Genomic DNA, 56,445 nt, shown 5'->3' on the forward strand with positions numbered 1-56,445 from the left:
CGATCTGGATAACCTGAAAAAGTTGATAATAGCTTTTATTTGTTATAAGATTGTAATGAGAATAAATTGAGAATGATTAAAGAATTTAATTCTTAAATTCATTATAAAGTCACGGAGGTAAATACACATGGCAGGTTCTACTTTAACAATTAAAGATCTTCATGTTGAGATTGAAGGAAAGGAAATCCTGAAAGGGGTTAACCTTGAAATTAAAGGTGGAGAAATCCACGCAGTAATGGGACCAAATGGTACAGGTAAATCAACTTTATCTTCTGCTATCATGGGTCATCCAAAGTATGAAGTGACAAAGGGAAGCATCACGTTTGATGGGGAAGATGTTCTTGAAATGGAAGTTGATGAGCGCGCTCGCGTAGGTCTATTCCTTGCAATGCAGTACCCAAGTGAAATCAATGGTGTAACGAACGCGGACTTCTTACGTTCTGCAATCAACAGCCGTCGCGAGGAAGGCGAAGAAATTTCGCTTATGAAATTCATCCGCAAAATGGATTCTGAAATGGAATACCTTGAGATGGACCCGGATATGGCTCAGCGTTACCTAAACGAAGGATTCTCAGGCGGAGAGAAAAAACGTAATGAAATCCTTCAACTAATGATGATTCAACCTAAAATCGCTATCCTTGACGAGATTGATTCAGGTCTTGATATCGATGCTCTTAAAGTTGTTTCTAAAGGAATCAACAAAATGCGTGGGGAAGATTTCGGTTGCCTAATCATCACTCACTATCAGCGTCTTCTTAACTACATCACTCCTGATCATGTTCACGTCATGATGCAAGGACGCATCGTGAAGTCAGGCGGAAAAGAATTAGCTCAACGCCTTGAAGCAGAAGGATATGACTGGATTAAAGAAGAGTTAGGAATCAAAGACGAAACTGTTGGCCAAGAAGCGTAAGTGTTAGGGGGATGAAAATGACTGTAGAAACGAAACTACCAGTAGATCAGGACTATGTCAGCTCCTACTCGAAACAACTTGGAGAGCCAGAATGGTTAACAACCCTTCGTATAGATGCCTTTGATAAAGTAAAGGATCTTAGCCTTCCAGTTGCTGATAAAACGAAAATCACTAATTGGAATTTTACTCAATTCCAAAAGCATACGGTGGAAAGTGATACGTTTTCTTCATTGAGTGAGCTGCCAGAAGAAGCGAAAGCATTAGTCGATTTAGAAGACAAAGACCAAAGTCTTTATATCCAACGAAATAACACACCTGCTTTTCTTTCTCTTTCAAATGAATTAAAAGACAATGGTGTTATTTTTACGGATATCTTTACAGCTGTGAAAGAGCATAGTGAGCTTGTTCAAAAGTATTTCATGACTGAAGGTGTAAAAACTGATGAGCATAAGCTTACGGCTCTTCATGCAGCATTAATGAATGGAGGGGCATTCCTTTACATTCCGAAAAACGTGGAATTGACTCAACCGATTCAAGCAGTATATGTTCATGACAATGCTGAAGTTGCCATGTTCAATCACGTATTAGTTGTTGCTGAAGACAATAGCTCTGTCACTTATGTTGAAAACTATATCTCTACAACAGATGTAGAAGATGGTGTATACAACATCGTAACGGAAGTACTGGCAAAAGATAATGCGAAAGTAGCATACGGTGCAGTGGATAACCTGGCAAGCGGATTGACGACATATGTGAACCGTCGCGGTGTAGCTGCTAGAGACTCTCGCATTGAGTGGGCTTTAGGATTAATGAACGATGGAGACACTGTTTCAGAAAACGTAACTAACCTTATGGGTGATGGCTCATATGGTGATACGAAAACGGTTGTTGTTGGACGTGGCAAGCAGAAACAAAACTTCACGACAAAAGTCGTTCACTTCGGTAAGAACTCTGAAGGGTACATTCTTAAGCATGGAGTGATGAAAGACGAAGCGTCTTCCATCTTCAACGGTATAGGTAAGATTGAGCATGGTGCATCTAAGTCGAATGCAGAGCAGGAGTCGCGCGTATTAATGCTTAGTGAGAAAGCACGAGGAGATGCGAACCCGATTCTTCTTATTGATGAAGATGACGTAACAGCAGGTCACGCTGCGTCAGTAGGTCGTGTGGATCCACTACAACTTTATTATCTAATGAGCCGTGGGATTCCACAGCATGAAGCAGAACGTCTGGTGATTCACGGATTCTTAGCTCCAGTGGTTAAGCAGTTACCGATTGAAGGAGTTAAGAAGCAACTTGTTGAGGTAATTGAAAGGAAAGTAAACTAATGGATGTAAAAGAGATTCGTAAACAATTTCCGATTCTCGACCAGGAAGTAAATGGCCATCCACTGGTTTATCTTGACAGTGCCGCAACCTCACAAAAGCCAGTTTCCGTTATTGAAGCGATGAACGATTATTATCGTGGATATAACTCAAATGTTCACCGTGGCGTTCACACTCTTGGAACGAGAGCGACAGATGGATATGAAGGTGCCCGTGAAAAGGTCCGTAATTTCATAAACGCTTCCAGTACTCAAGAGGTGATCTTTACCCGTGGTACGACAACAGCAATCAATACAGTTGCTGCAAGCTACGGTCGTGCGAACCTGTCAGAAGGGGACGAAATTGTGATTACCCATATGGAGCATCACAGCAACATCATCCCTTGGCAGCAGTTAGCCAAAGAAACCGGAGCGACGTTGAAATATGTTCCTCTTCAAGAAGATGGAACAATAGCAATTGAAGATGTAAGAGCAACGGTTACAACTCAAACGAAAATCGTTTCGATTATGATGGTTTCAAACGTACTCGGTACGATGAATCCAATCAAGGAAATCACAAAGATTGCTCATGAAAATGATGCAGTCATGGTCGTAGACGGGGCGCAAGCCGCTCCACATATGAAAGTTGATGTGCAGGACCTTGATTGTGATTTCTTTGCCTTTTCCGGTCATAAAATGGTTGGCCCTACAGGAATCGGAGTACTTTACGGTAAGAAAAAGCTTCTCAACAAAATGGAACCGGTAGAATTTGGTGGAGAAATGATCGACTTTGTCGGGCTTCAGGAATCCACCTGGAAAGAGCTTCCGTGGAAATTTGAAGGAGGCACACCTATCATTGCAGGTGCCATCGGTCTTGGAGCAGCGATTGATTTCCTTGAGCAAGTGGGTCTTCATAATATTGAAGCACATGAACATAAACTTGCGGCGTACGCATTGGATAAAATGAATGAAGTAGAAGGCATGAAAATCTTCGGACCCCGTGATCCGGGAAGTCGTGCGGGCCTTGTTACATTCAATATTGATGATGTTCATCCGCATGATGTGGCTACCGTGCTTGACGCTGAAGGGATTGCCGTTCGCGCAGGTCACCATTGTGCACAACCGCTTATGAAGTGGTTAAACGTTTCTGCAACAGCACGTGCCAGCTTCTACCTTTACAATACAGAAGAAGATATTGATAAACTTGTTGCTGGCCTAGTGAAGACAAAGGAGTTTTTCAGCGATGTCTTTTAATAATTTAGATCAGTTATATCGACAAGTCATCATGGATCATTATAAGAATCCACGTAACAAAGGTTCTTTAGAGGATGGTAGCTTTACCATCGATATGAATAACCCTACGTGTGGAGATCGCATACACCTGACGTTGAAGGTTGAAGATGGTGTCGTTTCTGACGCGAAGTTTGACGGAGAAGGTTGTTCGATCTCCATGGCTTCTGCGTCTATGATGACACAGGCTGTTAAGGGAAAGGATATTGAAAAAGCCCTTAAGCTTTCCAAAATCTTCTCTGATATGATGCAAGGCAATGATTATGACGACGATGTAGATTTGGGAGATATAGAAGCATTACAAGGAGTCGCTAAATTCCCGGCACGTATTAAATGTGCGACATTGGCGTGGAAAGCGATGGAAAAAGGAGTTCAAGAAGGAGAGCAGGAATAAGCTCTTCTCCAACTCTATTTATGAATGGAGGAATCAACATGGCTAAGAAGATGCCAGAGATCGGAGACTACAAATACGGTTTTAGTGATAAAGACGTATCTATTTTCCGTTCTAAACGTGGTTTAACGAGAGAAATCGTAGAAGAAATTTCTCGTATGAAAGATGAGCCTAAGTGGATGCTTGATTTCCGTTTGAAGTCACTTGAGCATTTCTATAATATGCCTATGCCTCAATGGGGCGGAGATATGCAGGAACTGAACTTTGATGAAATCACATACTATGTGAAGCCATCAGAAAAGTCAGAGCGCAGCTGGGATGAAGTGCCTGAAGAAATCAAACAAACGTTTGATAAATTAGGTATTCCAGAAGCAGAGCAAAAATATCTTGCAGGGGTTTCTGCACAGTATGAATCAGAAGTTGTATACCACAACATGCAATCAGATCTTGAAGATATGGGAATCGTTTTCAAAGATACAGATTCTGCTCTTAAAGAAAATGAAGAACTGTTCCGTGAGCACTTTGGGAAGGTTATTCCTCCTACGGATAACAAGTTCTCTGCCCTGAACTCGGCTGTTTGGTCCGGTGGATCTTTCATCTACGTTCCAAAAGGAATTAAAGTGGATACACCACTTCAAGCATACTTCCGTATTAACTCGGAAAACATGGGTCAATTCGAACGTACACTAATCATCGTCGATGAAGGCGCAAGCGTTCATTATGTTGAAGGTTGTACGGCACCGGTTTACACAACGAATTCACTTCACTCAGCTGTTGTTGAAATCATCATCAAGAAAGATGCGTACTGCCGTTATACGACGATTCAAAACTGGGCTAACAACGTGTTCAACCTGGTTACGAAGCGTGCGGTTTGTGAAGCGAATGCAACAATGGAATGGGTAGATGGAAACATCGGTTCGAAACTAACGATGAAATACCCAGCTGTTATTCTTAAAGGTGAAGGCGCTCGTGGTATGACACTATCCATTGCACTTGCGGGTAAAGGTCAGCATCAGGATGCCGGAGCGAAAATGATTCACCTGGCACCGAATACTTCTTCTACGATCGTTTCTAAATCCATCTCCAAACATGGTGGTAAAGTAACGTACCGTGGAATTGTACACTTTGGCCGTAAAGCGGAAGGTGCGCGCTCAAATATTGAGTGTGACACACTAATCATGGATAACCAGTCTACTTCTGATACAATTCCTTATAATGAAATTCTTAACGATAACATCTCGTTAGAACACGAAGCGAAGGTATCGAAAGTATCTGAAGAACAATTATTCTATCTTATGAGCCGTGGTATTTCAGAGGTAGAAGCAACAGAAATGATCGTAATGGGCTTCATCGAACCATTTACGAAAGAACTTCCAATGGAATACGCAGTTGAAATGAACCGTCTGATCAAGTTCGAAATGGAAGGTTCAATCGGTTAATCATATAACTCAAACTCCCTTGATGGATTCATCAGGGGAGTTTTTTTCTATTCGGAATAAATGACTATGATTCTTTCCTCAATCAATTCAAACATAAGAATTTCCATTTCTCATATGATAAAATGGACATGTTCTAATAAAGCAGGTGAATGCGGATGATATACATAGGCGTTACGGGCTGGGGAGATCATGACACTCTCTATAAGAATGTGTCCCCCAGAGATAAATTAAAAGAGTACGGAGCACATTTTCCAATCGTAGAGGTGGACACGACATTCTATGCCGTCCAGCCTATTCGAAATGCTGAAAAATGGGTGAAAGAAACACCAGAGGGCTTTAAATTCATTGTAAAAGCTTATCAAGGGATGACCGGACATCAGAGAGGGGAAATCCCTTTCGAAACAAAGGAAGAGATGTTCAAAGCCTTTAAGGAATCTCTAGCTCCATATGTAGACGGAGGGAAATTAGCGATGGTACTTCTTCAATTTCCCCCATGGTACGAGTGTAAAAAGGAGAATGTCGACTATATCCGGTACTGCAGGGAGCAGTTGAAAGGACTTCCACTAGCGCTTGAGTTCCGACATCAAAGCTGGTTCAGACCACAATTTCGGGACAAAACGTTAGCCTTTATGGAAAAGGAAGAATGGATCCATAGCATTTGTGATGAACCCCAAGCAGGCGATGGATCTGTGCCCCGGGTGTTGGAAGCCACTGAAAGGCAAGCGACACTTATTCGTTTTCACGGAAGGAATCTGTATGGATGGAACAAACCAAATGGTGAAGACTGGAGAGAGGTCCGCTATTTGTATCGTTATAATCGTGCCGAACTTGAGGAATGGATTCCACATATTCATCAATTGCACGAACGTTCTAAGGATCTTTATATTTTATTTAATAATAATTCTGGTGGAGACGCCGCTGATAATGCGAAAGAGTTGATCGAATTATTGGGGATTGAATATGAAGGACTCGCACCGAAGCAACTAGATTTATTTTAGCTGACAGGAGATGAAAGATCGATGGAATGGATTGTTCTTCTATCAATTGGACTTTTTGCAGGCGCAATAGGAGCCCTTGTTGGTTTAGGAGGGGGCGTCATCATTGTCCCGGCCCTGATCTATTTTGGGTCATATACAGGCTTTATAGAAGGAATGACCCCTCAGACAGCAGTAGGTACTTCATTAGTCATAATGATTTTCACAGGGTTATCATCGACACTCGCCTATTTAAAGCATAAAACGGTCGATTATAAAAGCGGCTTGATATTCTTTGCAGGCAGCGGACCTGGTTCCATACTCGGAGCATGGGTGAACAAAGGTTTAAATATGGAAAGCTTTAATCTTTATTTTGGTATCTTTATGATACTGATCGCCATCATTCTAATGATCCGAAACAAAATAAAACCAATCGAAAAATTCAAGAACGCTTCCTTTCAAAGGGAATTCACCGATCCAAGTGGAGATACCTTTCGTTATGGGTATCCTCCTCTATTAGGAGTATCCATTGCATTTATTGTAGGATTTACCTCTGGCTTATTCGGCATTGGGGGAGGATCATTGATGGTACCTGCCATGATCTTGATCTTTTTATTCCCACCGCATGTAGCCGTTGCGACATCCATGTTTATGATTTTTCTCTCTGCTTTGGTCAGTTCGGGCACACATGTCATGTTCGGGAATGTGAAGTGGTTGTATGCTCTTGCCCTCATTCCAGGAGCCTGGATCGGGGCAAAGTTCGGAGCTTATTTAAATACAAAGCTTGAATCGAAAGTATTGGTAAGTGTACTCCGCATGATATTAATATTATTGGGAATTCGATTGATATACCAGGGGATAACGGGATAATATACCTCCAATAGGAGTGAACGAGTAATGAGAGAAACTATTCATATTTATCATACAAATGATCTTCACAGTCATTTAGAGCATTGGTCAAGAATTAGGAATTTTTTGAAAATGAGGAAGCAGTGGCATGAAGGCGAAGGTGAGTCTGTTTATCTATTTGATATCGGGGATCACGTAGACCGCTGGCACCCTTTAAGTGAAGCGACGTTAGGAAAAGGAAATATTAAATTATTAAATGAAGTTGGATTTGACGCTGTCACGATTGGCAACAACGAAGGAATCACATTGGACTATGATGATCTGAATAGTCTTTATGACGACGCTGAATTTCACGTCATTGTAGGGAATCTACTAGATCGCTCATTGAAGCTTCCTAGTTGGGTGAAAACGCACCATATCTATCAAACGAATAGCGGGATAAAAATCGGGGTATTGGGATTAACGGCTTATTTCAAGCCATTTTATGAAGCACTCGGGTGGAATATCACATCTCCAATGGAAGAACTTGAGAAATTAGTTCAAGATCTTCACCCCCACGTCGATATGATTATTCTTCTTTCGCATTTAGGTATAAGAGATGACGAGCTGATTGCAAGCCAATTCCCGGAGATCGACGTTATTCTTGGCGCACATACCCATCATGTATTGCACCAGGGGAAAGAAATGAATGGCACCATGCTCGGAGCTGCAGGGAAATATGGCCACTTTGTCGGACATATGGTGATTGAGCTTGACGTTGCCACGAGAAAAATCATGGACAAAAAAGCACATCTGTATGTGCAAGAGGAATTGCCATACGTGGAAAAAGAGGACGAGGAGTGTGCACAATGGTTTCAAGAGGGCGAGGAATTATTAAATCAGGAAGTGACCCGGTTAAAGACACACTTACCTGTTGACTGGTTTCAACCCTCCCCGCTTCCGAAAATGTTATGTGATGCCCTTGCAGCGTGGTGCGGGTCAGATTGTGCCTTTCTAAATTCAGGACTGCTCTTGGATGGGCTAGAAGAAGGAGTAGTGACAAAGCAAGACTTGCACCGGATTCTTCCTCACCCTATCAATCCATGCCTCATCACTATGAAGGGGGCGGAGTTAAAGGAAATCATTAAACAAACATGGAATGAAGAGTGGCCACATCTTCAAGTGAAAGGATTAGGTTTCAGAGGGAAAGTGATGGGGACGTTTGTGTACACGAATATTCAATGGGAGGGCCATGAAGTCTTAATTGACCACAAGCCCATTGTACCTGAAAAGGTGTACAAGCTTGCCTTACCGGATATGTTCACTTTCGGTCACTTCTTTCCCGATCTTAAACGATTGGAAAAAAAGTACTTTATGCCTGAGTTTTTACGAGATATTCTTCAGTGGAAATTAAAGCAGTAGAGGAATCACCGTTTTCCGATCCCCTTCATACATATGAATGAAGGGAGCGATGACACATGATGCATTTATCTCCAATTACCATTCAGGGACATACTTTTACAGCCATATCTGTTGAACTGCCGAAAACAAATTTGCTCGTTGTGACGAGTGAAAATGGATATATAATGTGTGGAGCACTTGATGTAGCGTTGCTTAATGAAAAGTTAAAGGACAGGGGAATTATTGCAGGAAGAGCTGTTGGCGTGAAAACGATTGATCAGCTTCTCGATTCCCCCTTGGAGTCCATTACCTATGAAGCAGCCAATCGAGGCATCCATACGGGTATGATCGGCCGGGATGCTCTAGTGAAAATGATATAAATAAGTTGGAAAGGACCAGTTGCTTAATTGAATGGAGGCTGGTTCTTTGTTTTGTAATAGTGGGAACAACTCAATTTCCATTCATATTCTCCTTGTAACATTGCATTATTCTTTAATGAATAAATAACGAAATGCATCTTGCAAGATCGTTTTATTCCTTTATAATGGAGATACTAGGAAATTTTGTCGAAAAATGAAAGAATTACATAGGAGAATTCTATGAGGCTTATATCAACGAGGGCGTTAAAACCCGGCATGGTTCTAGCTACAACGGTATATAATATGAAAGGTCAAGCTTTAATACACGATAACGTGCCGATAACCGAACGCATGATTTATAGATTGCAGGAGCTTAGTATTCAGTATGTCTATATTGAAGACTCGCTTTCTAGTGGAATCCATGTGAAGGGAACCATTTCAAATAAAGTGAGACAACATGCTGTTTTGCATATCGAGAAGGCCTTTAATCAATTAAGCGCATCGAAGTCCCAGCCCAATCTGCTCGTGATCGAGGATAGTGCCAAGCAATTGAAGCAGGTAATCGAGGTGGTCTTGTCTGAAGTAAAGGCAAACCAAGATCTCCTTACGATTTTGACAGATGTATTTGCATACGATTCCTATATATTTCATCATTCATTTAATGTAACACTCTATACACTTTCCGTTGGTCTCGAACTGAAACTGTCTCCGAAACAATTGGAACAGCTGGGGGTAGGGGCGATTCTGCATGATATCGGTAAGATGCTGGTATCGGAGGATGTCCTTTTGAAACCAGGTAAGCTTACAGAAGAAGAGTTCAATGAAATTAAGAAGCACTCGGAACACGGCTTTGAAATTCTGAGGAAGCTTCATTCAGTACCCTTGGTTATTGCCCATTGTGCCTATCAACATCACGAGAGGTTGAATGGATCCGGATATCCTCGGGGAATCAAAGGTGAAGATATTCATCCATTTGCAAAGATTATTGCAGTGGCTGATGTGTTCGACGCTATGACATCCAACCGTGTATATCGGAAAGCTATGCTTCCCCATCAAGCACTTGAGGTATTGTATGCTGGCTCTGGCACGCTTTTCGATGCACATGTAATTGAAGCTTTCAGGTCTTCGGTTGCGATCTATCCGACCGGGATGATAGTCGATTTGAACGATGGCCGAAAAGGAATTGTCACCGATCAAAATAAAGGGGTAACAGATCGACCGGTTATCCGGATTATCGAAGAAAATGGTGAGGAGTTAAAATGTCCTTATCCCCTGGATCTAAGCAAACAATTAGACAAGATGATAACGGGATTCGACCCTGATTATGAACCTCAATCGCTTAAAATTAAATAAATATTTGCGTTAAACCCCTCTTACTGTGCATACAAATAGCTTGTAAGGGGGGATTTTTTTGTCAAAGTTTAAAACGCACAAACCCCGAAGAGGAGGGCCGCTGCCTTTTCGATATGTTATGATCATTACGTTTCTCTTTTTTATGATTTCGACTGGATTTGGATTGTGGATCATTAACAAAGGGTTGAAGCCTACGCTTCTTGCTTATGCAGAAACGCAAACAAGCAGAATCGGAACCTTGGTTATCAATAAAGCGATTAACAAGAAAATTGCTGACGTTCTTGATATTGCAGATATAACGGAAGAAGTGAAAAACTCAGATGGTGACATCGTTTCCTTTAAATACAATACCCAGACGATCAATCGGGTTCAGGCAGAGATTACGAATTTAGTACAGCAAAACCTCCAAGAAGCAGAGGAAGGCAATATAGAAAATCTTGAATTCATCACTGAAGTTGAAATCGATAAGTCGAAATCAAAAGCATCAAAAGGTATCACCTATTCGGTTCCACTAGGGCAAGCAACCAACAACGTGCTGCTCGGTAACTTAGGACCGAAGATACCTATCCAGTTCCACTCCATCGGTGATGTCCGTTCAGATGTGAAAACGACCGTAGAACAGTTTGGTATTAATAATGCTGTTGTAAAAGTATTTGTGGAGCTTGAAGTAAATGTGCAAATCATCATTCCTTTTGCAACGAAAACAGAAACCATTAAACAGGATATTCTGGTTGCCATGGGAACAGTTCATCTGGATGTGCCTCAATTTTATAATAACGGAGGGGGAGATTCCCAACCTTCCATTGAATTTCCCACAAATTAGTTCGGGAAAAAAGTTGTCAAAAGAATAATAGTTTGTTATATTAATAAAGAAAATTTTATAAAACACCACATCATCAGTCCGATGGGGTAGAGGCGCAGGGTTCAAGAGTAATCTGTTTGAGGATGACAACGTAGAGAACAGACGAAAGGGAACTTTTGCCGAAGTAAATAAACATGTCAACTGTGTATTTGCTGGGGTTATCTTGAAAAAGGATAACACTGTCATTATAGGGCAATCTCTATAATGGGGAGCTACAGATCGTGATGGAGCACATACATTACTTATAAAGGTAATGATAGTTACTCTATCGTTGCCTTTTTTTATTATCCTCTATCATGCTACGTTTGTTCCCCCCTATCAATTAGGAGGAGGACACAATGGAAAACACGATTTACTCACTATTACCACCCCTTTTAGCCATACTTATGGTTATACTCACAAGACGGGTTCTACTTTCATTAGGAGTAGGAATTGTCGCTTCTGCCTTTTTACTGGCGGATTTCTCAATTACGAAAACATTCAACTTTATGTGGGACGCCTTTAAAGGCATCTTTGTCGCAGATGGAGCACTTAATACTTGGAATGTCTATATCATATTCTTCTTACTTATTCTTGGTGTCATTACTGCATTTGTTAACATTTCAGGCGGTAGCCGGGCATTCGGGGAATGGGCGATGAAGCGTGTAAAGACAAGACAAGGCGCACAGCTTCTTGCTGCTGTTCTAGGTATCATAATTTTTATTGATGACTATTTTAACGCCCTTGCGGTTGGACAGGTTTCAAGACCGATTACAGACCGTCATAGAATCTCACGTGCAAAGCTTGCCTATATCATTGACTCGACTTCTGCACCTATCTGTGTCGTTTCACCGATTTCAAGCTGGGGAGCATATATTATCGGGATCATTGGTTCGATTCTGGCTACACACAGTATCACGGAATACACAGCGTTTTCAGCCTTCATCCAAATGATTCCAATGAATCTTTATGTATGGGCGGCTGTCTTACTCGTCATCATGGTTGCCTATAAAGGATTGGACTTTGGGAAAATGAAGGAACACGAAGTCAGAGCAATTGAAACAGGAGCGCTTTATGACCCTGATAAAGAGATCCCTGGAGAATTGAAAAATGATCTTCCTGTCAGTTCAAAAGGTACTGTTGGAGATCTTGTCTGGCCGATTGTTGCACTTGTGATCGGCACAGTTTCTATGATGCTGTGGACGGGGTATCAAGAAGTGGGCTCATTCGACATATTGCCGATTTTTGAAAATACGGATGTGACTAAATCATTATTGTACGGTGGTTTATTCGGTCTTCTAGTTGCTCTGATCTTCTTCCTTCGTCAAGTCAGCTTGAATGGAATTGGAGCGGGAGCCATTGGTACAGCTGTCGTAGAAGGAATCAAGTCAATGCTTCCAGCGGTATATATACTCATCTTTGCCTGGACGATTGTGACACTAATCGACCAATTGCAAACAGGTACGTATCTTGCTGGACTGGTTGAACAGTCTAGCCTTCCGATGCAGGCATTGCCGGTCATTTTATTCCTGGTAGCGGGAATCATGGCTTTCTCTACAGGTACATCTTGGGGATCATTCGGAATCCTGCTTCCGATTGCTGGGGAAATCGCCGCAGCAACAGATGTAAGTATCTTACTTCCTGCAATGGCTGCCGTTTTAGCCGGGTCCGTTCTGGGTGACCATTGTTCACCGATTTCGGATACAACCATTCTTTCTTCTACAGGAGCAGGAAGCAATCATATTGATCACGTGATCACGCAGTTACCATATGCCATCATAGGTGCTGTGGTGGCTTCCATTGGATACCTTGTATTAGGATTCACTGGAAGTACACTGCTTGGATTAGCAGTTGTGATTATTCTGATCGTTGCATTCGCCTTGCTATTTGGTGAAAAAGCAAAGCCGGCTCCAACTGAATAAGAGCACACGAAACCCAGGAGATATTTTTGCTCCTGGGTTTTTTTATGGAGCTCAAAGTGAAGAATCATTAAAAAATCTTCTGAACCTTTGTCCCCCTGAGTCTTCATGATTCGACAAAATTCTTATGGTGATATAGTACCGGTATTCCTTTTTTGAATTTCTGTATGTAACGTTAAAATAAAGCTTTGACAATTGTCCAAGAACTAGCTATACTGACTTTAGATTAAAATAATCTGAAAATATAAAAATTTCAAATACCTTAAAAGGTAGTTGGAAAGAACTAGGGGGGAACAAAATGGAGAAACGTGCACAATTTGGTACACGAGCAGGATTTATTCTAGCTGCTGTCGGCTCGGCAATCGGACTCGGAAACATTTGGCGTTTTCCAGCAGTAGCGTATGAAAATGGTGGTGGAGCATTCTTTATTCCTTATTTATTCGCTCTTCTAACAGCAGGTATTCCATTATTAGTACTTGAATTCACAATTGGTCATAAGTTCCGTGGTTCAGCACCGTTATCTTATTTCCGTCTTAATAAGAAAACCGAATGGCTTGGCTGGTGGCAAGTATTAATTGCCTTTGTCATTTCAACCTACTATGCCGTCATTATCGCCTGGGCGATGTCGTATAGTGTGTTTTCATTCAATTTAGGGTGGGGAACAGATACAGAAACATTTTTGTTCAGCGACTATTTGAACCTTTCTGTTGACCCGGGTCAAACAGGCAGCGTGGTTCCTGGTGTCTTCATTCCGCTAGTCATCGTATGGGCCGTTACGCTTGGAATCCTCTTCAAAGGAGTTAAGAAAGGGATCGAAGTAGCGAATAAAATCTTTATTCCAGCACTTGTCATTTTATTTTTAATTATTGTTGTTCGCGCTTTAACTTTACCTGGTGCGATGGAGGGGCTAGACGCATTCTTCAAACCAGACTTCAGTAAAATTGCTGATCCCGGCGTATGGGTGGCAGCATATGGACAGATATTCTTTAGTTTATCCATTGCCTTTGCCATCATGATTACGTACTCAAGTTATCTGCCTAAAAAATCGGATATTACGAATAATGCATTTATCACAGGTTTCAGTAATTCCGGCTTTGAATTATTAGCAGGTATCGGTGTATTTGCGGCGTTAGGGTTCATGGCACAATCTCAAGGTGTTGCAGTGCAGGATGTTGTGAGTGGTGGCGTTGGATTAGCCTTTGTTGTATTCCCTCAAATCATTAACGAATTTCCAGCATTCAACGAAGTATTTGGATTCTTATTCTTTGCTTCCCTTGTCCTTGCCGGTTTGTCATCGTTAATTTCGATATCTGAAACGTATGTAGCAGCTGTTTCAGAGAAGTTCGGGATCTCCCGTAACAAAGCCGTTATATTCGGTGGCGGACTTTCAGCTGTCATCTCTATCCTTTTTGCAACTCAGGGAGGACTATTGTTCCTGGATGTAGCGGATTACTTCATCAACCAATTTGGAGTAGCGTTTGTAGGATTAGTGGAAGTATTAGTGGTTGCATGGTTCCTGCGCAAACTTGGAACATTCCAATCCCATGCCAATGGTATCTCAGATATTCAGCTTGGAGCTTGGTGGAAAGTATGTTTGGGAGTCATCACACCAATCGTCCTAGGTTGGATGATGTTCGGTTTATTCAAAATGAACTTACTTAAAGAATTTGACAACGAAACTGGAAACTACGGAGGCTATTCTGATACTTTCGTGCTTTACAGTGGATGGTTTGTGGCAGCCTTTGCGATCCTGATAGGGGTAGCATTCGGATTTAAACGCTGGCATGCAAAAACAGATGCTGAAAGCTATAAGGAGGTAAGCTAACATGAGTGGTAGCGCGATTGCAATGATGGTTGTAGGTATGGTCATCATCTGGGGTGGATTAGCAGCTAGTATCATGAACGCTGTTTCCAAGTCAAAGAAACAAGTATAAAAGGAAGAAGCAGACGATGGGTCTCCATTGTCTGCTTTTTTAGTGCTTCTTGTTTTCGATTCGTTCCTGACGCTCCCACATCCTTAAATGAGGATAGGGATCAAAGGACCATTCCGTCAAACCATTATCCTTATACATACCGTAATGTAAGTGAGGGGGGAATTTCCCCGAAGTTCCAGGAGGTCCATATCCAGAGCTTCCAACACCGCCGATCATCATGCCAGGTTCAACGACTTGTCCTACTTGAAGATCTTTAGCGAAACCACTCAAGTGGGCGAAGTAATGATACGTATTATTGATGTCACGTATCCCGATCCGCCAGCCTCCATAACGGTTCCAACCCTTCATCTCAATGATTCCATAAGATGTAGCCCTTACAGGGACCCCGTAATCCGCAAATAGGTCCGTCCCTTCATGAATGCGTCTTCCGCCCCATCCACGGGCATCACCCCAAGTGTTTCGGTAGCTGTAATTGAATCGCAATGGGAGTGGGAAGGCTTTCTTATTTAAATGAATCGTTCCGTACTGTTTATATATTTTAGCATTTCCCATTATGATGCTGACAGTTTTATCACGCTTGTAATAGTCCCAGAGGGCAAGCTTAAAGTTGTCCCGATCAATGCCATATCCCAAGATGTAGTCTGTTAAGGCAGCAAGAATGTCTTCATCACTCTTCAGGCTCGCTTTTCCATCAAGGTTCCCATCTCGACCGATTCCGCCGAATAGAGCAATCGTTTCAGGATTGTCATCTTCAGTGTTAGGATTTAGAGGACCGACCCATTTTTCAGACTCCATATAAATTGATATAAGAGAAGATGGCTTATCCCTGTCCTTACGGGCAAAGCTGAGACTACGCTCGTATTGATCGATTGCGGCTAAGTAGTACCAGGGGATTTGGGTCAGGGCCTCACTTTTTTGGAATAGTTCCATACGTTTTGTGTGAATCTCTTCATCTGTCAGCGTTTCTGCTGCGCTGGAGAGAGAGGGACTTGCAAACATGAAAAATGCAACAAGGGTAAAGACCAATCGTTTGTACAAAATAATCACTCCATTTTTAGGGACCTATTAGTAGTTTGTATCGTTCTCAAGGATTCATAATCATCAATAAATGGTAATAGGGTAACACATGCTTGTTTTCACTTTTTTAGTATGATAAAGTGACAAAAGAAGTATATTGATGATGGCTTTATTTACATAAGATGAACGATCAAGATAGCGTTTCACTCTTTGCCTAAGTCAGAATATTTAGGATTGGAGATGAGGGGTATGAGCAAGAAAGATGAACACATTCGTAAACCGGATTGGCTTAAAATTAAGCTAAATACGAACGATAACTATATGGGCTTAAAAAAGATGATGCGTGAAAACAACCTTCACACAGTATGTGAAGAGGCTCGTTGTCCTAATATTCATGAGTGCTGGGGAACTAGACGTACAGCTACATTCATGATTCTCGGAGATATTTGTACACGTGCATGTCGTTTTTGTGCTGTGAAAACAGGCCTTCCGACTGAATTAGATTTGAAAGAACCGGAACGCGTGGCCGATTCTGTACAAATGATGAATCTAAAGCATGTCGTGATTACGGCTGTTGCTCGTGATGACTTAAAAGACGGTGGTTCTCAGGTCTTTGCTGAAACGGTTCGTGCCATTCGTCGTAAAAGTCCATTCACATCGATCGAAGTATTACCTTCAGATATGGGTGGGATTTTCGATAACATTAAGACACTAATGGATGCGAAGCCAGACATTATGAACTACAATGTCGAAACTGTTCGCCGCTTGACTCCAAGGGTTCGTGCCCGTGCCACTTACGATCGTACTCTGGAATTCCTACGTCGTGCAAAAGAATTAAATCCTGATATCCCGACAAAATCTAGTATCATGGTTGGACTTGGAGAAACGAAGGAAGAAATTCTTGAAACGATGGATGACTTGCGTGCACACCATGTCGATATCGTGACATTAGGTCAATACCTGCAACCTTCCAAGAAACACTTGAAAGTTCAAAAATATTATCACCCTGATGAATTTGCTGAATTGCGTGAAGCAGCGATGGAAAAAGGCTTCAGTCACTGTGAAGCGGGTCCTCTTGTTCGTTCTTCTTATCATGCAGACGAGCAAGTGAACGCAGCTGCAAAAGCAAAGCAGGCAAAAGGTGAGCAAGAAGTTCAAAAAGCCTAATTTCACATAATAGTAAAGGACTGACTTGAAGGAGAAGCTCTCTAACAGTCAGTCCTTTTTGTAGCAGAAGAAAAAGGCGGAGCTGGCCTTACTAAGCCGTCTCCGCTTTTCTTGTTGTCGAGCTCCGGCGGCTAGTCCCTCGAGGTCACAACTGAAAAATCCCATAAGGCAAAAGGCGCCTTTTGGGATTTCCCAGTTGTGCTTGTCGGGCCTGACCAAGCCGTCTCCGCTTTTCTGTTAGTCCATCATTTTATCCGTATCAGTATAGTCGTTGCGTTTTTGACGGTCCATATTGATTTTGTGGGTGTCGTCGTCACGCATCTCGTATTGATCTGATGTCATTTCACCATTTGCATTTTCACCTGAGTCTACATTTTTCCCTTGGGGAGAGTCTTGTAGCATAAGGTTAATCGTGTCATCAATGGCTGTGTTGACGTTATCACTATCACTATCCATTTGGGCAAGGTTTTCGACATTACGCATCAAGCTTTTGTCATCTGTTACATAAACATGGTACCATCGTGGGATGACAGACATGGCTGTTTTCTTTACTTGATCGGCTACTTCAAAGCGACCGTCTTTATCCTTTTTATCTGTAATATAGGAGACAAGCACTTCTTCGTCTGTGACGAGAGTGGAGCAGTCTTTAACATCGGGAAGGGAGACACTCATTTTACTGATACTGTCCGCGACCTGTTCACGATTGATACTGTACATATCCTTCGTTGAAATATTTTGGCCACCGGTAGGGCTCTTTTGCTGTCGGACATAACCGAAGCTTTCCCCGCGATGAGCACCTTTTTTGGTCCAGTTATTTTCGTTATACAGGTCTTCCCGGTCACTTACATTGATGGTGTTTCCGTTATCATGAAACATTTCTTCATTGGCCGTGTCTATTCCATTACAGGCTGTTCCGATTAGTGTGATACTTAATACAGTTGTACCCAGGATTATTTTATTCAACATAAACACCCCCTATTTGTTAGGGTGACCATCTCTTATTGTAATTTTTCATAGTAATTAATGGACAATCCGTTATAATTTAAGATAAGGAAATGAAAGTGGGTGGACGCGATGATTTGTGTACAGAATACGTGCTACGAAATCGTTGAAGAATTTAGAGACGGATTCAACGAGGAAGCATTCAAGGAAAGATATAGCGATATTTTAAGCAAATACGATTATATCCTCGGTGATTGGGGATACGGCCAGCTCAGATTAAAGGGATTCTTCGATGATCACAATCAAAAGTCTTCTTTTGACACAAAGGTAAGTACACACAAAGATTACTTATATGAATACTGTAATTTTGGCTGCGCTTATTTTCTTGTGAAAAAAGTTAGTAAATAATAAGTAAAGAAAGGAACAAGCGAGGGACTCGTTTGTTCCTTTCTTTACGCTTAAAAGCTATTTCACCAAGGGGAGCCGAACAAAAGGGAATAGAATCGACTCACTTTCAGTGTTAGTTGCGTAACTATCGGTGTATATTGCGTAACTAACAAGTTTCGTTGCGCAACTCCCCCTTCGTATAAAACTCCAAGCATATCAAATCAGAGTGAAGCAAATTTCACTTCACCCTGATTTATCATTTTACTCATTTTCTGTATAAGGGGGTTCCTCATTCACTTCAGGATCTGCATGAACTGGATGAGATCCAGGTTCTTGGCGTGGAATATCCTGATGAAGGGATTTGTTTTCATAGTTGAAGGCACTATAGTAACGTTGGCCCTCTTCCCAAGGTGTGCTTTTGTTTTCAACAGGGGAATGTTTTCCTCTCGGAGCCCCATATGGACCTTCCGGAAGCGTTTCCGGTACGAGGAAATTACGGTATGTTTCCACATTGGAGAAGTCGCTGTATACTTCATCTTTACGGTCTTTACTCATTTTATCTCCCACCTTTCATACCTTTAGTATGTGAGAGGGAGGTGGAGTTCATTCTTTAAGCAGTATAACCGACTAAAGAATGATTTCCCCTAAGAAATCCCTTAATTCATCCGCTTCTTCCTCTGTTAATTTAAATACACTTTCTACATACCCCGGCTCATCAAGGTCATCCCTGCCGATGATTGAAAATCGGCTGCCTTGAAGATCCAATACTAAAGATTTTCCGTAATAGCGTTCGGTTTGGGTAATAGCAAGGTCGTACCGTTGATTTTCACCCATAAAGCTGACAAAGCGGGTTTTTGTATTTTCCATGTCATCGTATAAATAAAATCGTTCACTCATGACGATGTCCTCCTCTTTTTCTGCTTATTTCATCATATCAAACTGAGGGGACAAATGCAGGGTGGAGCTATATGTTAATGGAGAAATTATGTTAAAATAAAGTTTGAAGATTTCGTTTTAGAAAGAGGTGAGCACCGTGTATTTTGTAGATAGAGAAAAGATTGAAGAAATATTAGTGTATATGAATGAGCAATTGATGATCATCAATGATCATGATCAATGGGGCTCCACATTAGAGAAATTAGCCTTAGAGCGCGTTGCCCATACACTCGTTGAATCCATTCTTGATGTAGGAAACAGTATGATCGATGGATTTATTATGAGGGACCCTGGAAGCTACGAGGATATCATTGATATTCTGTTGGATGAAAAGGTGATCAGTGAGAAGATGAGTGAAGATCTTAAACGACTTGTCGAACAGCGTAAACCACTTGTTCAGGACTATATATCGGTTGATCATAATCAATTACACATGATCTTAAAAGATGTTTTTCAATCATTAACTCAATATCCACAACAGGTACGCAACTATCTTGAGAATGAACTCGGTCCTGTATCTGCATTTAAAAATTAAGAGTATTTGACAGCGCTTTCTATATAGAAGGCGTTTTATTTATTTGCAGAAAGCCCCAACGAATGAAGGGACATACTATACACAATTATGGAGGTAAACTAATGAAAGAATATAAAGGCTATTTAATTGATTTAGACGGTACGATGTATAAGGGGAAAGAGAAAATAGAGGAAGCAGGGGACTTCGTTAAACGATTGCAGAAAAAGGGATTGCCTTATCTATTTGTGACGAATAATTCCTCAAGAAGCCCGGAACAGGTTGCTGGAAAATTACGTTCCTTCGATATTCCAGCAACGAAGGAACAGGTGTTTACGACATCAATGGCCACTGCGACATATATGGCTAAGAAAAAACCGAATGGCTCCGCTTATGTCATCGGTGAAGAAGGAATCCGTTCAGCGCTTGAAGAGAACGGCATCACGCTCCAGAATGAGAATCCTGATTTCGTGGTAGTTGGAATTGATCGGGATATTAACTATGAGAAACTTTCCCTTGCTTGTCTAGGTGTAAGAAATGGAGCAACCTTTATATCGACGAATGGAGATATTGCGATTCCGACTGAAAGAGGTTTACTGCCTGGGAATGGCTCACTGACATCCGTTGTCACGGTTTCCACACAAACTGAACCGATCTTTATCGGAAAGCCAGAATCAATCATTATGGAACAGGCTCTCGAAGTATTAGGAATCCCGAAAGAAGATACGCTTATGGTGGGTGATAATTATGATACAGATATATTAGCTGGAATAAACGCAGAGCTTGATACGCTTCTGGTTCATACAGGAGTCACCACGAAAGATGGGTTGCGTTCAAAAAACATTCAGCCAACCTATACAATAGAAAACTTAGGGGAATGGGATATTTAATGAAAAAAGTGGAGGCAGATGAACCGCCTCCACACCGAAACAACCCTTGCACGAACCATTATGGTAAAAATATAATAAATTAGTAATATATTCAGAATAGACAACCAACGTTTGGAAAAGTAGAATAGAATTAGTGTTAAAGAAGTAATTAGAATACTTTTTATACTTTAAGGCCTCTTTTTATGGTCTTATTTCAATGAATACCTACGCCTCTCGGGGTATTGTTGTTAAGTATCATAGAAGGAACAACAGTGTAACTCCTTATGTATGATGAAGTATTTCCTCTAACTAACTTTCATTTTTCCGTTACACATGCTTGAGTACATAAAAGGAATAGGCAGAATGAACGTGAGAAAAGAATAGGTTAAGAAAGATTTTTGAATTTCTTTTTAAAATCTTCCGAAATTAAGTGTAAAGGTATTGAACTAGGGTAAACACCAAAGGTAGTAGGGGACTATTAGCGTTGATACTGTCTTCAATTTCTAACTATTCTTTACGAATGCAAACAACTTTAAGAATGAAAGTCACTGTTTCTTGGTTTGATTTTCGAAACAATCCACGTCATTTCTAAAGAATTTTTAAAAGGGTAGTGAGGTAATGAGTATTACAGTTACAGGACTTGTCGGAAAGAAAATAAGGCACCATAGAAGAGCAAGGGAAATCACCATCCAAGAACTGAGTCGCAAATGTGGATTAACGGTTAATTACATTTCATTGATTGAAAAAGGAGAGGCGAACCCTTCTCTAAACAAGCTAAACGCGATCGTATGTGCTCTGGATGTTCAGTGGGATGAGATCATGCCAAGTTGTGAAGAACACAAAGACATCTACAATCAAACGGTACGTTAATGAACTAATTTTTTCTTTATTATTTCTAGTTCGATCAGAATGATAAGATCATTACTGATTTTTACCTATTTTGCTTTCTAGGCATCAATAAGGGCTCCGTCGCTTAGGATCTTTTTAAGTGAAAGCCTTTATTTGATGTGTTTTCGTTTAAGTAATCCTTAGTACATTAATGGGGCTGGGACAAAAGGGTTTTAGCCAAGAAAAATCTGAACAATTATTCGATATTTTTTCATGAAAATCGAAAACGTTCGGATTTTTTATTGTTATTTTAAAAGCATACTCAGTGTATTTAACTGGTTCTAGCTGTTGATTGGAGTGCAAGACGAAGACTCCTGCGGGAAAAGCGGAATAGGTGAGACCCCGCAGGAGCGTCAGCGACGAGGAGGCTCGCCTTCCGCCCCGAGGAAAGCGAAGTCTTGCACGGAAATCAACAGCGGTGTCACAAGAAACCCTAACATGGTCTTATATCCTGATTGTTCGTTTTTCGATTATATTGATTTGGTTATGTCCCAGCCTCAGTAAAAACTATTCATCGATGTGTAATACTAAAGGTAGTTAAAAGGATTTCATTATGTGTGAATACAAACGTCTAAAGAGTGAGTATCAGCATACTTCTTCTATCACTAAAAAATCAGACGACTTGGATCGTCTGATTTGGGATTTATTCATTCTCATTCTGCGCTTCGGCCCGGTGTGCAAGGCGGCTGGAAGCAGCTGCAGCGATGGCACCGACAATATCATCTAAGAAGGTATGACACATTCCTGATGATTTATCGTTCAACCTCTCAAGAATTCCCGGTTTTTGCTTATCGATAAATCCATAGTTCGTAAACCCGATCGATCCATATACGTTCACAATCGAAAAAGCAAGGATTTCATCTACACCATACAACCCCTCATCTACTTCGATAATTGCTTGCAAAGGTTCTTCCAACATCTTTTTCTCAGCTAATATATCAAGTTGAATACCTGTTAGTATCGCATTCTGTACTTCACGCTTCGTTAACACACGTTCAACGTTATAGACACATTCCTTTAATTCAAGATCAGGATGATACTTTTGTTGAAGGTACATGACCAGTTGAGCGATATCCTCAATTTCCACTCCTCTTTCATGTAACCATTTACGTGCGGTTTTCTCTAATAAATCCATTGATTCTTTATCCTTCATCCTATTCACCTTTTTCCTTGAAAGATTATAAAACCCCTATTTCGATTAGACGAAGCCTTGTTTTACTCATATGATTCCCAATTGAAAAATAGACATAATAATAGCTTCTGTTCTCATTCTTGCCCATCTCTTGATTTAGATATTCATCAATGCAAAGGAATCATTTTTTTGCACATATTTTAAGTGTGTCATGTTAATGCACGATAAAAAGATGGTCACTTTAGATAGGAGAGATTTGCATGTCTCAAGAAATATTAATCAATCATTTTGGGCTGCATCCTGAGCGGGCATTTTACGATGGTATGATGGATCGATATATGGTCGGGGGATTAGTATATAGTATTGTAACCGTTTCGAATATGGAACAGGAAACCTTAGTGGAACTTTATAAACTAGCCGAGCATCTAAAAGGTCAGGGTGACCGTCATGTATCAACCTTCGTTCAAAGCAACGAAGGGAGATTCCTGGTTGTAGAAAAAGATAAAGATTATGTGGTATTAAGAAATGAAAGCATCCCATCACCCCCAGACAATAAGCTTGGCAGAAAGCTAAGTAAATTTCATTTCAGGGGACGGACCTTTGAAGAGAAAGTAGAGAAGATCAACCGGATGGGACAGTGGAAGGATCTTTGGGAAAAGCGCCTTGCCCAGCTGGAGAAGGCCTATTACCAGGTCATACAGGATCAGCCTGTTGATGAGTTTGAACGTCGCTTTGTAGAGAGTTACCCTTACTATAGTGCTTTGACGGAAAATGCTATTCAATATCTGGTGGATACTGAGCTCGATGAAGATCCGGTGGCTGTGGATGCTGGGACCATATGCCATGAGAGATTTCTCCAATCTACATGGGGAAGAGAGGTGTCTATCCACTTCCCTTTTCAATGGGTATTCGATCATTACAGCCGGGATATTGCCGAGTGGGTGAGGGAGCGTTATTTCATGAGGAGCCAAACGTTTCATCCAGACCTCCAGGAATTTATGAAAGAATATGAATCGATTTCTCCCCTTTCCCCTTTTTCATGGAGATTGCTGTATTCAAGACTATTATTTCCCCTTCATTATTTCGAATGCGTCGAAGAATATTATATTTCTCAATCTGAACAAAAGAAGAAAGTAGTAGAAGAGAAGCTCGAACGTTATTTGAAGAATTCCCATCAATATGAAGCATTTCTGGCTGATTTTTATCATATGTCGGAAGTACCCGTGAAAAAATGGGGAATCCCGCTTGTAGCATGGCTATAGCGTAGACTTCCCAGAGTGAGACCTTCACTTTTATGCTAAACTGGAGAAAAGAGTGAAGGTAGGGACTACATATGAAGCCATTTATCTATATTACGAGAAAGCTGCCGGAAGCAGTGATTGCTTCATTACGAAATGATTTCGAGGTCGAGATGTGGGAGCGTGAGGATGCGACGGTACCAAGAGACATTCTTCTGCAGAAAGCTGAGAAAGCCTCTGCTTTACTCACAATGCTTTCGGATAAAGTAGATCGGACATTATTACAGAGATCTCCCTCTTTGAAAGTCATCGCAAACCTTGCAGTAGGATATGACAATATCGATTTGGAAGCGGCAAATGAATTCGGTGTAACCATATGCAATACGCCGGATGTTCTGACGGAAACAACGGCTGATTTAACCTTTGGGCTTTTGATGGCTACAGCCAGAAGGATCGTTGAAGCAGATCGCTATATTAAAGAAGGAAAGTGGAAAAGCTGGTCACCTTTACTCCTGGCTGGTTCAGATATTCATCACAAAACAATCGGGATTGTTGGGATGGGAAGTATCGGTGAAGCGGTAGCCAGAAGAGCAAAGGGGTTCAATATGAATGTCCTATACCATAATCGTTCCAGAAAGCACGATCGAGAACTGGAATTGGGTGTTCAATATGCAGGGTTTGAGGAACTTCTCACCCAAGCAGATTTCGTGGTCATTCTTGCTCCCTTGAATGATGATACAAAGGAAATGTTTCATGAAGAACACTTCAACATGATGAAAGAATCGTCCATCCTCATCAATGCAGCCCGTGGTCCGATTGTAAATGAAGGAGCCTTAATGAAAGCATTAGAGAGGGGTGACATAGCAGGAGCAGGCTTAGATGTGTTCGAAACTGAGCCGATCGATCCGGATCATCCGCTCCTTCAATTCGATCAAGTGGTGGCCACCCCACATATCGGGAGCTCGTCGAAAGATACCCGCCATAGCATGATGACCTTATGTGCAGAGAATATCGAGGCAGTATTGAAGGGAGACATTCCGAGGAATAGGGTGAAGTAAAACAAAAAAAGCCTAAATCCAGAAGGATTTAGGCTTTAAGTGAGTGATTCATTAGAATACTTGCTCTACTTCAACGATTCCTGGAACTTCTTCCACTAAAGCGCGTTCGATTCCTGCTTTTAATGTGATAGTTGAACTTGGGCAGCTTCCACAAGCACCAAGAAGACGTAATTTTACAATCCCATCTTCAACGTCCACAAGTTCACAGTCTCCACCATCGCGAAGTAGGAACGGACGTAATTTATCTAATACTTCCTGAACGGGTGCAATCATTTCGTTTTCAGCCATAATTATCTACTCCTTTCCTTACTCTCTATTATAATGACATATTCGCAAAAAATCTATCAACCTGCAAACGATTGGGCATTTCTTTTTACAGAAAAGTTTCCCATTCCGTTTCCAGCAAGAAAATTAAACAATATTGTTCCAACTTTTCTGCTTTTTTTGTAAAATAAACACAAGAGGGAAAGTAAAGGGGAGAAGGATATGGAACCGAAACGAGCAGAGCTATACGTATATGGGGCGGAAATACTCTGTCCAAGCTGCGTAAACTTACCATCATCGAAAGAAACCTTCGAATGGCTTGAGGCTGCAGTGAGCCGAAAATACCCAAACCAGCCATTCGGGATTAAATATGTAGACATTCATAATCCACCTGAAGATGAGTCCGTGAAGCATTTTGCTTCAAGAGTAATTGAAGAGGACATGTTTTATCCAATTGTCCTGTTGGATGGAAATATAATCGGGGAAGGGAATCCCCGTTTGAAGACGATTTACTCAGAGCTTGAAAAATACGGTTATAAAGCGGGTTAATCAGAAGGCAAAAAGTCCAATCTTCTATGGAGAAGATTGGACCTTTTTTGCTTTAGTGTAAATGGATATAGTGTATTCATCTTGGGAGTGGGCATAAAAAACCCCCATTTCACAAAAATGGGGGGACTCATCATCCATTATGGTATTTATACATCCACAGCACACCGGATTTCAACAATCGAGCGACACGACCTGTGATGGATCGTTCATTTACAAGGCCAAAGCCATGTTTCTTGCCGAGTGAACCGAGAATCCCCTTTAATTTGATCTTCGGTAATTCTTCAGGGAGTTCTTCGTTTTTCCAGCGTTTAAGTAAGATGGTCACGATTTGTTCTGCTTGCCCTTCAGCCAGTTGAGCACTTGGAGCTTGAGGTAGGCTTGCGCAGTCACCGACTACATATACATTCTCATCCTGAGGGAGATTATGATACTTAGTTAGAGTGACGCGGCCACTTGCATCCTTTTCAACATCCATATCACGAACGACTTTGCTTGGCTGAATTCCTGCCGTCCAAACAATGGCATCACAGAAAATCTGCTCTTCGTGATTATGAAGGGTGTTCGGTTCCACTTTTGTGATATTCGAATCATTCACAATGTCTACGCCATTCTCGTCAAACCAGCCGTGAACATAAGAGCTCAAACGTTCTGGGAAGGCATTAAGAATACGGGGGCCACGGTCAAATAATTTAATTTTCAAATCAGAACGGCTTTCGCGAAGTTCACTGGCAAGTTCGATGCCGCTTAAACCTGCACCGACAATCCCGACGATGGAACCTGCTGGGAGGTTACATAGCGTTTGGTATGTTTTTCGTGATCTTTCAATCGTTTGAATCGAGAAAGTATGTTCATCGGCTCCTGGTACATTATGATATTTATCCTCACAACCAAGTCCAATGACAAGATCATCGTAAGGGACAGGCTCTTGATCTTTCATTTGAACAAGTTTGTTATCCATATCCACTCCGGAAATATCTCCATATACGTAGGATAAACGGGCATGTTCCGGGAATGATACGCGTACATGTTGATCAGAAATCGTACCGGCAGCTAAAGCATAGTATTCCGTCTTAAGACAGTGATAAGGATTTCGGTCAATCAGGGTTATCGATACATCTTCAGGTAATTGGTTGGGTAATAAGCGAAGAAGAACGCGCATGTTCCCATATCCTCCGCCAAGCAGCACTAATTGTTTCATGAAAATTTCCCCTTTTTGCACTCTACATTATTGTTGAAATAGTGTGATTGTATGATTTATATCCCGATTTGATATGGGATTCAGATTCAAAGGACAGTCACGCCGAGGCGGGTCCTGAAAAAGTAAGCATTTTCAATGTGAAGCATATTTCGAGTGAAATCGACATTAATAAACCTATTAACATTAAAAGTATATCGAAATAAAGGTGTTTTCACAACAGAAATAAGCGAAATTGTTCACAATCTGTTATACCATTACATGGAACTCAAATGATTGACGATATCGGCAAAAAAAGGTAGCATAACAGAGAGTAGTGAGGTGATAGAATTGAAACCTATTATAGAATTTTGTATTAGCAATCTTGCTAGCGGTGCGCAAAAAGCGCTTGAGATATTAGAGAGAGATCCCAACCTTGATGTCATTGAGTACGGATGCTTGGGTTACTGCGGAAAATGCGCCCAATCTTTTTATGCTCTCGTCAATGGTGAGGTAGTAGAAGGGGACACACCGGAAGAATTGGTGGATCATATCTATCAATTCCTTGAGGATAATCCAATGTTCTAAAGAAAAGCTGGTCCTGTGACCGGCTTATTTTTTTTTGCTTTTTCGGGATATATTGGAAAGAGATGAGAGGGTGAATTGTTAGGAAGCAGGACTTAGTGAGGAAGTCAGATGGGAACAAGCTTCAGGCATATTGTCCTTAGATATATGAAGAAAACTAGTGGACAGTCCGCTAGTTTTCTCATTTTACATAGACTGTATTTCTTTATAAACGTCCCTGATTTCATACCAACGCTCCCTGGCCATTTCAATGATTTTCGGTTCAGTAGACAGGTGCTGCTTACCGATGACTTTGGAAAGATAAGCAACCGATTCCTCGATTTTATCCTGCCTTCTCAGTAATTCAGCAATGATATAAAGAAGCTTTGTTTCGGACATGGTTGAACTCGACACGCCATCCGTCAAATAGGCATCAATGTATTCATGTGTAGCAAGGTTGATGAAACGTTTTTCCTGTTGCTTTTCCTCTGTCTTTCGATAAAGCCAGGCAGTTCGCAAATAGAGACCTGCAATGGTCACTTTTTTCTCTTTTTTAATTAGGGCACAGTAGGCAGCTAATTTATAGGTGTTAATCCCATCATCATATGACCTGATATTCCCATAATCCTGGGGCTGCCAGTGCAGACTGATTTTCTTTTCCAGTTCTGCTTTGAGGACTGGAGGTATGTATGTTGTGAAATCATCCGTATAGGAAAATCCACATTTAGGACACACAGAAACATTATAGAGTAAAGGATTCACATCGTCAGTTTCATATAAGGGACAAAAGTCGCTGTCATATCCCGTTACCTTCACAAAACGGGATCGGATCCTAGTCGTACTATACGAGTGTTTGCACGAAAGACACTGCGTTTTCTTATCATAAAAGGGCGTCACTACCGTCATGAATACCACCTCGTAATCGGGACTATTTACCTTATTATACCTTGTGATAAGGATATGAGACTAGTGTTTTTTAAAATTCGTAAGTAAAAAGTCATGATGAGAGACTTTGATTAAAAAATTAATGGGAATTTTCTTACAATCATTCACCAAAGGTCCTTTGGTTGAGTAGTAAAATAGAAAGGAGTATACTAGGTAGTAAGAAATGAAATGGTTGGGGGTGTAGTGAATGAGTGAAGTTGTCATTCTAACAGAAGCCGCTGCCCTTCAGATTAAAGACATGATGAAGGAACATGACGAAACAGATGCCATGTTACGAGTAGCGGTAAAAGGGGGAGGCTGTAGTGGTCTTTCTTACGGTATGGGATTTGAACACGATCTTCAGGATGGAGATGCAACAACAGAACAACACGGAATTAAGCTAGTTGTAGCGAAACAAGACGCGGTTATCTTGAACGGAACGAAAATAGATTACAAGCAGTCCATGATGGGCGGCGGATTTACCATCGATAATCCGAACGCCATCGCATCATGCGGGTGTGGATCATCATTCGTGACGGCGACGAATAAGGGTACGCCGGAAGATTGCTAAAAATAAAGTAAGGGACGGACCTCACAATTGTGAGGTCCGTCCCTTTTTAAAAATTACTTGATGTTTTTTAGCGCTTCTTCAACAGGTGTGTCACCACTTAAAATTTCGAATACTTTATGGTTCGTTTCTTCAATGGTCAAAGAATCCACAAGTACTTTTGCCACATCTGCACGGGAGATTTCACGGCTTTTATCTTCGATGCTGACAGCAGCTTCAATCTTACCAGATGCATCATCAAATGAAAGGGATCCAGGGCGAACAATAGTGAAGTTTAATCCGCTCTCTTTCAAGTGGGCATCAGCAGCACCTTTCGCCTTTAAATAGAATTGAAGTGCATCAGGACCGCTTGAAGGATTGTCGGCACCCATTGAACTTAACATCACAAAACGCTCAATTCCCATTTTCTTCGCATAATCGACTGCCTTCTTTGCTCCATCCTGGTCAATTGAAAGCGTCTTATCGTCTCCAGTGGAACCACCGCTACCGGCAGCAAAAATAACAGCATTCACATTTTCAAGAGCATACGAAAAATCCTGCTCAAGATCTGCGACAATCGGTCTTGCTCCTAAGTCTTCCATTTCTTTCGCTTGTTCTGTTTTACGAATCATGGCTCTTACAAAATGCTGGCTGCTATTTGAAAGTTCTTTTACTATGTGGCGGCCAGTGTGACCGTTTGCTCCAATCACTAATACATTCATTTCATCCATCATCCTTTATCTCTAGTTTTTTGTCCTATTATTGGTCTACCCAATCATGGTGAAATTAAACAAGACAATAGGTTGTGATGGGAACTAGTGATGAAACAATCTCACCTTAAATACCACTACGGTGAGCTGATTGAGAATGTTTCATCAGGTGACGGTGGACAAGGCTTTGAACCTGGGAATATTAAGAATCTGTGGAAATATTCAGTTTCATAAGGGAAGCAATCGCCTTACCATTTTCACTCTGGCTTTGTTCCAATAGATTGATTACCAGCTGTTGTCTATCCAGGGGATGGTTCTGACTGAGTTTGGCTTTTCCTTCTATGGATGTGATCAGTATCTTAAAACCTACAATTCCCTTCCGAAGCCCTTCACTGACATTTTCATCAACTTCAGTCAATGAATAGGAACTGTGGGGGTGCTCATATTTATCAACAAGAGAGGCAAGGGCTTGGACGTTTTCAGCGTCACTCTCTATAAGTTCGATCTGACCATACACATGGACTGCAACGTAATTCCAAGTTGGAACGGTTTGATTAGTTTCGTACCAAGATGGAGATATATAAGCATGGGGACCTTGGAATACAACAAGTATTTCCTGACCGGCGCAATCTCCCCACTGAGGGTTGGCTTTCGCAAAATGACCATAGATAAAGTGTGTTTCCCTATCTAAATAAAGAGGTAAGTGGGTCGCAAAAGGCTTGCCGTTGTGATGGGAAAATACGGTAGCGAAACTGTTCTCATCTATAATAGTGAAAAGTATATCCTCATCCTGAATAGCGAATTCTTTAGGTATGTACATAAGAGCCTCCTTTAAATGAAGAAGAGACTCAGAAATTGATTCCGAGTCTCTTGAATGTAAGCATGACTATTAATCGGTAAACATGGAAGTACTGTGCATTGGTTGGACCCTTGCTTTCGGATCCATATACGCTTTGGCGTTATTGACCGCTGTCGGTGCTTCACCAAATCCGCTTGCGATGAGTTTAACTTTCCCATCATAGGTACTAATATCACCTGCTGCATAAATACCGGGGATATTCGTTTCCATTCTGGAGTTCACCACTATCGAATTTTTTTCGATCTCAAGGTCCCAATCCTTTATTGGACCAAGAGAAGAGACAAAACCAAAGTTCACGATCAGCTCATCTAGATCAATTATTTCCTTTTCGTCACCTTTGGTTTCCTCTAATATCAGCTGATTGATTTTATTCTCATCCACAACCAATTCTGAAGGAACATATGGTGTTTTTAATTCAACCGTAGAGTTGTGCAAATTCTCCACACTATGCTCGTGGGCTCTGAATTTATCCCTTCTGTGTACGAGATAGACTTTTTCAGCAACAGGCTCGAGCATAAGGGCCCAGTCCACAGCAGAATCACCACCGCCGCAAATTACAACTTTCTTATCCCTGAAATGCTCCAGGTTATCTACAAAGTAATGAAGGTTCTTCCCTTCGAACTCAGATGCGTGTTCAAGTTCCAGGCGGCGAGGTTGGAATGCCCCATTTCCTGCCGTGATAATGATCGTTCTGGAAAAATGAATTTCTTTATCGGTTGTGAGCTTAAACATACCGTCAGCCTGTTTTTCGACACCTTCAACAGCTTGCTCCAGGCATATCGTCGTTTCAAACTTGGCCATTTGTTCTTTTAAATTATTTACAAGATCCTGAGCTTTCACTTTAGGAAATCCGGCAACATCGTATATGTATTTCTCAGGATATAGAGTAGCAAGCTGCCCCCCGAGTTGTGGTAAGCTTTCAATGATCTTAACTGATGCTTTTCTCATCCCACCATAGAAAGCCGTAAATAGTCCAGTAGGACCGCCGCCTATAATGGTAATATCATATACTTTTTGATCTTCCTTCAACTAGATCCCTCCAACAATTTAGATGTATGTCATATTCATTTATTCTATCATATCGCTTTTGATTCTTCACAATAATCGGATTGTTAAGTGAGAATAATCAGTCTTTTCTATGAGTGAATGTAAAACCTTTGGTTGAGATCAAGGTCATTCCCTTTTTAGTATATTTTTTAAATATTCTTAAGTTTTCAATTTCCTCTATACATCTTGAAAATGCAAGACAAAAAGAATATTATGTAATGTAGATATATTGTTAAGGATTTATGACAATTTTCGCATACCTATATAGTAGTTCGTGAAATACGTCACATACTTTCTTATTTATTCGTTTTTATATTTTATACACTATTTTCCTCGTTTTAAATAGGGGAATGTCGCGTTTGATTTGTTTCATTACCTTTTTAAAAGGGAAAAAGATAATGGCACCAGATTGGACGGGATAAAAAAGCATGATGTGGAGGACTCTAAGAGTATCCAAAGCAAATTTATCAAAAAAGGTGGATGTGATTCAGTTGAGAAAGCCAAGAATCGTTGTATTAGGTGCAGGTTATGGTGGATTAATGACGGTAACTCGTCTTCAAAAACAACTAGGAACAAATGAAGCAGAAATTATTTTAATTAATAAAAATGATTATCACTACGAAACCACTTGGTTACACGAAGCTTCTGCAGGTACACTTCATCATGATCGTGTACGTTATGACGTCAAAGATGTAGTCAATACGAGCAAAGTGAACTTCTTACAAACTACTGTTGAAGACATCAAAGTAGAAGAGAAGAAAGTCATCACTGTTGAAGGCGAAGTAGAATTCGATTACCTCGTTGTAGCACTAGGTGCAGAATCTGAAACGTTTGGAATTCAAGGTCTTCATGAACACGCATTCATGATTTCAAACATCAACTCTGCTCGTCAAATCCGTGAGCATATTGAATTGCAATTTGCTACGTATAAGAACGAAGAAGAGAAAAACGACGAGCGCTTAACAATCGTTGTAGGTGGAGCTGGTTTCACAGGGATCGAATTCTTAGGTGAATTAGGTAACCGTGTTCCTGAGCTTTGTCATGAATATGATATCGATCGTAAGAAAGTACGCATTGTGTGTGTGGAAGCTGCGCCAATGATTCTTCCTGGATTTGATCCTGAACTAGTGAAATACGCACGTGCCAAGCTTGAGAAAAAAGGTGTTGAATTCCACATCGGAACTCCACTAAAAGAAGCGAAAGCAGACAGCGTATTAATCTCCAAAGGTGAAGATGAAGTAGAAGAAATTAAAGCTGGTACAATCGTTTGGGCTGCTGGTGTTCGAGGAAACTCTATCATCGAAAAAGCAGGAATCGAAAACATGCGTGCACGCGTGAAAATCAATAAAGATCTCCGTGCTCCAGGACATGACAACATTTTCATCATCGGTGACTGTTCACTTATGATCAATGAAGAAACAGAGCGTCCATACCCACCAACTGCACAAATCGCAATGCAGCAAGGTGAAGTATGTGCACGTAACATCGCTTCTTTACTAAATGGTAAAGAGGATCTGGAATTATTCACTCCAGATATTAAAGGTACAGTATGTTCTCTTGGTGAAGACGATGCGATTGGTGTCGTTTACGGTAAGAAGATTACTGGTACGAAGGCTTCCTTCATGAAGAAGGTAGTCGACAACCGTGCGCTTTACATGGTTGGTGGACCATCACTTGTCTTCAAAAAAGGAAAGTTCAAGTTCTTTTAAGCTATAAATGAGAAATATGTAAAGCAGGGTGGACTCCACTCTGCTTTTTGTTATGAGAAAATGTAGATGGGGGTGCTTACTGTGAAAAGAGGAAAAGTGTGGTTGGCCGTGGCCGGACTAGTCATCGATAAGAATGGTAAATGGCTTGTGGTGAAAAAGAAGTACAGTGGCTTGAAGGGAATGTGGTCGCTTCCAGCAGGATTTGTCAATGCCGGAGAATCAGTAGATGAAGCGGTTATAAGAGAAGTAAGAGAGGAAACGGGATTACATACGATCATCAAAGGCATAGTAGGAGTGAGGTCAGGTGTTATTCAACACGACATTAGCGATAACATGATGATCTTTCTGTTGGAGAATAAGGAAACTTCTTCTATTCAGATTGAAGAAATGGAGTTGTGGGATGTTCAATGGAAGTCACCTCAAGAATTGTTAGAGGATGAGAGGACCTCAGTGATGGTGCATGAAATGATCAATCGACTGAGCATTCAGCATAAATTAGATCCAATCGAAGGAATCAATCCAGGTGACCAATTCGCATATACACGCTATCAATTATTTTTATAAAATTCTGTAAATTGTAAGAAAAAAAGAGATAATGAAAGAAAAACATAAATGTATTCGCTTTCTTAGAGGTACATCCTCTTTAATGTCCCTTTTCTTTATTCTGGATAGATGATATATTATCAGAAAATTAAGAAATTAAAGAAAAGGGAGAGGGAATTATGAGAGCTACTGCAAGTACTAAAGCGAAATATTGTCTATATTGTTCAGGAAAAGGATACTTTCAGTTAGTATTGGGTGGTTCTGAAACGTGTCCGTGCTGCGGAGGCAGCGGGAAGCAAAAATAGTCCCTATTGGATAGATGCTAAAAGCAGACCTAATGAAAGTAGATGCTTCGAATGTGGAAGACGGCTACTGATTTGGGTCTGCTTTTTGTTTTCTTCGTGTAGTGCCGTCCTTTTTGTGGGAAAGTAGGTACAGATATGATGCTATACGGTTGGGAAAAAGCGTGAGAAAAGAATATTGTCATGCGATGTGGATCAAATGTACTGGATTCTATGCTCGAAAAGTTTCTACATGTTGATTTTGAGATATAAGGGACTCTTGCGAAGATAGAATTGGGCCACTATTGGTGTTTATTGGGCCAGTTTTTGCAATAATCGGGCCACTTTTCAGTTTTATTGGGCCACTTTCATCGTTAATTGTGCCAAATTATGAACGACACGACTCAGCCTGGCTTTTCGTCTTATGCTTGTCGGGCCTCCCAAGCCGCCTCCGCTTTTCTTGTTAATTATGTTTATTTTGTGAATAACTGACGAATCTCACTTGAAAATATTGACGCTTTCATTACACTCGGGGTACACTAATCATTAGTGTTTATGGAGGTGTAATTGGTAAAATGCCTATACATGTAATGATTATTTCGATGCTTCTATTTTTTGTTCTATTTTTCGGAATAGGCTTTTTGTTAAATATGTTATTGCGTATGACGTGGATCATGGCCATCATTTATCCTGTTGTTGTTATTTTTATTGTAGACGACGTTCGTTTCATAGATTATTTCCGAAATGCAGGGGAGTCCTTTTCCATGTTAGGCACGAAGCTAAGCCATTTGGCTGTAGCGGATCTAGTGATTCTAGGCAGTGGACTGGCAGGGGCGATCCTTTCTGGTATCGTGATGAGAATTCTAAGAGCAAAAGGATATCGTATGTTTTAACCACATCCGTTTGACCGGGAAACCATCCCTGGGTTGAACGGATTTTTATTTGGGCATAAATGGAATTTTTTCTAGCTGTGAAAAAAAGCGAGTAAAGGTTGAGTGCAGCGAATGGTGCTCGCATTCCTCCCCGCCGGAAAGCAAGTGCCTGGAGCGGAAAGAAACGGTTCCTGTTTTTACGCAATTGCCCATGTAAAACAAATCTGTTATAAGGTTTTATTTATGTAAGTATTTTAGGTAATGGAACATACTAATTGAAGTAAGAAATGGCCAGTTTTAAATGGTTTTTCCCCGGAAAACAACCACTTAATTAATTTCCAAATATTTAATTTATTCGATTTTTTTCTCAATTTATGCATATATCTCCTCCTGCTTGGGAAGTATTAAGGGTGGGAGGAGTGAATACATGAATTTGTTTACAATTTGGACGAAGAGATTCGTTATGATCAGTTTGTTTATCCTTGCACTCGCGACGACCTTTCAATCGGTGTCGGGAGTAGAGGCGCAAACTTTAAAAACCTGGTTGATGGATCAGGGTGCCGCTGGTCAAACAAGTTTGGACTATAAAGAGCATAAGAAAAGCCCTTTGAATTTGTCACTGAAGTTTCTCAAAAGGTTTGGATACGAGACAAAAGTGTCAGCGAGTGCATCTGTTAAACCGGCTACATTGGAAGAATCCGTTGATTGGGATCAATATACGACACATACGGTTGTTGCGACGGGCTATACTGCCGGCGTTGAATCGACCGGAAAGAATCCGGGAGATCCCCTTTATGGAATTACATATTCAGGAGTGAAAGTGAAACGAGATCTATACTCTACGATTGCAGCCGATACTTCCGTCTATCCCATCGGAACCATCCTTTTTATCCCTCGTTATGGATATGGGGTCGTAGCCGATACAGGGAGCGCAATCAAAGGAAATAAATTGGACCTTTATTATGAAACAGTGGATGAAGTATATAATGAATGGGGTAAGCAGACCCTGGACGTCTATGTGATCCAGATGGGTTCGGGGGAATTATCCGAACAGCAATTAATGGCCCTTAATGAAAATAAATCCATGCAGGTGTTCAGGCAACAGATTTTATCACCTGAAAAAGAATAGACGAACCCACGCAGGTACATTGAACTGCGTGGGTTTTAGTGTGATGGAGGGTCGAAAGGATATTTCCATAAGTTCGATCTACGCCTGACAATCCCCTTTATCCTTTAAATAATTGACTCTAGACAGTTATTAACATAGGAAAAAGGGGAAGAGTATAGTGAGATTCAAAAACAAAGAGGAGTGGATACCATGAACAATAGTCAATTCGACAAAATGAAAAACGGAAAAGGATTCATCGCTGCGCTTGACCAAAGCGGTGGCAGTACTCCGAAGGCTTTGGCAGCTTATGGCGTGCTTGAAGACTCCTATTCTAATGAGGAGGAAATGTTTGATAAGGTCCATGAAATGCGGACGCGAATCATCACTTCCCCTGCCTTCAGCGTCGAGAGGATCCTTGGTGTCATCCTTTTCGAACAAACGATGGACAGTAAAATAGAAGGCAAATATACTGCGGATTACCTTGCTGATAAAGGAATCGTCCCGTTCTTAAAAGTGGATAAAGGATTAGCGGAACAGAAAAATGGCGTTCAGCTCATGAAACCGATCCATGATTTGGAAGAGACTCTACGTCGTGCTAATGAACGAAATATTTTCGGTACGAAGATGCGCTCCGTCATTCACGAGCCGAATGCTGGCGGCATCAAAGAAGTAGTTGACCAGCAATTCGAAATCGGGAAACGCATCATCGCTGCCGATTTAATTCCGATCATCGAACCTGAAGTCAATATCCAAAGTGAACAAAAGGAAAAATCCGAAGAAATTCTGTGCGATGAAATCCTTACACACTTGAATGAACTATCAGAAGAGGAATACGTCATGCTGAAGCTATCAATTCCAACGACAGCAAATGCATATAAAGAACTGGTCGAACATCCACGTGTCGTAAGGATAGTCGCACTTTCAGGAGGATACTCCCGCGTGGAGGCGAATGAGAAGTTGAAAGAAAATGGTGGAGTGATTGCAAGCTTCTCCCGGGCGTTGGCTTCTGACTTGAATGCCAATCAATCTGAGGAAGAGTTTGATGCAGCGTTAAAGAAGGCTGTTGATTCGATTTATGATGCCTCGGTTCATAAGAAATAATGGAGTAGAAGAGAAAAACCTATTGTTCTCCTTCTGTTGAGGTGTAAGTTTAAGAAAAAACTAAAAAATGCCTGCTCATTCGTTAGAAGTGAGCAGGCATTTTTGTATGTTGGGCATGTGCTACATATTGGGAGAGAAAGTCTCTTGGCCCGTGACTATTCCTCATTATACAAATCGGGATGAAGCAAGCTGGCAAGCTTTACTGCCCCTTTTAAAAGAAGGGGGGATGGTCTGCAATAGAGTGCTTCTTCCAATACGAAAATCCGGTCCTTTTGTACTGCATCCAGTTCGTTCGAGCCAGGACGCTTCTTCACGATCTCCGGTTTCACTCTGCTTTGTTGAACGCCTACCCATGCAAGACAAATATAATCAGGATTGCGCTTAACTATGTCGTCCCAATCGGTTTGGACACTTGCAAGGTCCACATCTTCAAAGATGTTCCGTGCACCGACCATTTCGCTTAACTCGGTTAACCAATTGATTTTTCCAGGGGTGAAGACAGGTTTAGGCCACCATTCCCAATAAAGGGAAGGAGGATTTAACACCTTGGCCCCGAAGGCCTTTAGGCGATTGACAGTACCTGTGAATTCATGGTGGCGTTTGATGGCATGAGCTTCAATTCCACAAGCTTTCCCGACTGTTAAAAGATCATCCGCGATATCACTGAAGCTTTGAGGATTCAGTGTAATGTGGGGAATGTCTCTCTTTTCAAGTTCATCTATATTCTTCTCCATACCAGGCACACTTAATGAAGAAAAGACTAAATCCGGCTTCAAGGACTCAAGCTTATCCATGTTAATAGAAAGATCCGGTCCGAGTCGGGGAAGGGATTCTACCACTTCAGGATAATCGGAATAATCATCGACTCCTACAAGATGAGGGGTCAGTCCAAGGTAATCGATTAACTCTGTGTTACTAGGGCAAATTGATATAATTCTCATCATGACACTCCTAAGCGATAAAGAAATAATGAAGAACAAGCGTCAGAATAATCCCGGAGAGGCCACCGAAGAATACTTCAATGGGTTTATGACCGAGCAATTCTTTTAACTCTTTGCGCTTTTCTTGTTCAGGCTTTTTCTGCCAGCCTTTTGCTTCTGACATGAACCTCTGGAAATCGACCATCAATTGATTTAAAACGATGGCCTGTTCTCCTGCCTGTCTTCTTACACCTGTCGCATCAAACATCGTGATGATGGCAAACATGGCAGATACTGCGAAGATAGGCGAATCCATGCCGACTTCCAGAGCGACTCCAGTGGATAATGCCGTAACAGCGGCAGAGTGGGAACTTGGCATCCCGCCTGTTGAGGTTATTAATGACCAATTTAATTCCCTCGTTGCGATAAACTGTATGGGAACCTTTACAAACTGGGCAAAGAAGATAGAAAACAATGATGCCCATAATGGAAAATTAAACAATACTTCCATGCTGTGAAATGCCACCCTTTCAATTGATTGAATAAAAATAATGTTCTCATTATATCATACCCTATTTACACCAAGGTTAACTTAGTGGCGTGGATTGTTAGAAAGTCGAAATAATGGAACATCTTCGCTATAATAGAGGGTGGAGGTGTCGTTAACATGAAATTTTCTATTAATCAGAATGAAGTAACAACTACAGATCAACCATGCCTGGTTGTGGGCGTTTACAATCAACCGACATTCGAAGGGGAGCTAAAAGAGCTCGATCATGCGTTTGAAGGCTACCTTACACAGCTTGTGAAAGATGGAGACATTTCTTCTAGAGCTAAGAAAGTGTCAAAGCTACATACGTTCGGGAAGCTTGGAGCGAAGAGAATAGTATTTGTAGGCCTTGGTAAACAGAAAGAGCTGACGTTCGATCTTTTAAAAGAATCATTAGGCCTAGCTTCAAAATCATTAAAGGAAATGAGAGTGTCTTCTTTTGCAGTGGCACTGGACACATTTGTTTCAGAAGACATGGTAGCAACAGATGTAGCCCATGCGTTTACAGAAGCATTTACCATGTCTACATATGAGTTCCATGGCTATAAGAAGAAATCAAATGAACCGGAAGTACATGTGGAAGCCATCGAGTTCTTTACCAGTGCAGAATCGAAAGAAGTAGAAACTGCTTTACACATTGGCTCTGCCTTCGGTAACGGAGTCAACTCAGCCCGAACATTGGTGAATACACCTGGTAATCTATTAACCTCGACCAAATTGGCTGGATATGCCCTTGAATTAGCCGAAAAGTACAATTTTGAGGTGGAAATCCTGGACAAAGAAGAAATGGAGAACCTTGGTATGGGAGCACTCCTCGCGGTCAATCAGGGTTCAGTGGAGCCGCCGAAAATGATTGTCTTGAAATATAACGGAAAAGACGAATGGAAAGACGTCATAGGATTAGTAGGAAAAGGAATCACTTTTGATACAGGAGGATACTCCCTTAAGCCTAAGGATGGAATCGTCGGTATGAAAACGGACATGGGTGGCGCTGCAGCGGTTCTAGGTGCCATGGAAATCATTGGTGAAATCAAGCCTGAACAAAATGTCGTTGCGGTCATCCCTTCTACAGACAATATGGTGAGCGGTTCCGCATTTAAGCCGGACGATGTCATTACCTCGATGAGCGGTAAGACCATTGAAGTATTAAATACTGACGCAGAGGGCCGTCTCGCGCTTGCTGACGGCATGAGCTATGCGAAGCATCAAGGAGCGAACTATTTAGTGGATGTTGCCACACTAACAGGTGGAGTCATCGTGGCCCTTGGTGAAGATAAAACGGGGGCCCTCACAAACAATGAAACATTCTTTGAACAGGTGTTGGAGGCGTCAGGTGAATCAGGTGAATACATTTGGCAGCTTCCTTATACGGAAAATGACAAAAAGCGGGTTCGTGGTAGTGATATTGCCGATCTGAACAATTCACCTGGACGAGCGGGACACGCCATCATGGGTGGGGCGTTTGTCGGTGAGTTCGCGGAAGGTTTGCCTTGGGTACACCTTGATATCGCCGGAACGGCTACAACGAAAGGAAGCCATGATCTTGGCCCTAGCGGTGCGACAGGCGTCATGGCTCGAACACTGGCCTTATTGGTCGAACGGTTTGAGCCTTTAGAAAAATAATGAACTACTTGGAAGGTCTTCTTTCAGTGCCAAACATGATGGCACTGGAAGAAGGCTTTTTTATGAATCGGACTAACGTGGTTGGGATTCCATTAAATATGGTTGATACAGCCGTACATAATCAAGCGATGGTGACGATAATGCAAATCGAATTCGGACACCCTTACCCCGATGATCATATTACACCCTCCTAAAGTATTGACAATCTTTCTTTATCTTGATAAAGTAGAAAACGTGATTTTATCACTCTACCAATTTAGCGAACTAAAGTAAAGAATAGATAGTAGAGAGTATTTTGAGGAGGAAGGTAATGATGAATGCAGTTGTTATAGCGGTTCTTGTCATGCTAGTACTAAGTTTGGTTAGGGTTAATGTTGTATTTGCTCTAATCACTGGGGCCTTAGTCGGTGGATTGACCGGTGGAATGGGATTAGATGAGACGATATCCGTATTTTCCGAAGGGATAAGCGGTGGGGCAAGTATCGCACTCAGTTATGCCTTGCTAGGTGGGTTTGCAGTGGCGATATCCTACACAGGAATTCCGAATCTGTTAGTTGACTGGGTATTAAAAGTTGTTGGGAAAAAAGGAGAATCAAGAAAGACAGCCCTCTCTAAAGCACTTATTGTTATTTCTATATTAATCATGGCTTGTTTTTCACAAAATGTGATTCCCATTCACATCGCTTTTATCCCGATTCTAATTCCACCTTTATTAAAGGTGATGACAGAGTTACGAATAGATAGACGGTTAATCGCAACAGTAATCACGTTTGGATTAACGGCACCATATATTCTTTTGCCAGTAGGATTTGGTTTGCAGTTCCATGAAATCATCGCTCAAAATATGGCTTCCAGCGGAATGGAGATCTCCCTCGGTGATATTCCGAAAGCCATGCTGCTTCCTGTAGGTGGAATGGTCATCGGGTTACTGATTGCCGTGTTTGTAAGCTATCGTAAGCCTAGGGATTATAGTGAGACAAAAGAAGTGATTTCAGGCGAAAAGGTCGTTTATAATAAAAGATCGATGTTTTTTGCGCTCGTTTCTATCGTTGTGGCCCTTTATGTTCAGCTTCAGCTTGAATCCATGATCTTCGGTGCATTGGCCGGTATTGCTGTTCTGTATATTTCAGGATCGGTAAAATGGAAAGAAGCGGATGAGTTACTGAATGAAGGAATGAAGATGATGGCATTTATCGGATTTGTCATGATTACGGCATCAGGTTTTGCTGCAGTTGTAAGTGCAACAGGCGATGTGGAAACATTGGTGAAAGCCACTGCTAACATCATTGGAGGCAACCAGGCCTTGGCTGCCTTCATCATGCTTATAGTGGGGCTGTTGGTGACAATGGGTATTGGTTCTTCATTTGCGACGATTCCCATCATTGCAGCTATCTTTGTACCCCTTGCAGTGGAGCTTGGATTCAGTCCACTCGCAACGATTGCAATTGTGGGTACGGCAGGTGCACTTGGTGACGCTGGATCCCCAGCTTCAGACAGTACGCTAGGACCTACAGCCGGATTAAATGCTGATGGGCAACATAATCACATTTGGGATACATGTGTTCCAACCTTTTTACACTACAATATTCCACTGATTTTATTTGGTTGGATAGCAGCCGTCATTTTATAATACAACGAAGCAAGGGAGATTACTCCCTTGCTTTTTGTATTTCCTCACGCTGCAGCTCCCCTCACACGGATTAGAGAACCAGATAATCCACTCTTCGCCCAATTATTTCGAAGTAGTTGATGATGAAGGAACGAAAATCTTTTCATAGAGAAGCTGAAATCCATACAATACAAATGATTTCACTAAAAACACAATGGATAATTGATATTTAGTGAGCCTGACTAAAGTGGCATATCCTATTTTTTTAAACCAGTTTAACCCCATGTATATGAAAATGGAATCGACTATTAAATTAATAACAACATAAACATTAAAATTCCCGAACGTGTATTTTAATATCCAAAGGGTGCCAACAAAAAATGGTCCGATAATCAATGGTATCTCTCCTAATACATTAGGTTTGACTGAGTAATGGAACCACCACCATTTTTTCTTTTCAGCAAATCTTCCTTCTGCAAGTAGAAATATACTTATAAACATGGAACCAGGAAGATACCTCTTAAAGGTTTTGGCACCAATCAATGGGATAGTGAGCCAAGGCAGAACCGCCATTAAAACAATCAGCCTATTGGAATTCTTCATTTGACAAACCCCTTCAATAAATCTTTATACGTTTATCATTCCTTTTTAGTCGTAGATTATGTATATCATACTTGTGGAACAACAAGCAGCCTGGAGTATGCTTACTCCAGGCTCTCACTCGGGATTCTCTTTCACGTCCACCGGACAATCACGATTAAATGGCAGCAGTCCACTTGACCAAGCTTTTCGTCAAAGACGATGCGTATTCCATCAGGATTAAACGATACAATGGGCTGTACCTTTGTACCAATGGTTTGAAGTAGTTTATGTACCTCAGGTAAGTTGGACTGCTGTGCAGCAATCATGAATTTCGATGAGAACTCCTTTGAGGAATTGATTTTTTGAAGGACCTTCTCTGCATCATTCAGTAAGCTCAATGTTTTCCCTGCTGAAGACATGAACGTATTGGTTGCAACAGGAGGATAGCTCCGATTGTAGGAGAAAATAGGTTGTGCACTTCTGTGTATGGGTGAGTAGGGGCGTTGAACAGGCGGATAAAAAGGATGGTATCGATACATTACAAAAACCCCTTTCTTTAGAAAAGCTCTAAGGATATGTATGAAGAGGATTAATGGATTATTCATTGATTGAAAAGGAATCAGGATTAAGAGGGAAGACCTGACGTGAAAATAAAGGATTTCACCAGCATTTCTAGAACAGATAGTAGAGAAGAATAATATATGAGGTGATTCTTGTGAATACGGAGAATACATTAATTAGTGCATTAGGGATTCAATTTGTAGAATTGGGAAAAGGCAAAGTCATTGCGACGATGCCTGTGAATGAAAACACCAGACAACCATTTGGCTTTCTTCACGGTGGTGCTTCAGTTGCCCTTGCGGAAACGGTTGCGAGTGTAGGCGCGGTACAATTGATCGACCTTGATAAGGAAATATGCTTCGGTCTTGAAATCAATGCCAATCATATAAAGGCGAAGCGAGAGGGGACGGTCACCGCGACTGGGACAGTCATGCATCAAGGAAGAACCACGATGGTATGGGACATTAAGATCACAGATGAGGAAAATCAATTAATCTGTGTATCGCGATGTACGATGGCGGTAGTTCCAAAACGCTGATCTACTGTAAAGACCATGATAGGTTTAATAAGTGAAAAAATGGGAAATCAACAACTAACCAATAAATGAGGAGGGCGACCTTAATGAGTTGGACAAAAAATGATTATCCTGCTTCACTGAAAAACCTGCCGGTTGGCGTTCGAAACAAAGCTATTGAAGTTGCCAATGCTCTTCTTGATGAAGGGTATGAAGAGGGAAGGGCGATTGCGATTGCCACAGACCGTGCCCATCAGTCAGAAGAGGGGAGTAAAGCTGATAAAACGGAATATCATCTTGCACCTCATGACAACGGATGGCAGTTAAAGAAAGCGGACGGGCAGCGTGCGATCATGGTTGAAGAGACGAAGGACCAACTGCTGGGCAAAGCGAAAGACTATGTGACAGACCATTTAGGTACGCTTGTTGTGCATAAGCAGGATGGAAGCATCGAAGACCACTTGTATCAACGTTAAGATGGTACCCGTTAAGAGTAATATCCTGACAGAAGAAAAGGCTTGACCACTTGAGGTGTTCCTCAAATGGTCAAGCCTTTTCATTTTGCATATTATTGATTGTTCTGACGCTCGTAGTGTTCTTTATCCTTTAAATCATCACGTACACTTTTATCCCAAAGCTTTACGCCTGAGTTGTAGGCAGCACGGGATATAAGGTGTCCGGCGACAGGTGCCGTTAAGAATATGAAGGCAATCGCAAGAATCAATCTTGAATTAAAATGTCCATGCTCCAAATAAAAATAAAGGAATGTTGCAAGCAGGATGGACATGACGCCAAGTGTTGCGCTTTTTGAAGCGGCATGGTTTCTTGTATAGACATCTGGTAGCCTTACTAATCCGAAGGCCGTGACCAAACTGAGAAACCCTCCTACTACTAAAAAAAATCCGATGAAAAATCTAATGATCTCGCTCACGTTCGATGATCTCCCCTTTCTCTAAGAACTTTGAAAAGGCAACCGTTCCCAAGAAAGCCAGAATCCCGAGCAGGAGAATCACTTCCAGAAAGGCGTATGTGTCAAGCATCATGGATACAAGAGCGACGATGGCAATTAGATTGATTCCAATGGCATCTAAGGCCACTACCCGGTCAGGGGTTGTGGGTCCTTTTACCACTCTGTATACAAGACCAAGCATGGATAGGGAGACGCATAGTAAGGTGATTTGAAAGATTAAGTGTAGCATTAGCGGCTCACCTCCATAATGGCTTTCTCAAAGGAATTTTTAATTTCATCGATGGCTTCATCCACATCGGGGATATCGATGGCATGTACATATAGAATTTTATTATCGTACGAAACGTCCATAACAAGTGTTCCAGGAGTCAACGTTATTAAATTTGCTAATAACGTTATTTCCCAATCGGTTTTTAACTCCGTCGGTAAAGCGAAGATCCCCGGCTGGAAATCCATCTTCGGTTTCAAAACGGTTTTTAAAACTGAAATGTTAGCTAGAATCAGTTCCTTCAAGAACAAGAAAAATAAACTGATAACCGCAGCCACCCGTAATAAATAAAACCGGGAATTGAAAAATCTTCTGAATGCAAATATAACAAGCAATCCTAGTAAAAAGCCAATAATGAATGACTGAGAAGTAAAGGATACCGATAGAAACATCCAGACAAAGGCCATGAAAAAGTTTAATAAAATTTGAAAAGCCATTCTACATTACTCCTTTAACACTGCGTCTATATAGAGATCCGGGTTCACCAGTACTTCTGTTGCTTGTGAGAAAAGAGGACGCATCGCTTCCGCACCAAGGCCGTAACATACAGCGAGCACAACAAGAATGGCTGAAGTCATCCATAAGTAACGAGCGTCTGCTTTAGAAACTCCGTTATATTCCTTTGGGGTTCCCCATATGCCATTCAGGAAAATCTTAATGACTGAATAGAGCACCAGTAGACTCGATGCCAGAACGACTCCTGCGCCTACATATGCTTCTGATGCAAGGCTTCCTCGTAATATGAGCAGTTTCCCAATAAAACCACTTAAAGGCGGGATACCTGCCAGTGAGAAGGCAGCAACGAGAAATGTCCAACCGAGCCATGGATAATGCTTGATCAATCCGCCCATTTTCTTTAAGTTGGCCGTGCCGGTTATGGCGATCATGACTCCCACGAGCAAGAATAAGGCGGCCTTGATGATCATGTCATGAACAAGGTAATAAACGGCTCCTTCTAACGCTTCAGGGTTCATCGTTGATACTCCGAACAATATTACACCTACTGCAATGATGATGTTATAAATGATAATCTTCTTAACATCCCAAAAGGCAATGGCGCCGATACAACCGAGTACCATAGTGAGGATGGCCAACATGCTCAGGATCTCGTGTGTAAACCCTATATCATGATAGAAAAATAATGTGTATGTCCTTAGAATCGAATAAATTCCGACTTTCGTTAGCAGGGCTCCGAACAAAGCAAGCACTGGTGTCGGGGGTGCATAGTAAGAACCTGGTAACCAAAAGTACAGAGGAAAGATCGCACCCTTAAGGCCAAAGACCAATAGAAACAGGATGGCGATGGCAGTCAAGATTCCCGGTTGGTTTGCTTCGGCTATTTTCTGCGAAATATCCGCCATATTTAACGTTCCGACGACGGAATATAAGAACGCTACGGTAATGACGAATAAAGCAGAAGAAATGACATTTACAAGAATGTATTTGATTCCCTCACGTAATTGGGCCTTCGTTCCACCAAGGACCAATAGCACATAGGAACTCATCAACATCACTTCAAAAAAGACGAAAAGGTTGAATATATCACCTGTCGTAAAGGCTCCGTTTACTCCGACCAACAGAAACTGTACAACGGGATAATAATAGAATCGTTCCCGCTCCACTCCTATCGATTTAAACGAGTACAGCAGCACAACAAATGTAATGATACTTGTCGTTGTCACAAGGAGGGCAGAGAGCATGTCGGAAACAAGGGTGATGCCAAAGGGAGCGACCCAGCTTCCTAAATTCACCGTTTGAATTCCATCATGGTAAACCGTATTGATCAGTACTAATGACGCTGCGACGGTAGCCAGAGTCGTTAGGCTGGAAATCCATCGTTGTAATTTTACATTTTTGCTGATAAACATTAAGATAATCGCCGTGAACAACGGAATTAAAATTGGTAGTATTAATAAGTTAGTCATTTCCTTCGTTACCTCTCATCTGATCCATATTATCCGTGCCAAGCTCTTGATATGCCCGGTAAGCGAGAACAAGGAAGAACGCTGTCACACCAAAGCTAATAACGATCGCCGTTAAAATCAAAGCCTGTGGTAATGGATCCACATAAGAATTAGCGTGTTCTCCAAGAAGAGGGGCATCTCCTCCTTTAAGACCACTCACTGAAAGGATTAATAAATGGGCACCGTGACTTAGTAGAGCTGTTCCAATGATGATCCGGAGCAAGCTTTTCGATAACATTAAGTATACGGCGCTTGTGAATAATACTCCGACAACAACGGCCATTACGATTTCCATTATTCGCTCACCCCAATCGTTTGAATAATGGTCATAGTGACACCGATGACAACAAGATACACTCCTGTATCAAAAAGGACAGCAGTGTGCAATGATGTCTTCCCGAGCAGGGGAAGATGAAAATAATCGTATGCGTGGGTCAGGAAGGGGACATCGAATAATAAAGCCCCTGCCCCGGTCCCTACAGACATCAACAGTCCGATGGCCGTAATGATCTTATAATCCACCGGTAAAATGGAGGATACGGTCTTAATATCATAAGCCAGTAACAGTAATACAATGGCCCCTGATGTCATCAACCCTCCGATGAACCCTCCTCCTGGCGTGTAGTGACCAGAGAAGAATAGCCTCAATGAAAACAAGATGATGATGAATGCGACCACATTGGTTACGGTTTGCAGGATGATATCATTTGTTTTTACTTTTGTTTTCATCCTTCATCCCTCCTTGTAAGACGCAATTTAATCATGGAGAAAATGCCAAGTGCCGCAATGGCTAATACGCAGATCTCAAACATTGTATCAAAGCCACGGAAGTCTACTAAGATAACATTTACCATGTTCTCCCCGCCGGCTTTCTCATGTGTATTTTCAATATAATATTCTGAAATGGAATCGAACATTTTCGAACTGTAGGAAGAAATGGCAAATAAAGTTACGACCACCCCGACTCCAATCGATATCAAAGCATTTCCAAGTTTAAATCTCATTCGTTCTTCATGCCTGCTTAACTGAGGCAGGTGATAGAAACAAAGCAAGAAAAGAGCAACTGATACCGTTTCAATTACAAGCTGTGTTAATGCAAGGTCTGGTGCACGGAATAACACAAAGAATAATGAAACGGTGTATCCTGCAGCACCAAGCGAAATGATGGATGTTAAGCGTGATTTCGCGAACAAGATGGTAACGGCGCTAATGACTAGAAGAAGCGCGATCGCTATCTCGTACACCCCGACTGGAGCCAATTCATCCGTATTGATCGTAAAGGCACCCTTGAACCACATGGCAAACAAAGATATCCCAATCAAGAACGAGAAGATGTAGACGAGATACGTACGGATAAAGCCTGTCATGTACCCGCTTGTAAAGTTGTGAGCTCCCCGCTCACTCCTGATCATGCCCTCGTCATAAAACGAGTTCAATGTAAAGCGCTCAGGTATCCAAGTGTAGACTTTCCTCCAAGAAGGGAGGGTGAGATACAACAGTATTCCGAAAAGAATGACGCCAAAGGTCATAAACAATTCAGGCGTAAATCCATGCCAGAACGAAATATGAGCTTCGACCGCATGTCCATCCTGAATCAGGCTTGGTGTAATCGCAGCAACTGCCGGAGCAATGATTCGCTCTGAAAGGATATTCGGAAAGAAACCGAAGATAACGACGAGTGAAGCCAATATAATTGGTGAAATCAACATTCCAAGCGGCGCTTCATGTGGTTTCTTTTCAAGCTTTTCTGGCTGGTGCTTACCTGTAAATGTTTTGAACACCAGAATCATGCTGTAAATAAACGTGAACACACTTCCTACCCAGGCAAGGATAGGGAAGATCATGCCGAATGTTTCTAGGTTGAAGATATCCATTTCAAGGACCCTGACCATTCCTGTAAAGAACATTTCTTTAGAGAGGAATCCGTTGAATGGAGGAAGACCTGCCATAGAGAACGCTCCAATAATGGCGATGGTGAACGTAATGGGCATGAAGTTCATCAATCCGCCAAGTTTTCGGATGTCCCTTGTTCCTGTCTCATGATCTATGATTCCGACAACCATGAATAAACTTCCTTTGAATGTCGCATGGTTGATCAAATGGAAGACAGCGGCGAGTGTTGCCACCATATAAATATTTTCATCCAGTTGAGCGTAGTGAAGAGCAGCAGCCCCCACTCCGAGTAGAGACATGATGAGACCAAGTTGACTGACAGTGGAAAAGGCGAGTATTCCCTTTAGGTCTGTTTGTTTCACCGCGTTAAAAGAACCCCATAGTAAGGTAAAAATCCCCACTCCGCCTACGAGCCATAGCCACACGCTTGATTCAGCGAATACGGGTGATAAGCGGGCAACAAGGTAGATTCCCGCTTTAACCATCGTCGCAGAGTGCAAGTACGCACTGACCGGCGTAGGTGCTTCCATGGCATCAGGCAACCAGATGTGAAAAGGGAATTGCGCAGACTTTGTGAAAGCCCCTAATAGGACCAGAAGCAGGGCAGGAAGAAACAGTGCCTGCGTCATTAGTTCATCCACTTGGCCGACCAATTCCCTAATGCTGAAGGTACCCCCCATAAGATAGAGAAGTAAAAATCCTCCCAACATGCTCAGTCCGCCAAATACAGTGATCAGCATGGACTTCTGGGCACCGTAGCGTGAACGTTCACGGTGATACCAGTAGCCGATCAATAAGAATGAAGAAATGGACGTAAACTCCCAGAACATATAAAGAACGATCAGGTTGTCAGAAAGGACGACACCAAGCATTGCGCCCATAAACATCATTAAGTACACATAAAAATTATGTAATTGTTCCTTCTTCTTATCCAGGTAATAAATCGAATACAGGACAACCAGCGAACCAATCCCTGTAATGAGCAGGGCAAAAAGGAGTCCTAGCCCGTCCACATAGGCGATAAAGTTGATCCCAAATGAAGGCATCCACTCCAGGGTTTCCTTTACGGTATCCCCGTGCCTTGTAATGGAGATGAATTGAAAGAAGTAAGTAAATAGAGCAACTGGCAGTAATAATACGAACCACCCAGTATGTACATTCCGAAATACTTTATAAAGAAATGGAATGAGTATGGCAAATAAAAAAGGCGATAAAATTGCCCAATGTAAGAATGTCATATAAAACCCCCCTCAAGTAAAATTCATTTATTCTCAACATGGTCTAATGACGTTCTCTTTTTCAAACTTGCGTTTACCGTGCAAACCCCGACCGAAGCTGAACCTCAAAGAGCATTATAACGTAAAAAATAGATGCTTGCATTACTCAGCATTCCATTCGTATCCGATTGTTCAAGAAGTATTAAATATGAAGATAGACGGAAATGTACTGTGAAAATTTTATGAGATATTCTCCTTTATTCTAGTCAACTCAAGAATAGTTTCGGTCAAATTGGAGAATCCTATCCATAAGGTGGTGAAGTTATGAAAAAGAAAACAGTAGCGGTTACGACCATATTTTTTACTTTTTTTGGCTTTGCGTGGTTAATCGAAACACAAGATCGGTTTAATAGAGGCATGATGGAAACGGAAGACCCGACTTCTATGAATATCAGGTCGGTTCAATACGGTGAAACAGAAGAAGTGGAAGAAGACGTATCAAATCCTGTTCGTTCAAGAGAACCATATAAATCCCGGGAGTATATTCGAGTCGTGCCACACAATCCCATCCATGCGGAGCAATAAAGTGCTGTCCTTTCTAAAAATGCACAGAAAGGGCAGTATTTTTTTGTGTTGCAGATAATGAAGGATAGGATAAAGGTCATTGTTTCTTCTGAATCTATACCCTTTTCAAGTTTCCCATAAACGATTATGATGGGAGTGATTGAAGAATCGTTATGGGAGAGTTCCGAGTGAAAAATACATACTTAACAAGTTATTTGCCTCTTTTTTCTATCTTATTATTTAGCCTTACGTTTTCTGTATATGGAGTGGAAATATTCATAGATTTATTCAAGAAGATTGGCGTGTACCCCGGGATGAGGGAGTTTTTATCCGATATACAATTAAAACTCGCCATTTTGATCCTGTTAATGGTTGCGTTTTTTATGGTATTCGCTGCATTGAAGCTGATAGCAGAGACGATCAATGGTGTATCTATGCTGTTTTTCTCCAAGGATTCTGATGGTAAGCTATATAATCGTGTCCGGACAGGCTCAATGATTTACTTTATAGGCGGCTTAGTGTCCGTTATTAGTCTGAAGTCCTTTCTGGGGCTGTTCATCATCTTTGCTCTTAGTTCCATCGCTTATTTTATTTTCTTTGTTTATAAAATAAGTCCAACCCTTTCGAAAATGGGGATCTTCGGAGTGGTGAGTTTACAGGTGTTTTCATGGTCGTCGTTATTTTTGACGATTTTCTTTATATGTTTGAAACTGTATAACGGTGTAATGGCTAGCTTGCCGATTATGTCGAAAGTGAAGTTATAAATAAACTGTTTCGTTATCTTTGCTGCTATTTACCACGATTCAGTGGTAGTAGTTCCACTCTATTCAATAAACAAAAGGAGGCTGCTCCGAAAGATCGTTTGAGTGTGATCTTTCGGGGCAGCCTCTTTATCATATGAACACGTAATCTTAAACGGCAGTAGTAAGCTTTACCGGCTTATTTCATAATTTCTTTCCAAATTTTATGGCTTGGACGCTGACGTTCGATTTCACTCATGTTACTTGGGAGGTCGTGCCCTACCCATACACCTGTCGTGTAGGTGTCGGTCAATCCCATGACCCAGTAGTCATGATAGTTATTGGTCGTACCTGTTTTGATTCCGACATAAGGCTTTGATACATAGGCCGCTTTTCCTGTTCCAGATGAGGCAGCTTCGCTTAGCATCTGCCTTATTTTAGAGGTAGTATCTCTGGACCATATCTTCTTCGGTTCATTCTTCCATTGATAAAGGATCTTTCCCTGATTGTCTTTCACATGGATAATTGCATGACTCTCCTTGTAATTTCCATTAATGAAAGAAGTATAGGCATCCGTCATTTCAAGGGGGCTCATCCCGTAAGTAAATCCTCCGACTGCTGATGCATAGGTTTGGTCTTCCTTTATCACCCTTTCAAATGAAAAGGGGGACAAGGAATTGAAAGACTCTTCGATTCCTGTTTTTTCCATCAGTCGTAAGGCAGAACCATTGTAGGATTGTGCCAATGATTGCTTCAATGTCACGGTTCCCGGCTGGCTTCCGCCGTAGTTTATCGGACAGTACTCCCCTATACAGTACTGATTCGCATTAACCGGTTCAGTGACGTTAGCCTTAAACTTCTCAATATAAGGTCCATAAACAAGCAAGGGTTTAATCGCTGACCCCGGTTGTCTGAAGGCCTGGAAAGCATGATTGAAATTATACTTTTGATAGTTCCTGCCACCTGAGAGAGACACGATGTTTCTAGATTTGTTGTCAATCGTGACGGTTGCTCCCTGCAACCCTTCCTGAAGCTGTTTATTCAATGCGTGTACACTTTTTTGTTGAAGGGTAGGATTTAAAGCCGTTTGAATCCTTACCCCTGAAGAGATGACCTCCTGAAGACGTTCCTCTAATTTCTTGGCAACGGCCTTCTTTTCTTCAGGTGTTGCTGCAGTATCTAATTGCACTTTGTAGCCCTCGTTTATAGAAATCAGGTCCTTTAACTCGTTTTCAACATAGAAAGCATAGTCAGGATAGAGGTCCGTTTTCTTCCGTACATTCAAGGAAATGGGAATCCTTTTCAGCCTTTCAGCCTCTTCCTTCCTGAGCTTGGAGGTGTTCACGAGAATATCAAGTAATCGTTCCTGTCGAACCTTCGTTTGATCAAAATGATCGAGTGGATCATATTTTCCCGGATTATTGGGAATGGAAGCGATAAACGCGATTTCCGCTTGATTGAGGTCCTTCACGCTTTTTTGAAAATAGTATTGAGACGCCGTTTCGACCCCGTATACTCCATTGCTGAAATAAATAACATTCAAGTATAGCTCAAGTATTTCATCCTTTGATAAGGATTTTTCAATTTCATGTGCGTAGAATAACTCTGTCAATTTACGGTTGTATGTCTTTTCCTGTCCTAAGTATAAATTGCGGGCAAGCTGCTGGGTAATGGTACTTCCACCCTGTTGGATATGGGTGAACACCAGGTTCTTCACGACAGCGCGAAGAATCGCTCCTGCATCAAACCCGACGTGTTCATAAAAGTGCTGATCCTCTGAAGCGACTAGGATATCCTTTAGAAAAAGGGGGATCTGTTCATCTGAAGCATATAAGCGGAACGGACGGTTCACTTCCGAGAAGACCTTTCCGTTTTGATCGAGTAAAAGACTCGTACGATTTAGGTTTAAAGTATCGGTGCTCACCGTATGCTCCAATTCCTTTTGAAAGCTCTGTACTTTATTCCACTCATCGGTCGTAAAGAATAGGATGGTGGAAAAGATGAGCATAAAACTAATCACTGTTACATAACCTGCAAAAACTCTCATAGTTCACTCTACTTTTCTAGTAATCTTTCACATGGCTGGTGGTTTCAGAATGACGTATACTCCACCATAATAATCCAAATGCGCCTAAGAATAAAGCACCTGTTACATAAAAAACGGATGAAATACCAATATATCCAGACACAATTCCTCCGAAGACGGGTCCGATCACATTTCCGAGAAATCGAAAACTTTGGTTATATCCAAGTACTTCCCCTTGCATGCTAAGAGGTGCTTCCTGACGGATATAAGCCGTGACACAGGGAATCATCCCGCCGATTGCAATTCCGAACAAGAATCGGAACAGGACAAGCTGCCACAGTTCCTCAGCCAGTGCTTGGGGAACGATGAAGATAGAAGCAAGTACTAGTAGAACTGATAGTACCTTCTCGTAGCCGATCTCGTCACCAAGCTGACCCCAACGTCTGGTTGCGAGTAAATTCCCAAACCCGGTTGCAGAGAACGCGATTCCCGCCAAAAATGCAATGTTTGCAGAAGAAGTAAGTTCATCTACATAAAGGGCGAGAAGGGGCTGAATACTGAAGTTCGCAACCTGTATAAGGAATGACAGTAATAGAACCGTCACCAATAGCTTGTGACTGAAAATATGTTGAAGTACTTCTCTACTGGAATACTTATTTCTTTGATTTTGTTGTTCTTTGGACCGTTCTTCGTTGATTCCTCTCCATACGACGGTAGCGGCGACGGCAATGGCAATAGAGGTGAAGATAAATGTATATGAAAATCCAACATTATCTGCTAAAAGTCCTCCGATGACCGGACCGAATAGTCCTCCTGAGACAGTTCCCATTTGCAGGGTGCCTAATGTGCGACCTGCCTCTTCTTTAGGGGTCTGGGATGAAATGAGTGCCATCGATGTCGGAATGAAACCGGTAACAGCTCCCATAATCATCCGCAGGAAGAAGAGTCCCCAAACCGAATCCATAAAGCCCATAAGAAAAATGGACGTAGCGATCCCGTATCCAGTTACCAAGAGGATAGGTTTATATCCGAATCTGTCCCCGATCCGGCCCCACAGTGGAGAAATGAAGAAAGCCGTCAAAAATGTCACGCCAAAGACAAATCCGGACCACCGCTGTACATACTCGTGACTGTAAGTACCGAATGTTTCTATATAAAGGGATAAAAACGGCAGCACCATGGTCGCACTTGCAGCGACCATAAAATTGGCCAGAAGCATAATCGTCAAATTCTTTTTCTTGTTTGAAATGGTTAACACCTTCTATGTGATAGTTATTTCGTATACCTAAATATTCATTTTATTAAAGATTTGGGTCGCCGTCCACCGATTAACATTTATTCGCAGATAAAACAAGGAAATAGTCATAAATTCTATGTTCACCATGATATAATGTAAGAATAAGAAGTATGAGGAAGTGGGGAGCGTTTCGGTTTAGAACGGTGTCTCTTGTAAGGCAGTACGGACACAAACCATGGGAATGAACAGATAATGCCCCTCCACACCGATGCGAAAAAGTATGAAGATCCATTGCGAAAACGAGATTATTATAATAGATGATTTGGGGTCTTATCTACATTTTGAGGAGGGAGTATAGTGGCGAAAGCGGAACAGCTTGTGTTTATTGATTTTGAGTTTTCTATGCCTGAACGACATAGAGTCCCCAAAGGTTTTTTTCCTGAGATAATTGAAGTCGGTGTGGTGGTAGTTCAGAATGGAAAAGTGCCTGCTACGTTTTCATCTTATGTGAAACCAACGGCATTCCCCAAACTAACGAATCGCTGCAAACGGTTTTTATCCATTCAGCAGCATGAAGTGGATGCAGGAATATCGTTTAAAGGTATGATCGATTATTTCAACGGGTTAAATGCTATAGGGATAGAGAAGGTAGTGACGTGGGGAAATATGGATATGAAAGTACTGAGAGATAATTGTGCTCAGTCTGGCATGCCATTTCCTTTCCAAGCTCAATTCGTCGATCTATCCATGGAATATAAACGATTCTTTGGTGATCAAAACCAAACAGGGCTTTGGAAAGCCGTCCAAGAATATGGGAGAGAGGGTGTCGGAAAGCATCATAAAGCATTAGATGATGCCCTGACCACCCACCATATCTACAACCTAGTCGAAAAAGACAAAAAATACCTCGATAAAGCGGAGCCCACTACTATCGGAGACAGAATCGATCTCTCCAAATTCTACAATCAGCTTGCATAACAAGATGAGGGACGGACCTTTAAGGTCCGTCCCTCATCTCTGTCTAAAATGTGAGATTATACATTAATTCATATTCTCTTTGAATGGATTGAAGGGTTTCAAGACTCTTACCGGCATGGGGGGAAGAGTCTGCTTCAAGTTCACCCTTAAGTGTCAGGTAAGATTCGATCAGTGTTTCATTGTAATCAGGAACACTTCCATCAAAGGGCTTGACTGTTTTCTCAGGTATATTCGCGCGTTCCCGGTGGGCAAGTGCTTTTCTCTCATGAAACAAAGGTACGTCCACATCATTGGGATTATGCAGGTCGCCTTGACGAGGGTGCTTCAATACAGCGAGAATCTTTACCACAAAGGCACCAGGTCGTTCTCCGGTCACTTCTCCAATATACTTTCCTGTTTTATAAAACGCTGTGACATTATCACCAATTTGAATATTTTTCATAAAAAACCTCCTCTAATGCATCAATCTCTATTATAATGAAAGCGGAATGAACCGAGAAATAACTACTATAAAGGTAACATGTGGAGGTACATATATGAAGCGTTTAATGATCTTGGTCCTATGTTTAGTAGGTTTAGTTCTGGCAGCTTGTGGACAAACAGAAAAGGGCGATACCACAAAAGAACAATCTAAAACAGACGAGAAGCAGAATACAGCAGAAGAAACCAAAGGAGATGAAGAGATGACATACCCTCAGCTTACAACAGAAGTTGCAGAAAATGAAAGATTAGTAGAAATGAAAACGTCAATGGGAACAATTAAAATCAAACTGTTTCCTGAACAAGCCCCTAAAACCGTGGAGAACTTTATCACTCATAGTGAAAAGGGCTATTATGATGGATTGAAATTCCACCGTGTCATTAAAGACTTCATGATTCAAGGTGGA

Annotated in this window: 64 protein-coding genes and 1 riboswitch (1 of these 65 only partly in view); of the genes, 39 read left to right on the forward strand and 25 right to left on the reverse strand. The window is 41.5% G+C overall.

Translation table 11 applies throughout. The annotated features are described in order from the left end of the window. Positions 1-127 precede the first annotated feature (127 nt). The 14 genes from sufC to FGG79_RS16650 all read left to right on the forward strand — a co-directional run bounded on the left by sufC (position 128) and on the right by FGG79_RS16650 (position 14,945). A complete protein-coding gene (gene sufC, locus FGG79_RS16585) occupies positions 128-913 on the forward strand; it encodes a Fe-S cluster assembly ATPase SufC (protein ID WP_138780364.1) in 786 nt (261 codons plus the stop codon). A 17-nt stretch (positions 914-930) separates the two neighbouring features. Beyond that, on the forward strand, positions 931-2,241 hold the full coding sequence (gene sufD, locus FGG79_RS16590; RefSeq protein ID WP_138780366.1) for a Fe-S cluster assembly protein SufD: 1,311 nt from the start codon (positions 931-933) through the stop codon (positions 2,239-2,241). Beyond that, positions 2,241-3,470 (forward strand): cysteine desulfurase, encoded by a 1,230-nt coding sequence (locus FGG79_RS16595; protein ID WP_138780368.1) that lies wholly within the window; start codon positions 2,241-2,243, stop codon positions 3,468-3,470. Before sufD ends, FGG79_RS16595 begins: the two co-directional genes overlap by 1 nt. After that, a complete protein-coding gene (gene sufU / locus FGG79_RS16600) occupies positions 3,460-3,900 on the forward strand; it encodes a Fe-S cluster assembly sulfur transfer protein SufU (protein ID WP_138780370.1) in 441 nt (146 codons plus the stop codon). Before FGG79_RS16595 ends, sufU begins: the two co-directional genes overlap by 11 nt. A gap of 38 nt (positions 3,901-3,938) precedes the next feature. Next, positions 3,939-5,336, forward strand: coding sequence for a Fe-S cluster assembly protein SufB (gene sufB / locus FGG79_RS16605; protein ID WP_138780372.1), 1,398 nt, complete (start codon positions 3,939-3,941; stop codon positions 5,334-5,336). A gap of 155 nt (positions 5,337-5,491) precedes the next feature. Further along, positions 5,492-6,334 (forward strand): DUF72 domain-containing protein, encoded by an 843-nt coding sequence (locus FGG79_RS16610; RefSeq protein ID WP_138780374.1) that lies wholly within the window; start codon positions 5,492-5,494, stop codon positions 6,332-6,334. A gap of 21 nt (positions 6,335-6,355) precedes the next feature. Further along, the gene (locus tag FGG79_RS16615; protein ID WP_138780377.1) at positions 6,356-7,180 is read left to right on the forward strand and encodes a sulfite exporter TauE/SafE family protein; all 825 of its coding nucleotides are present in this window, start codon (positions 6,356-6,358) and stop codon (positions 7,178-7,180) included. Between the two features lie 27 nt (positions 7,181-7,207). Next, positions 7,208-8,560, forward strand: coding sequence for a bifunctional metallophosphatase/5'-nucleotidase (locus tag FGG79_RS16620; protein ID WP_138780378.1), 1,353 nt, complete (start codon positions 7,208-7,210; stop codon positions 8,558-8,560). A gap of 56 nt (positions 8,561-8,616) precedes the next feature. Then, positions 8,617-8,919, forward strand: a complete 303-nt coding sequence (locus tag FGG79_RS16625; RefSeq protein ID WP_138780380.1) for a YunC family protein — start codon at positions 8,617-8,619, stop codon at positions 8,917-8,919. Positions 8,920-9,138: 219 nt separating this feature from the next. Next, entirely contained in the window at positions 9,139-10,251 is a 1,113-nt protein-coding gene (locus FGG79_RS16630; protein WP_138780382.1) for an HD-GYP domain-containing protein, read from the forward strand. Between the two features lie 58 nt (positions 10,252-10,309). Beyond that, the gene (yunB, locus tag FGG79_RS16635; protein ID WP_138780384.1) at positions 10,310-11,074 is read left to right on the forward strand and encodes a sporulation protein YunB; all 765 of its coding nucleotides are present in this window, start codon (positions 10,310-10,312) and stop codon (positions 11,072-11,074) included. A gap of 79 nt (positions 11,075-11,153) precedes the next feature. Beyond that, positions 11,154-11,336: riboswitch (Lysine riboswitch) on the forward strand. 115 nt (positions 11,337-11,451) lie between these two features. Then, positions 11,452-13,014 (forward strand): Na+/H+ antiporter NhaC family protein, encoded by a 1,563-nt coding sequence (locus tag FGG79_RS16640; protein ID WP_138780386.1) that lies wholly within the window; start codon positions 11,452-11,454, stop codon positions 13,012-13,014. A gap of 295 nt (positions 13,015-13,309) precedes the next feature. Beyond that, positions 13,310-14,836: a sodium-dependent transporter gene (locus tag FGG79_RS16645; protein ID WP_138780388.1), complete on the forward strand. Its 1,527-nt coding sequence runs from the start codon at positions 13,310-13,312 to the stop codon at positions 14,834-14,836. A 1-nt stretch (position 14,837) separates the two neighbouring features. Beyond that, complete coding sequence (locus FGG79_RS16650; RefSeq protein ID WP_082386369.1) at positions 14,838-14,945, forward strand: methionine/alanine import family NSS transporter small subunit; 108 nt, start codon at positions 14,838-14,840, stop codon at positions 14,943-14,945. A gap of 39 nt (positions 14,946-14,984) precedes the next feature. Here the strand turns inward: FGG79_RS16650 and FGG79_RS16655 are convergent, their stop codons facing one another. Beyond that, positions 14,985-15,944 (reverse strand): M23 family metallopeptidase, encoded by a 960-nt coding sequence (locus FGG79_RS16655; protein WP_138780561.1) that lies wholly within the window; start codon positions 15,942-15,944, stop codon positions 14,985-14,987. 258 nt (positions 15,945-16,202) lie between these two features. Between FGG79_RS16655 and lipA the strand changes: the two genes are divergently transcribed. Then, entirely contained in the window at positions 16,203-17,129 is a 927-nt protein-coding gene (gene lipA / locus FGG79_RS16660) for a lipoyl synthase (RefSeq protein ID WP_346764083.1), read from the forward strand. A gap of 237 nt (positions 17,130-17,366) precedes the next feature. Here lipA and FGG79_RS16665 read toward each other — a convergent pair whose 3' ends face one another. Continuing rightward, positions 17,367-18,095 carry a YhcN/YlaJ family sporulation lipoprotein gene (locus FGG79_RS16665; protein WP_138780390.1) on the reverse strand — a complete coding sequence of 243 codons (729 nt, stop codon included), beginning with the start codon at positions 18,093-18,095 and terminating at the stop codon, positions 17,367-17,369. 108 nt (positions 18,096-18,203) lie between these two features. On the opposite strand from FGG79_RS16665, the gene FGG79_RS16670 reads away from it, so the two are divergent. After that, positions 18,204-18,479, forward strand: coding sequence for a YutD family protein (locus FGG79_RS16670; RefSeq protein WP_138780392.1), 276 nt, complete (start codon positions 18,204-18,206; stop codon positions 18,477-18,479). A gap of 240 nt (positions 18,480-18,719) precedes the next feature. On the opposite strand, the gene FGG79_RS16675 is transcribed toward FGG79_RS16670, so the two are convergent. Next, positions 18,720-19,013: a cytosolic protein gene (locus FGG79_RS16675; RefSeq protein WP_138780394.1), complete on the reverse strand. Its 294-nt coding sequence runs from the start codon at positions 19,011-19,013 to the stop codon at positions 18,720-18,722. A gap of 72 nt (positions 19,014-19,085) precedes the next feature. After that, positions 19,086-19,355 carry a DUF3055 domain-containing protein gene (locus FGG79_RS16680; protein WP_138780396.1) on the reverse strand — a complete coding sequence of 90 codons (270 nt, stop codon included), beginning with the start codon at positions 19,353-19,355 and terminating at the stop codon, positions 19,086-19,088. A 136-nt stretch (positions 19,356-19,491) separates the two neighbouring features. On the opposite strand from FGG79_RS16680, the gene FGG79_RS16685 reads away from it, so the two are divergent. The 3 genes from FGG79_RS16685 to FGG79_RS16695 all read left to right on the forward strand — a co-directional run bounded on the left by FGG79_RS16685 (position 19,492) and on the right by FGG79_RS16695 (position 21,644). Continuing rightward, positions 19,492-19,929 (forward strand): DUF86 domain-containing protein, encoded by a 438-nt coding sequence (locus tag FGG79_RS16685; RefSeq protein WP_138780398.1) that lies wholly within the window; start codon positions 19,492-19,494, stop codon positions 19,927-19,929. Between the two features lie 101 nt (positions 19,930-20,030). After that, positions 20,031-20,795 carry a TIGR01457 family HAD-type hydrolase gene (locus FGG79_RS16690; RefSeq protein ID WP_138780400.1) on the forward strand — a complete coding sequence of 255 codons (765 nt, stop codon included), beginning with the start codon at positions 20,031-20,033 and terminating at the stop codon, positions 20,793-20,795. A 597-nt stretch (positions 20,796-21,392) separates the two neighbouring features. Beyond that, complete coding sequence (locus FGG79_RS16695; RefSeq protein ID WP_138780402.1) at positions 21,393-21,644, forward strand: helix-turn-helix domain-containing protein; 252 nt, start codon at positions 21,393-21,395, stop codon at positions 21,642-21,644. A gap of 661 nt (positions 21,645-22,305) precedes the next feature. Here FGG79_RS16695 and FGG79_RS16705 read toward each other — a convergent pair. Beyond that, on the reverse strand, positions 22,306-22,815 hold the full coding sequence (locus FGG79_RS16705) for a phosphatidylglycerophosphatase A family protein (RefSeq protein ID WP_138780404.1): 510 nt from the start codon (positions 22,813-22,815) through the stop codon (positions 22,306-22,308). A 239-nt stretch (positions 22,816-23,054) separates the two neighbouring features. Here FGG79_RS16705 and yutH point away from each other — a divergent pair, with 239 nt between their 5' ends. Next, positions 23,055-24,056 carry a spore coat putative kinase YutH gene (gene yutH / locus FGG79_RS16710; protein ID WP_138780406.1) on the forward strand — a complete coding sequence of 334 codons (1,002 nt, stop codon included), beginning with the start codon at positions 23,055-23,057 and terminating at the stop codon, positions 24,054-24,056. Between the two features lie 71 nt (positions 24,057-24,127). Continuing rightward, entirely contained in the window at positions 24,128-25,090 is a 963-nt protein-coding gene (locus FGG79_RS16715) for a 2-hydroxyacid dehydrogenase (RefSeq protein WP_138780408.1), read from the forward strand. Positions 25,091-25,141: 51 nt separating this feature from the next. Here the strand turns inward: FGG79_RS16715 and FGG79_RS16720 are convergent, their stop codons facing one another. Further along, positions 25,142-25,378, reverse strand: a complete 237-nt coding sequence (locus FGG79_RS16720) for a NifU family protein (protein WP_034763763.1) — start codon at positions 25,376-25,378, stop codon at positions 25,142-25,144. Between the two features lie 198 nt (positions 25,379-25,576). Between FGG79_RS16720 and FGG79_RS16725 the strand changes: the two genes are divergently transcribed. Beyond that, positions 25,577-25,903, forward strand: coding sequence for a YuzD family protein (locus FGG79_RS16725; protein WP_138780410.1), 327 nt, complete (start codon positions 25,577-25,579; stop codon positions 25,901-25,903). Positions 25,904-26,033: 130 nt separating this feature from the next. Here FGG79_RS16725 and FGG79_RS16730 read toward each other — a convergent pair whose 3' ends face one another. Next, positions 26,034-27,101: an NAD(P)/FAD-dependent oxidoreductase gene (locus FGG79_RS16730; protein WP_138780412.1), complete on the reverse strand. Its 1,068-nt coding sequence runs from the start codon at positions 27,099-27,101 to the stop codon at positions 26,034-26,036. A 327-nt stretch (positions 27,102-27,428) separates the two neighbouring features. Between FGG79_RS16730 and FGG79_RS16735 the strand changes: the two genes are divergently transcribed. Further along, positions 27,429-27,665, forward strand: a complete 237-nt coding sequence (locus FGG79_RS16735; RefSeq protein WP_138780414.1) for a YuzB family protein — start codon at positions 27,429-27,431, stop codon at positions 27,663-27,665. 183 nt (positions 27,666-27,848) lie between these two features. Here FGG79_RS16735 and FGG79_RS16740 read toward each other — a convergent pair whose 3' ends face one another. Further along, positions 27,849-28,547 carry a DUF2225 domain-containing protein gene (locus tag FGG79_RS16740; protein ID WP_138780416.1) on the reverse strand — a complete coding sequence of 233 codons (699 nt, stop codon included), beginning with the start codon at positions 28,545-28,547 and terminating at the stop codon, positions 27,849-27,851. Between the two features lie 226 nt (positions 28,548-28,773). Between FGG79_RS16740 and FGG79_RS16745 the strand changes: the two genes are divergently transcribed. After that, on the forward strand, positions 28,774-29,136 hold the full coding sequence (locus FGG79_RS16745; RefSeq protein WP_138780418.1) for a HesB/IscA family protein: 363 nt from the start codon (positions 28,774-28,776) through the stop codon (positions 29,134-29,136). A gap of 53 nt (positions 29,137-29,189) precedes the next feature. On the opposite strand, the gene FGG79_RS16750 is transcribed toward FGG79_RS16745, so the two are convergent. From FGG79_RS16750 to FGG79_RS16760, 3 genes are all read right to left on the reverse strand, one after another. Continuing rightward, positions 29,190-29,834 (reverse strand): SDR family oxidoreductase, encoded by a 645-nt coding sequence (locus FGG79_RS16750; protein WP_138780420.1) that lies wholly within the window; start codon positions 29,832-29,834, stop codon positions 29,190-29,192. Between the two features lie 190 nt (positions 29,835-30,024). Further along, positions 30,025-30,642 carry an FMN-binding negative transcriptional regulator gene (locus FGG79_RS16755; protein ID WP_138780422.1) on the reverse strand — a complete coding sequence of 206 codons (618 nt, stop codon included), beginning with the start codon at positions 30,640-30,642 and terminating at the stop codon, positions 30,025-30,027. 69 nt (positions 30,643-30,711) lie between these two features. Further along, positions 30,712-31,710, reverse strand: coding sequence for an NAD(P)/FAD-dependent oxidoreductase (locus tag FGG79_RS16760; protein WP_138780424.1), 999 nt, complete (start codon positions 31,708-31,710; stop codon positions 30,712-30,714). A 509-nt stretch (positions 31,711-32,219) separates the two neighbouring features. On the opposite strand from FGG79_RS16760, the gene FGG79_RS16765 reads away from it, so the two are divergent. The 6 genes from FGG79_RS16765 (at position 32,220) to FGG79_RS16785 (ending at position 37,342) form a co-directional block, all read left to right on the forward strand. Then, entirely contained in the window at positions 32,220-33,437 is a 1,218-nt protein-coding gene (locus FGG79_RS16765) for an NAD(P)/FAD-dependent oxidoreductase (protein WP_138780565.1), read from the forward strand. Between the two features lie 81 nt (positions 33,438-33,518). Beyond that, a complete protein-coding gene (locus FGG79_RS16770; protein WP_481747290.1) occupies positions 33,519-34,001 on the forward strand; it encodes an NUDIX domain-containing protein in 483 nt (160 codons plus the stop codon). A 158-nt stretch (positions 34,002-34,159) separates the two neighbouring features. Then, complete coding sequence (locus FGG79_RS21895; protein ID WP_171050981.1) at positions 34,160-34,285, forward strand: YuiA family protein; 126 nt, start codon at positions 34,160-34,162, stop codon at positions 34,283-34,285. Between the two features lie 551 nt (positions 34,286-34,836). Then, on the forward strand, positions 34,837-35,154 hold the full coding sequence (locus tag FGG79_RS16775) for a YuiB family protein (protein WP_240794316.1): 318 nt from the start codon (positions 34,837-34,839) through the stop codon (positions 35,152-35,154). Between the two features lie 406 nt (positions 35,155-35,560). Further along, the gene (locus FGG79_RS16780) at positions 35,561-36,262 is read left to right on the forward strand and encodes a 3D domain-containing protein (protein WP_138780428.1); all 702 of its coding nucleotides are present in this window, start codon (positions 35,561-35,563) and stop codon (positions 36,260-36,262) included. 189 nt (positions 36,263-36,451) lie between these two features. After that, positions 36,452-37,342 carry a fructose bisphosphate aldolase gene (locus FGG79_RS16785; RefSeq protein ID WP_138780430.1) on the forward strand — a complete coding sequence of 297 codons (891 nt, stop codon included), beginning with the start codon at positions 36,452-36,454 and terminating at the stop codon, positions 37,340-37,342. A gap of 155 nt (positions 37,343-37,497) precedes the next feature. Here the strand turns inward: FGG79_RS16785 and FGG79_RS16790 are convergent, their stop codons facing one another. Next, entirely contained in the window at positions 37,498-38,283 is a 786-nt protein-coding gene (locus tag FGG79_RS16790; RefSeq protein ID WP_138780432.1) for a cobalamin-binding protein, read from the reverse strand. 10 nt (positions 38,284-38,293) lie between these two features. After that, on the reverse strand, positions 38,294-38,773 hold the full coding sequence (locus tag FGG79_RS16795) for a divergent PAP2 family protein (RefSeq protein ID WP_138780434.1): 480 nt from the start codon (positions 38,771-38,773) through the stop codon (positions 38,294-38,296). Between the two features lie 156 nt (positions 38,774-38,929). On the opposite strand from FGG79_RS16795, the gene FGG79_RS16800 reads away from it, so the two are divergent. The 3 genes from FGG79_RS16800 (at position 38,930) to FGG79_RS16805 (ending at position 42,065) form a co-directional block, all read left to right on the forward strand. Continuing rightward, the gene (locus FGG79_RS16800) at positions 38,930-40,435 is read left to right on the forward strand and encodes a leucyl aminopeptidase (protein ID WP_138780436.1); all 1,506 of its coding nucleotides are present in this window, start codon (positions 38,930-38,932) and stop codon (positions 40,433-40,435) included. Between the two features lie 62 nt (positions 40,436-40,497). Beyond that, positions 40,498-40,629, forward strand: coding sequence for a hypothetical protein (locus tag FGG79_RS22310; protein WP_276607975.1), 132 nt, complete (start codon positions 40,498-40,500; stop codon positions 40,627-40,629). Between the two features lie 119 nt (positions 40,630-40,748). Next, on the forward strand, positions 40,749-42,065 hold the full coding sequence (locus tag FGG79_RS16805) for a Na+/H+ antiporter family protein (protein ID WP_138780438.1): 1,317 nt from the start codon (positions 40,749-40,751) through the stop codon (positions 42,063-42,065). A gap of 102 nt (positions 42,066-42,167) precedes the next feature. On the opposite strand, the gene FGG79_RS16810 is transcribed toward FGG79_RS16805, so the two are convergent. Further along, positions 42,168-42,647 carry a hypothetical protein gene (locus FGG79_RS16810; protein ID WP_138780440.1) on the reverse strand — a complete coding sequence of 160 codons (480 nt, stop codon included), beginning with the start codon at positions 42,645-42,647 and terminating at the stop codon, positions 42,168-42,170. Between the two features lie 131 nt (positions 42,648-42,778). After that, positions 42,779-43,165, reverse strand: coding sequence for a YuzC family spore coat inner layer protein (locus FGG79_RS16815; protein WP_138780442.1), 387 nt, complete (start codon positions 43,163-43,165; stop codon positions 42,779-42,781). 176 nt (positions 43,166-43,341) lie between these two features. Here FGG79_RS16815 and FGG79_RS16820 point away from each other — a divergent pair, with 176 nt between their 5' ends. Continuing rightward, positions 43,342-43,725, forward strand: a complete 384-nt coding sequence (locus tag FGG79_RS16820) for a PaaI family thioesterase (RefSeq protein WP_138780443.1) — start codon at positions 43,342-43,344, stop codon at positions 43,723-43,725. A gap of 83 nt (positions 43,726-43,808) precedes the next feature. Then, positions 43,809-44,177 carry a DUF2188 domain-containing protein gene (locus FGG79_RS16825; RefSeq protein ID WP_138780445.1) on the forward strand — a complete coding sequence of 123 codons (369 nt, stop codon included), beginning with the start codon at positions 43,809-43,811 and terminating at the stop codon, positions 44,175-44,177. Between the two features lie 92 nt (positions 44,178-44,269). Here FGG79_RS16825 and mnhG read toward each other — a convergent pair whose 3' ends face one another. From mnhG to FGG79_RS16860, 7 genes are read right to left on the reverse strand one after another with little or no spacing between them, the layout of a single operon-like run. Continuing rightward, complete coding sequence (mnhG, locus tag FGG79_RS16830) at positions 44,270-44,632, reverse strand: monovalent cation/H(+) antiporter subunit G (protein ID WP_138780446.1); 363 nt, start codon at positions 44,630-44,632, stop codon at positions 44,270-44,272. Further along, entirely contained in the window at positions 44,616-44,900 is a 285-nt protein-coding gene (locus FGG79_RS16835; RefSeq protein ID WP_138780448.1) for a Na(+)/H(+) antiporter subunit F1, read from the reverse strand. Before FGG79_RS16835 ends, mnhG begins: the two co-directional genes overlap by 17 nt. Beyond that, positions 44,900-45,376 (reverse strand): Na+/H+ antiporter subunit E, encoded by a 477-nt coding sequence (locus FGG79_RS16840; protein WP_138780449.1) that lies wholly within the window; start codon positions 45,374-45,376, stop codon positions 44,900-44,902. Before FGG79_RS16840 ends, FGG79_RS16835 begins: the two co-directional genes overlap by 1 nt. A 6-nt stretch (positions 45,377-45,382) precedes the next feature. Next, on the reverse strand, positions 45,383-46,864 hold the full coding sequence (locus tag FGG79_RS16845; RefSeq protein WP_138780451.1) for a Na+/H+ antiporter subunit D: 1,482 nt from the start codon (positions 46,862-46,864) through the stop codon (positions 45,383-45,385). After that, positions 46,857-47,198 (reverse strand): Na(+)/H(+) antiporter subunit C, encoded by a 342-nt coding sequence (locus FGG79_RS16850; protein WP_138780453.1) that lies wholly within the window; start codon positions 47,196-47,198, stop codon positions 46,857-46,859. Before FGG79_RS16850 ends, FGG79_RS16845 begins: the two co-directional genes overlap by 8 nt. Further along, positions 47,198-47,632, reverse strand: coding sequence for a Na(+)/H(+) antiporter subunit B (locus FGG79_RS16855; RefSeq protein ID WP_138780455.1), 435 nt, complete (start codon positions 47,630-47,632; stop codon positions 47,198-47,200). Before FGG79_RS16855 ends, FGG79_RS16850 begins: the two co-directional genes overlap by 1 nt. Further along, positions 47,629-50,034, reverse strand: coding sequence for a Na+/H+ antiporter subunit A (locus FGG79_RS16860; RefSeq protein ID WP_138780457.1), 2,406 nt, complete (start codon positions 50,032-50,034; stop codon positions 47,629-47,631). Before FGG79_RS16860 ends, FGG79_RS16855 begins: the two co-directional genes overlap by 4 nt. Positions 50,035-50,337: 303 nt before the next feature. Here FGG79_RS16860 and FGG79_RS16865 point away from each other — a divergent pair, with 303 nt between their 5' ends. Beyond that, entirely contained in the window at positions 50,338-50,598 is a 261-nt protein-coding gene (locus tag FGG79_RS16865) for a hypothetical protein (RefSeq protein ID WP_138780459.1), read from the forward strand. 167 nt (positions 50,599-50,765) lie between these two features. Then, the gene (locus FGG79_RS16870) at positions 50,766-51,341 is read left to right on the forward strand and encodes a DUF5366 family protein (protein ID WP_138780461.1); all 576 of its coding nucleotides are present in this window, start codon (positions 50,766-50,768) and stop codon (positions 51,339-51,341) included. Between the two features lie 175 nt (positions 51,342-51,516). Here the strand turns inward: FGG79_RS16870 and FGG79_RS16875 are convergent, their stop codons facing one another. Together FGG79_RS16875 and FGG79_RS16880 are read right to left on the reverse strand one after the other, a co-directional pair. Beyond that, on the reverse strand, positions 51,517-53,364 hold the full coding sequence (locus FGG79_RS16875; RefSeq protein ID WP_138780463.1) for a transglycosylase domain-containing protein: 1,848 nt from the start codon (positions 53,362-53,364) through the stop codon (positions 51,517-51,519). 16 nt (positions 53,365-53,380) lie between these two features. Continuing rightward, positions 53,381-54,592, reverse strand: coding sequence for an MFS transporter (locus FGG79_RS16880; protein WP_138780569.1), 1,212 nt, complete (start codon positions 54,590-54,592; stop codon positions 53,381-53,383). Between the two features lie 345 nt (positions 54,593-54,937). On the opposite strand from FGG79_RS16880, the gene kapD reads away from it, so the two are divergent. Continuing rightward, on the forward strand, positions 54,938-55,558 hold the full coding sequence (gene kapD / locus FGG79_RS16885; protein ID WP_138780464.1) for a 3'-5' exonuclease KapD: 621 nt from the start codon (positions 54,938-54,940) through the stop codon (positions 55,556-55,558). Positions 55,559-55,601: 43 nt separating this feature from the next. Here kapD and kapB read toward each other — a convergent pair whose 3' ends face one another. Further along, positions 55,602-56,000: a kinase-associated lipoprotein KapB gene (gene kapB / locus FGG79_RS16890; RefSeq protein WP_138780467.1), complete on the reverse strand. Its 399-nt coding sequence runs from the start codon at positions 55,998-56,000 to the stop codon at positions 55,602-55,604. Between the two features lie 241 nt (positions 56,001-56,241). Between kapB and FGG79_RS16895 the strand changes: the two genes are divergently transcribed. Beyond that, on the forward strand, positions 56,242-56,445 hold the 5' end (the start) of the coding sequence (locus tag FGG79_RS16895) for a peptidylprolyl isomerase (RefSeq protein ID WP_240794319.1). It continues 387 nt past the right edge of the window; only the first 204 of its 591 coding nucleotides appear in the window; its start codon is at positions 56,242-56,244; its stop codon lies beyond the right edge, outside the window.

Source organism: Bacillus sp. BHET2 (assembly GCF_005938125.1).
GTDB lineage: Bacteria > Bacillota > Bacilli > Bacillales > Bacillaceae_B > Rossellomorea.

Bases quoted from the DNA above. Each gene is read 5' to 3' on its own strand.
- sufC (WP_138780364.1), top strand. From the start codon at position 128: ATGGCAGGTTCTACTTTAACAATTAAAGATCTTCATGTTGAGATTGAA.
- sufD (WP_138780366.1), top strand. From the start codon at position 931: ATGACTGTAGAAACGAAACTACCAGTAGATCAGGACTATGTCAGCTCC.
- FGG79_RS16595 (WP_138780368.1), top strand. From the start codon at position 2,241: ATGGATGTAAAAGAGATTCGTAAACAATTTCCGATTCTCGACCAGGAA.
- sufU (WP_138780370.1), top strand. From the start codon at position 3,460: ATGTCTTTTAATAATTTAGATCAGTTATATCGACAAGTCATCATGGAT.
- sufB (WP_138780372.1), top strand. From the start codon at position 3,939: ATGGCTAAGAAGATGCCAGAGATCGGAGACTACAAATACGGTTTTAGT.
- FGG79_RS16610 (WP_138780374.1), top strand. From the start codon at position 5,492: ATGATATACATAGGCGTTACGGGCTGGGGAGATCATGACACTCTCTAT.
- FGG79_RS16615 (WP_138780377.1), top strand. From the start codon at position 6,356: ATGGAATGGATTGTTCTTCTATCAATTGGACTTTTTGCAGGCGCAATA.
- FGG79_RS16620 (WP_138780378.1), top strand. From the start codon at position 7,208: ATGAGAGAAACTATTCATATTTATCATACAAATGATCTTCACAGTCAT.
- FGG79_RS16625 (WP_138780380.1), top strand. From the start codon at position 8,617: ATGATGCATTTATCTCCAATTACCATTCAGGGACATACTTTTACAGCC.
- FGG79_RS16630 (WP_138780382.1), top strand. From the start codon at position 9,139: ATGAGGCTTATATCAACGAGGGCGTTAAAACCCGGCATGGTTCTAGCT.
- FGG79_RS16640 (WP_138780386.1), top strand. From the start codon at position 11,452: ATGGAAAACACGATTTACTCACTATTACCACCCCTTTTAGCCATACTT.
- FGG79_RS16645 (WP_138780388.1), top strand. From the start codon at position 13,310: ATGGAGAAACGTGCACAATTTGGTACACGAGCAGGATTTATTCTAGCT.
- FGG79_RS16650 (WP_082386369.1), top strand. From the start codon at position 14,838: ATGAGTGGTAGCGCGATTGCAATGATGGTTGTAGGTATGGTCATCATC.
- FGG79_RS16655 (WP_138780561.1), bottom strand. From the start codon at position 15,944: ATGTTTGCAAGTCCCTCTCTCTCCAGCGCAGCAGAAACGCTGACAGAT.
- lipA (WP_346764083.1), top strand. From the start codon at position 16,203: ATGAGGGGTATGAGCAAGAAAGATGAACACATTCGTAAACCGGATTGG.
- FGG79_RS16665 (WP_138780390.1), bottom strand. From the start codon at position 18,095: ATGTTGAATAAAATAATCCTGGGTACAACTGTATTAAGTATCACACTA.
- FGG79_RS16670 (WP_138780392.1), top strand. From the start codon at position 18,204: ATGATTTGTGTACAGAATACGTGCTACGAAATCGTTGAAGAATTTAGA.
- FGG79_RS16675 (WP_138780394.1), bottom strand. From the start codon at position 19,013: ATGAGTAAAGACCGTAAAGATGAAGTATACAGCGACTTCTCCAATGTG.
- FGG79_RS16680 (WP_138780396.1), bottom strand. From the start codon at position 19,355: ATGAGTGAACGATTTTATTTATACGATGACATGGAAAATACAAAAACC.
- FGG79_RS16690 (WP_138780400.1), top strand. From the start codon at position 20,031: ATGAAAGAATATAAAGGCTATTTAATTGATTTAGACGGTACGATGTAT.
- FGG79_RS16695 (WP_138780402.1), top strand. From the start codon at position 21,393: ATGAGTATTACAGTTACAGGACTTGTCGGAAAGAAAATAAGGCACCAT.
- FGG79_RS16705 (WP_138780404.1), bottom strand. From the start codon at position 22,815: ATGAAGGATAAAGAATCAATGGATTTATTAGAGAAAACCGCACGTAAA.
- yutH (WP_138780406.1), top strand. From the start codon at position 23,055: ATGTCTCAAGAAATATTAATCAATCATTTTGGGCTGCATCCTGAGCGG.
- FGG79_RS16715 (WP_138780408.1), top strand. From the start codon at position 24,128: ATGAAGCCATTTATCTATATTACGAGAAAGCTGCCGGAAGCAGTGATT.
- FGG79_RS16720 (WP_034763763.1), bottom strand. From the start codon at position 25,378: ATGGCTGAAAACGAAATGATTGCACCCGTTCAGGAAGTATTAGATAAA.
- FGG79_RS16725 (WP_138780410.1), top strand. From the start codon at position 25,577: ATGGAACCGAAACGAGCAGAGCTATACGTATATGGGGCGGAAATACTC.
- FGG79_RS16730 (WP_138780412.1), bottom strand. From the start codon at position 27,101: ATGAAACAATTAGTGCTGCTTGGCGGAGGATATGGGAACATGCGCGTT.
- FGG79_RS16740 (WP_138780416.1), bottom strand. From the start codon at position 28,547: ATGACGGTAGTGACGCCCTTTTATGATAAGAAAACGCAGTGTCTTTCG.
- FGG79_RS16745 (WP_138780418.1), top strand. From the start codon at position 28,774: ATGAGTGAAGTTGTCATTCTAACAGAAGCCGCTGCCCTTCAGATTAAA.
- FGG79_RS16750 (WP_138780420.1), bottom strand. From the start codon at position 29,834: ATGAATGTATTAGTGATTGGAGCAAACGGTCACACTGGCCGCCACATA.
- FGG79_RS16755 (WP_138780422.1), bottom strand. From the start codon at position 30,642: ATGTACATACCTAAAGAATTCGCTATTCAGGATGAGGATATACTTTTC.
- FGG79_RS21895 (WP_171050981.1), top strand. From the start codon at position 34,160: ATGAGAGCTACTGCAAGTACTAAAGCGAAATATTGTCTATATTGTTCA.
- FGG79_RS16775 (WP_240794316.1), top strand. From the start codon at position 34,837: ATGCCTATACATGTAATGATTATTTCGATGCTTCTATTTTTTGTTCTA.
- FGG79_RS16780 (WP_138780428.1), top strand. From the start codon at position 35,561: ATGAATTTGTTTACAATTTGGACGAAGAGATTCGTTATGATCAGTTTG.
- FGG79_RS16785 (WP_138780430.1), top strand. From the start codon at position 36,452: ATGAACAATAGTCAATTCGACAAAATGAAAAACGGAAAAGGATTCATC.
- FGG79_RS16790 (WP_138780432.1), bottom strand. From the start codon at position 38,283: ATGAGAATTATATCAATTTGCCCTAGTAACACAGAGTTAATCGATTAC.
- FGG79_RS16795 (WP_138780434.1), bottom strand. From the start codon at position 38,773: ATGGAAGTATTGTTTAATTTTCCATTATGGGCATCATTGTTTTCTATC.
- FGG79_RS16800 (WP_138780436.1), top strand. From the start codon at position 38,930: ATGAAATTTTCTATTAATCAGAATGAAGTAACAACTACAGATCAACCA.
- FGG79_RS22310 (WP_276607975.1), top strand. From the start codon at position 40,498: ATGAATCGGACTAACGTGGTTGGGATTCCATTAAATATGGTTGATACA.
- FGG79_RS16805 (WP_138780438.1), top strand. From the start codon at position 40,749: ATGAATGCAGTTGTTATAGCGGTTCTTGTCATGCTAGTACTAAGTTTG.
- FGG79_RS16810 (WP_138780440.1), bottom strand. From the start codon at position 42,647: ATGAAGAATTCCAATAGGCTGATTGTTTTAATGGCGGTTCTGCCTTGG.
- FGG79_RS16815 (WP_138780442.1), bottom strand. From the start codon at position 43,165: ATGTATCGATACCATCCTTTTTATCCGCCTGTTCAACGCCCCTACTCA.
- FGG79_RS16825 (WP_138780445.1), top strand. From the start codon at position 43,809: ATGAGTTGGACAAAAAATGATTATCCTGCTTCACTGAAAAACCTGCCG.
- FGG79_RS16835 (WP_138780448.1), bottom strand. From the start codon at position 44,900: ATGCTACACTTAATCTTTCAAATCACCTTACTATGCGTCTCCCTATCC.
- FGG79_RS16840 (WP_138780449.1), bottom strand. From the start codon at position 45,376: ATGGCTTTTCAAATTTTATTAAACTTTTTCATGGCCTTTGTCTGGATG.
- FGG79_RS16845 (WP_138780451.1), bottom strand. From the start codon at position 46,864: ATGACTAACTTATTAATACTACCAATTTTAATTCCGTTGTTCACGGCG.
- FGG79_RS16850 (WP_138780453.1), bottom strand. From the start codon at position 47,198: ATGGAAATCGTAATGGCCGTTGTTGTCGGAGTATTATTCACAAGCGCC.
- FGG79_RS16855 (WP_138780455.1), bottom strand. From the start codon at position 47,632: ATGAAAACAAAAGTAAAAACAAATGATATCATCCTGCAAACCGTAACC.
- FGG79_RS16860 (WP_138780457.1), bottom strand. From the start codon at position 50,034: ATGACATTCTTACATTGGGCAATTTTATCGCCTTTTTTATTTGCCATA.
- FGG79_RS16865 (WP_138780459.1), top strand. From the start codon at position 50,338: ATGAAAAAGAAAACAGTAGCGGTTACGACCATATTTTTTACTTTTTTT.
- FGG79_RS16875 (WP_138780463.1), bottom strand. From the start codon at position 53,364: ATGAGAGTTTTTGCAGGTTATGTAACAGTGATTAGTTTTATGCTCATC.
- kapB (WP_138780467.1), bottom strand. From the start codon at position 56,000: ATGAAAAATATTCAAATTGGTGATAATGTCACAGCGTTTTATAAAACA.